Source organism: Streptantibioticus parmotrematis (genome assembly GCF_019890615.1).
Lineage (GTDB): Bacteria > Actinomycetota > Actinomycetes > Streptomycetales > Streptomycetaceae > Streptantibioticus_D > Streptantibioticus_D parmotrematis.
Genome location: NZ_JAINVZ010000016.1, coordinates 57,672 through 114,375 on the forward strand (window position 1 = coordinate 57,672; position 56,704 = coordinate 114,375).

The following is a 56,704-nucleotide window of genomic DNA, read 5'->3' on the forward strand; positions in this document are numbered from 1 at the left end:
GGCGGGCGCAGGCTGGACGCGGTGATGCGCAGCTGGGTGGTGCGGCTGCTGACGTTCCCGTTCGTCAGCTCGGTGCTCGTCCTGATCTCCGAGTTGTCGATCTACTTCACCTCCTACTTCCAGACCGCGCTGCGCGAGGACGGCGTGCGGCAGCTGATGCACCTGCAACTGCTGCTCAGCGGCTGCCTGTTCGTGCTGCCGATGCTGACCAAGCAGGAGATGCTGCCGCGCTGGTGCACCCACCCGATCCGGGCGCTGCTGGTCTTCATCGACGGGCTCTTCGACTCGCTGCCGGGCATCGTGGTGATGCTCAGCGGCACGCTGGTGGCCGGAAACTGGTACGCCGCCCACCCGCGCACCTGGGGCCCCACCCTCCAGCGCGACCAGCAGATCGGCGGCGGGCTGATGCTCACCATCGCCGAGCTGATCGGACTGCCGTTCCTGGGCGCGGTGTTCGTGGAGTGGTGGCGCGAGGAGCGGCGCAAGGCCGTCGAACTGGACGCGCGGCTCGACCGCGAGCTCGTCCCGGTCGCCGTGGGGGTGGCCTCCGGCGGATCCGCGCCGCAGGACACCGCGCCGATGCTCGGGGAACCCGCGCGGGGCGCCGGGGCGGACGCGGCGGACGCCGCGGACCACGCGATCGGTGTAGACAGTGCGGCTAGTGCGGCCGGTGCGGCCGATGCGGAGACCACGGACGGCGCGCCCGGCGCCGCACTGGCCGGTCCCGCCGGTCCCGCCGGTCCGGGCGGTCCGGGCGGTCCGCAGATGGTCCGGCCGTGGTGGGAGACCGAGAGCGGCGAGGTCGCGGAACGCGTCCGCCGCAACACCGGCCGCGGGGCCCGCCGCTAGGCTCCGACGGCCAGACCGTCGTCCGACAGGAGGCCGCGTTGCTCACCCTCGATCTGCATCCCATCTTCCGCAACAACCGTGATATCGAACTCGCCCTGCGCCAGGCGATCTTCACCGCGGTGCGCAGTCGCGAGACCGTCGTCGAGATCATCCCCGGCAAGGGCAGCGGGCAGTTGATGAAGCGGGTGATGGCCTTCCTGGGCCAGAAACACATCAGGAAGATGTACGACCACCTGGAGACCGATCCCAGGAACTCCGGGCGTGTCCTGGTCCACTTCGTCTACGGCGAGGGCCCCGCGGCGGGCGGCGGCCGTGGCTGACGACCCGACACTGCCGTACGGGGGCGTGGACGGGGACGGTCATGACGAGTCGGCCCCTACGGGCCGCCGCCGGGTCACCTGCCGGGTGTGCGGACGTCCGTTGCACGGCAGGCAGGCACGGCTGTGGGGCCTGGGCGACGACTGCCGCGCCAAGCTCGCGCAGCGCGCGGCTCCGCGCCCACCGGCCCACGAGGCCGACCAGGACCCGTTGCCGGGCCTGTGAGGCGCGGGAGGGCGTTCGGGTGCGGGACGGCAATCGGGCGCGGGAGGGCCGGTCGGCGCCGTACTGCTTACGGGCGTACCGCGTGGGCGCCGTACCGCGTGCGGGCGTACGCCTGAGGGCGTACCGCGTGGGCGTCGTACCGCCGGTGGGCATACCGCGTACGCGGGGCGGGCCCGTGAGAACGCGGGCCCGCCCCGGATGAATCCTTTCCGCCGCGTCGTGGGCGTCGAGGCGTCAGGACGCCTCGGCCTCCCGCGCGCTCGTCTGCCCGTCGATCCAGACCACCTCCGTCGCGCCGCCGTGGCTGTGCACCCACTCGGCGTCCGTCACACCACCGGGCCAGAACACCACCGACGCCGGTTCCCGCACCCAGCGGATGGACGCCGAGCCGTCGGGCCAGGCGACTCCCCACGCCACCACGCCCGTTCCCGACGCCCCCGTCACGTCGAGGTGACGTTGCAGGTAGAAACGGCGCGGCTCCAGTTCCGGAAGTTCCGAAAGATCCGACACAAGGCACCTCTACTTCCCACCTGAGGCCTACCCATCTCCCATACATGCTCCGTGCAGGGGTGGATGAACCGCGATGGACGGAATGTGTCTTCCGTTTGAAATGAGTCCCACCACGCGGGACCGGACAGCGGCGCGGGGCCGCCCGCAGCCGGTACGACCCGGTCCGGCGTCAACCGCCCCGCTCACCAGCCCCGTTCACGCCACGCGTTCGAATGCGCCCGCTCGGCAACCGGCGTCTTGGCGTTCCAGTGTCCACGATAGACCGAGGTTTCGTCCGGGAGTTGGCCGAAGTGTTTCGCTCCGAGGACCCCGAGAGCCGACCCCCTAGCAGCCAAGGACCGCCCCCGTGCCGCAGCCTTCGTACCTCGGTGATCGGCGCCCTGACCACGGACGCCACGCACGCGAGGGCTTCCTCAGGGGGACGATTCATGTGGCGAGCGTAGAAGCGCGAGATCTCTTCTGAGGGAGAACAGGAGAACAGGGGAACGGGAGAACGGGAGGACGCAGCCGTCGCTTCGCCGCTCGACGGCCGCGATGCCGCTCAGCCCGTTTCGAGCCGCGCTGCCACGACCGGCCGGATCGCAGTGGTGGGCCGGGACGTCGGTGGTGACGGTGGAGGTGCGGTGGGCGCACCTCTCGGCGCCCTGTCCCAGCCCTGTCCCAAGTCGCAGAGCGCTTCAAGTGACCCCTGGCAGGGAGCAGGATGGGCGCCATGGTGGAGATCGGTTTCCTGACCGAGTCCGACCGCGTCCGCTGGGAAGCGCTGGCTCGCGGCAAGGACGCGTACTTCAAGGTCGAGCGCAGCGACGACAGTTACGAACGGACCTGGCGGCGCCTGCTCGACGACGAGCGCATACGCGGGGTCGCCGCACGGCTCGACGGCAGGATGGTCGGCATCGCGCACTACCTGTTCCACGCCAGCGTCTGGTACTCCGAAAAGTGCTATCTGGCCGACCTGTTCGTGGATCCGGAAGCCCGGCGGCAGGGTGTCGCGACGGCGGTGATCGAGTGGGTCGCGCGTGACGCCGAGGAGAACGGCTCGCCCGGCCTCTACTGGAACACGCTGGAGGACGCTCCGGCTCGCGCGCTGTACGACAGGCTGGGCAGGTTCCATGAGGGGCTCGTCCTCTACACCTACCGGCGTGATGCGAGCCGGGCCGCCGTAGAAGCCGGGGCGGGAAGCCACGCTTCGGCCGTGCTGCCCGAGCAGCAGCCCGGGTCCCGCTGACGAGCGTCTGCCGATTGCCGACAGCGTGAGCCGGTTCCTCGCCGGGACGCGTGCGCGAGGCAGTCGTGGCAGCGAAGCGGGGCCGCCCCCGTGCCGGGCGGCCCCGCTCTCGTGCTTCGGCTACCAGCCCCGCTCGCGCCACTCCGACAGATGCGGCCGCTCGGCGCCCAGCGTCGTGTCGTTGCCGTGGCCCGGGTAGACCCACGTCTCGTCCGGGAGCCGGGCGAAGAGCTTCGCCTCCACGTCCCCGAGCAGGCTGCGGAACGCCTCGGGATCGTTGAAGGTGTTGCCCACGCCGCCCGGGAAGAGACAGTCCCCGGTGAAGACGTGCGGGTGGCCGTGCGGGTCGTCGTAGACCAGGGCGATGCTGCCCGGGGTGTGGCCGACGAGGTGGCGGGCGGTCAGGGTGACCCGGCCGACCGCGATCGTGTCGCCGTCGTCCACCGGGACGTCCGTGGGCACCGGGATGCCCTCCACGTCCAGGCGGCCCGCGTACGTGCGGGCGCCGGTGGCGTCGACCACCTCGCGCAGCGCGCCCCAGTGGTCGCCGTGCCGGTGCGTGGTGATCACCGACGCGATCCCGCTCTCCCCGATCGTGCCCAGCAGGGTCGCGGACTCGGCCGCGGCGTCGACCAGCGCCTGCTCACCGGTCGCCCGGCACCGCAACAGGTACGCGTTGTTGTCCATCGGGCCGACCGCGACCTTGGTGATCATCAGATCGGTGAGTTCGTGCACGTCCGGCGGGCCGCCGACCTTCACTGCTCCGGTGTACGACATGGCGTCACCCTAGCGGTGGCAGCACCGGCAGCGGCGCCTGCGGATCCGCCGTCAGGTCCTCGCCGCGACTGCGCCCGGTGACCCAGGCCAGCAGCGCGCCGGCCGGGCCGCTCACCGTCAGCTCGGGTTCGTCCGCGTTGCCGATGTTCCAGGTCTCGCCGGAGTCGGTACAGCGCAGCCGCACCGCGGGGATGCCCTCGCGGCCGGACAGGCCGTCCGCGAGCGCGGCCAGGTCCCGCGCGACGAAGCCGGCCGGCAGGTCGGCGCAGGTCCGGCCGACGTCCAGGTCGACCAGGTGCAGGTGCAGCTCCCGCAGCCGCATCATCGGGATCTGGGCCGCCGGACGCACCCCGCCGTGCCGGGTGCGCACCTGCGCCGCCCAGGCCTGCGGCGGCATGGCGTCCATCGCCTCGGCCAGCGCGTCCGCGCCCCGGCGCAGGTCGGCGAGCTGCTCGGGCAACGGGCGGGACGCGCCGTCCTCGATGTCCTTGTTCCTGGCCTCCTCGCTGACGTACATCGCGCGTTCCTCGCCGGTACGCGCCCAGGTCAGCAGGTTGACCAGCGCGTCGGAGTTGCGCGCCAGGTGGGTCATGACGTGGCCGCGGGTCCAGCCCGGCAGCAGCGAGGGGCCGGTGACGGCGTCCGGGGCGAGCGCGGACGCCGCCTCGAACAGCGCGGCGGTGGCGTCGCGCACCTCGGCCGCATCACTCACGGGATCGAGTCGTTGGACGGACAAGGAGGGCCTCCTGGGGGTCGTCTCGTTGTCGATCACCTCTGACGCTAGCGCGGCTCACTCGGTCGGGTGAACATGGCCGCCGCCGACCGGGAATCGAATGTGCGTGCTATACGCTCGTAGAGAGACACCACCAGGCGTCACCAGACGTCAGCAGAGACATCACCGAGACTCCAAGGCATTCGGCAAGAAGAGCGGAACGCGCCCCAGCTACGCTGAACGGGGGGTGCTTACCCCTTCGTTTCCACGAAAGGTACGGGACCGGCGTGGCCGATCGACTCACCGTCCGCGGCGCTCGCGAGCACAACCTCAAGAACGTTTCGCTGGACCTTCCCCGCGACTCGCTCATCGTCTTCACCGGACTGTCGGGGTCCGGCAAGTCGTCCCTCGCGTTCGACACCATCTTCGCCGAGGGGCAGCGCCGCTACGTCGAGTCGCTCTCCTCGTACGCCCGGCAGTTCCTCGGCCAGATGGACAAGCCGGACGTGGACTTCATCGAGGGTCTGTCGCCCGCGGTCTCCATCGACCAGAAGTCCACCTCGCGCAACCCGCGCTCCACCGTGGGCACCATCACCGAGGTCTACGACTACCTGCGGCTGCTGTTCGCCCGCATCGGCAAGCCGCACTGCCCGGAGTGCGGCCGTCCGATCAGCCGCCAGTCCCCGCAGGCCATCGTGGACCGCGTGCTGGAGCTGGAGGAAGGCAGCCGCTTCCAGGTGCTCTCCCCGCTGGTGCGCGAGCGTAAGGGCGAGTACGTCGACCTCTTCTCCGACCTGCAGACCAAGGGCTACAGCCGGGCCCGGGTGGACGGCGCGACCGTCCAGCTGACCGACCCGCCGAAGCTGAAGAAGCAGGAGAAGCACACCATCGAGGTGGTCGTCGACCGCCTGACCGTCAAGGACAGCGCCAAGCGGCGGCTGACCGACTCGGTCGAGACCGCGCTCGGCCTGTCCGGCGGCATGGTCATCCTGGACTTCGTCGACCTGCCGGAGGACGACCCGCAGCGTGAGCGGATGTTCTCCGAGCACCTGTACTGCCCGTACGACGACCTGTCCTTCGAGGAGCTGGAGCCGCGCTCCTTCTCGTTCAACTCGCCGTTCGGCGCCTGCCCGGACTGCACCGGCATCGGCACCCGCATGGAGGTCGACCCGGAGCTGATCGTCCCCGACGAGGAGAAGTCGCTCGACGAGGGCGCCATCGCCCCCTGGTCGCACGGCCACACCAGCGACTACTTCGGCCGACTGGTCGGCGCGCTCGCCGACGAACTGGGCTTCCGCACCGACATCCCCTGGGCCGGGCTGCCGCAGCGCGCCAGGAAGGCCCTGCTGGGCGGCCACAAGACGCAGATCCAGGTCAGCTACCGCAACCGCTACGGGCGGCAGCGGTCGTACACCACGGCCTTCGAGGGCGCGATCCCGTTCGTCAAGCGGCGGCACTCCGAGGCGGAGACCGACTCCAGCCGCGAGCGCTTCGAGGGGTACATGCGGGAGGTGCCCTGCCCCACCTGCGAAGGCACCCGGCTGAAGCCCATCGTGCTCGCGGTCACCGTGGCGGGGCGGTCGATCGCCGAGGTCTCGGCCATGTCGATCAACGACTGCGCCGACTTCCTGCGCACCCTCACCCTCACCGCCCGCGAGAAGACCATCGCCGAGCGGGTGCTGAAGGAGGTCAACGAGCGGCTGCGCTTCCTGGTCGACGTCGGCCTGGACTACCTCTCGCTCAACCGCGCCGCGGGCACCCTGTCCGGCGGCGAGGCGCAGCGCATCCGGCTGGCCACCCAGATCGGCTCCGGGCTGGTCGGCGTGCTCTACGTGCTGGACGAGCCGTCCATCGGCCTGCACCAGCGCGACAACCACCGCCTGATCGAGACCCTGGTGCGACTGCGCGACCTGGGCAACACGCTGATCGTGGTGGAGCACGACGAGGACACCATCCGCACGGCCGACTGGGTCGTCGACATCGGCCCGGGCGCGGGCGAGCACGGCGGCAAGGTGGTGCACTCCGGCGCGCTGGGCAAGCTGCTGACCAACAAGGAGTCGCTGACCGGGCAGTACCTGTCCGGCCGGCGGGCCATCCCGATCCCGGACCTGCGCCGCCCGATCGACCCCAAGCGCCGCCTGACGGTGCACGGCGCCCGCGAGCACAACCTGCGGGACATCTCCGTCTCCTTCCCGCTCGGCGTCTTCACCGCCGTCACCGGCGTCTCGGGCTCCGGCAAGTCCACGCTGGTCAACGACATCCTCTACACCCACCTGGCCCGCGAGCTGAACGGCGCCCGCGCGGTCCCCGGCCGCCACACCCGGGTGGACGGCGACGACCTGGTCGACAAGGTGGTGCACGTCGACCAGTCGCCGATCGGCCGCACCCCGCGCTCCAACCCGGCCACGTACACCGGCGTCTTCGACCACGTGCGCAGGCTCTTCGCGGAGACCATGGAGGCCAAGGTCCGCGGCTACCTGCCGGGACGCTTCTCGTTCAACGTCAAGGGCGGCCGCTGCGAGAACTGCTCCGGTGACGGCACGATCAAGATCGAGATGAACTTCCTGCCGGACGTCTACGTGCCGTGCGAGGTCTGCCACGGCGCCCGCTACAACCGGGAGACGCTGGAGGTCCACTACAAGGGCAAGTCCATCGCCGAGGTGCTGGACATGCCGATCGAGGAGGCGCTCGACTTCTTCGAGGCGGTCCCGGCCATCGCCCGCCACCTGCGCACCCTCAACGACGTGGGCCTGGGCTACGTGCGGCTCGGCCAGAGCGCGCCGACCCTCTCCGGCGGCGAGGCGCAGCGCGTCAAGCTCGCCAGCGAACTGCAGAAGCGCTCCACCGGCCGGACGGTCTACGTGCTGGACGAGCCGACCACCGGTCTGCACTTCGAGGACATCAGCAAGCTGATCTCCGTGCTGTCGGGGCTGGTCGAGAAGGGGAACTCGGTCGTCGTCATCGAGCACAACCTCGACGTCATCAAGACCGCCGACTGGGTCGTCGACATGGGCCCCGAAGGCGGCAGCGGCGGTGGCCTGGTGGTCGCCGAGGGCACCCCGGAGGAGGTCGCGTCGGTCCCGGCCAGCCACACCGGCAAGTTCCTGCGCGAGATCCTCGGCGACCGGGTGAGCGACGCGGCGATCCCGGCGCAGAAGCGGGCCGGTTCCCGCACGACCGCGGCCAAGGCGCCCGCCCGCAGGACGGCGGCCAAGACGGCGAAGACGGCCACGAGCGCGGCGAAGACGGCCGCCACCGCCGCCAAGTCCGCGGCGAAGAGCGCCAAGGCGCCCGCGAAGAAGGCCGCGGCGACGCGGAAGCGGGCGAGCGGGAAGGGGTGAGCGTGGCGCGGCGGCGGTGGGCAGGGGGCTGGCGGAGCGCCGGAATATTCGGGTCGTAAGGTACGGAGGCGGCGGTTCGCCGTCGCGTTCGGCACCTGCCGGTACGGCATGGCGCCGCCACGCCGTACCTCGTCCCGAGCGGAGAACAGCGCCATGACCGACCAGCCCACCGCCCGCCGCACCGTGCTCCAGGGCGCCGCCGTCGTCGGGGTCGCCGGCGTCGGCCTGGGCGTGGCGGGCTGCGCCGCCAAGCCCAAGCAGCCGACCGGGCCGGTCGACCTCGGCGCGGCCGACGAGGTGCCGGTCGGCGGCGCCAAGCTGTACCGCGACCAGAAGGTGGTCGTGGCGCAGCCGACCAAGGGCGCGTACAAGGGCTTCAGCGCGGTCTGCACGCATCAGGGCTGCGTCGTCGCCTCGATCCAGAACAACGTCGTCACCTGCCCCTGCCACGGCAGCCAGTTCAACGCGCTGACAGGCGCGGTGGAGCAGGGCCCGGCGCCGACCCCGCTGCCCGCGGTCGGCGTCACGGTCCAGAACGGCAAGCTGGTCGCGGACTCCTGAGCGGCCGACGGGAACGGGCGCCCGGACTGCCGGCCGCATCGGGCACTCAGGCCGCCCGGACCGCGTCCGTCACGACGCCCGCCCAGGACCGCCCCCTAGTCCCACTCCCAGGTGATCCCCAGCACCCCCGGCCGTACCTCGGGCTGTACCAGGTGCACCGTGCCGTGGCCGTTGAGCGTCAGCTCGGCGACGTCGCGGCGCGGGCCGTCGGGGGAGGAGCGGGCGAAGCGGCGGCAGCGCACCGGCAGGGCAGCCGCGTCGAAGCCCACCTGGAGCACGTAACCGCCGCCGCCGAAGGTGAACCCGCGCACGTACTCGACGCTGGGTCCGGCGCTGCCGTCGTCCACCTCGTAGCCGAGCAGCGCGGTGTCGCCGCTGCGCAGCCGCCCGTCGAAGAGCAGCTCGGTGACGACCACGCACGAGGCCGCGTGGCGGCGCACGCGGCCCACCCGGCAGTTGTCGGTGGCGCGCACCCGGACCCGCTCGACGTCGCCGCCGGGGTCGCCGAGGTGGATGGCCAGATAGCGGTCCACGCCGTCGCGGTGGGCGCGGACCACGTGCTGCGAGCGGCGGTGGCTCAGCTCCCGGGCGGCGCCGATGCGCACGTACTCGTACTGCATGACGGTGTGCAGACCGCCGTCGGGCGGCGCCTCCAGTTCGGCCAGCAGCGACTCGACGACGGCCGCGGCCTCCAGGACCGCGCGGTACGGGCGGGCCTGCGGCCGGGCGTCGGGGGTGCGCGGGCCCAGCAGCCGGGTCAAGGAGTGCGGCGGCAGGTCCAGGACCTCTTCCAGCGCGGTGACCGCGCGCAGTGACTCGGGCCGGTCGGGCCGGCGGACGCCGCGCTGCCAGTAGCTGAGGCTGGTCACGCCGACGTGGACACCGCGCAGCTCCAGCCGGTGCCTGATCCGGTGCAGGGCCAGCCCCCGGGCGGCCAGCGCGGCCCGCAGGGCGACCGGGAACGGGCCGGTGCGGAGCGCGTCGGCGAGGCGGGCCTCGGCGGAGGCGGGGCGGTCGGTGCCCTGAGTGCCCTGGGCGTCGCCGATCGTGCTCATCGTCGATCTCCTTCCGGCACGGGCGCGGACGCGGCCACCGCGGCGTGAACGTTCACATCGGTGCCCGTGCCGCGGTCCGGTGGGGGGCGAGGTTACCTGCGGCGGACGCCGTGCCGTTCACAACGGTATTTCGGCCGTTCACAGACGCGCCAGGCCCATGACAACCCCCGTTGACCATGTTCTGTCACTGCCGGATGCTCGTCCACGAGCGTCCGGACGCGCTCCTTCCCCTGCCCCCACCAGGCCCTCACCAGGGAGGAACGCAGCCATGTCCCCCATCGAGCAACCCCGCAGAGCCCGCACGGCCCGCGGGTCCCGCCGCTTCGGCCGCCGTGGACTCGCCACGGCCTGCCTCGTGATCGCCGCCGCCCTGTCGGCGACCGCGGCCTCGGCCACCACCGCGTCGGCGGCAGCCCCCGCCTCCGCGACAAGGACCGCCCCCGCCTCCGCGACCACGCCCGCCTCCGCGAAGACGCCCGCCGCCAGCCCCGCGGCGCAGCTGAACATCAGCATGCAGGAGCAGCAGCAGACCAACTGGTGCTGGGCCGCCAGCGGCGACACCATCGCCTCCTGGTTCGGCTACAGCTACAGCCAGAACCAGTTCTGCGACGCCGCGTTCGGCTACAGCCAGAACTCCAGCTGCCCCAACGACCAGGCCACCCTCGCCGACGACCAGACCGCGTACAACTGGATGGGCCTCGACTCGGGCGACTACATCCAGGGCACCCTGAGCTACTCCGGCGTCCAGCGCGAGATCAACGCCAAGCGGCCGGTCCAGACCCGCATCCAGTGGAGCTCGGGCGGCGGCCACATGGAGGTGATCTACGGCTACGACACCTCCGACGGCTACGTCTACTGGGGCGACCCGTGGCCGGACGACAACCGCTACAACTGGGCGACGTACAACTACTACACCGACAACTCGGACTTCTCCTGGACCCACACGCTCTACGGAATCGGAGCGTGACCGCCATGAACGCCACCACCCCTCGCGCCACCGCCCTGCGCGTCCTGGGCGCCGCCGCGCTCGCCACCGCGGCCCTCGGCCTGGCGGGCGCGGGCACCGCCTCCGCCACCACCCCGGAAGCCGTCACCCCGGAAGCCGCCGCCCAGGCAGCCGCCACCCCGGCCGCCCCGCAGGCCCTGACCGCCTCGCAGGTGTCCGCCGGGCGCGCGGTGGCCGGCAACCAGGCCACCCTGGCCGTCCTGGGCAAGTTCTTCGCCGCCGACCCCGACCACGGCAGCGCGCGGGCCCGGGCCGCCGCGGGTACGGCCGCCGCGCCCCGCCTGTCCGGCGCCAGCGTCACCGTCTACACGCTCGACCCCGCCTTCGTCGCGGGCACGCCCGGCGCCGCCGTCGCCCAACCGTCCTACGTGGCCACCGACGCGGTCTCCGCCACCGGCCAGACCGCGTCGGTGTGGACCGCGAGGACCGCCAAGGGCTGGCAGGTCGTCAACATCGCCAGCGGCGACGACGAGACCGCGTACACCGCCAAGGCGCACGGCGACGGCACGGTCTTCCGCGAGCCGCAGATCAACGCCTGGTACGTGCTGCGGGGCGACCGCGTGCTGCCGCTCGACACCGAGGCCACGGCCGTGGTCGGCGCCCACGGCACGACCGTCGCCGCGTACCAGCGGCACGTGCGCACCGCGTACGGGCACATGCTGCCCGGCTCGGCGTACGACAAGCAGGGCTACGCGGGCGGCTTCGGCAACACGGCCCCCGACGCGGCGGCCCGCGCGGCCACCCGTTCGGCGGCAGGCGGCCAGGCCGGCGACCAGGCGGGCCACGGCACGGCCTCCCGCACGGCGGCCGCCTCGGCGGCCGGCCACGGCACGGCGGGAGTCGGCGCCACCGGTACCGCGGCCCTCGCGGGCGGCGGTGCGGTCCTGACCCTGGCCGCGGCTCTGGGCGGACGGGCGCTGCGCCGCAGGAGCGGCCGGGCCTGACCGACGGACCCGGGCCCGCAACACCCGTGCGGGCCCGGGACTGTCGGTCGTCGCCAGTAGGGTGGTGACATGGCCGACCCCTCCAGCTACCGCCCGAAGCCGGGGCAGATCCCCGACTCGCCGGGGGTCTACAAGTTCCGCGACGAACACCGCCGCGTCATCTACGTCGGCAAGGCCAAGAGCCTGCGCCAGCGGCTGTCTTCGTACTTCCAGGACCTGGCCAACCTGCACCCGCGCACCCGCACCATGGTGACCACCGCCGCGGCCGTCGAGTGGACGGTGGTGGCCACCGAGGTCGAGGCGCTCCAGCTGGAGTACTCCTGGATCAAGGAGTTCGATCCGCGCTTCAACGTCAAGTACCGCGACGACAAGAGCTATCCGTCGCTCGCCGTCACGCTGAACGAGGAGTTCCCGCGGGTCCAGGTGATGCGCGGTCCCAAGCGCAGGGGCGTGCGCTACTTCGGCCCGTACGCCCACGCCTGGGCGATCCGCGAGACCGTCGACCTGCTGCTGCGGGTCTTCCCGGTGCGCACCTGCTCGGCGGGCGTCTTCAAGCGCTCCAGCCAGATCGGCCGCCCCTGCCTGCTGGGGTACATCGGCAAGTGCTCGGCGCCCTGCGTCGGCCGGGTCACCCCCGAGGAGCACCGCGAACTCGCCGAGGAGTTCTGCGACTTCATGGCCGGCCGCACCGGCACCTACCTGCGCCGCCTGGAGACCGCGATGCGCGAGGCGGCCGGCGAGATGGAGTACGAGAAGGCCGCCAGGCTGCGCGACGACATCGAGGCGCTCAGGCGCGCGATGGAGAAGAACGCGGTGGTGCTCACCGACGCCACCGACGCCGACCTGATCGCGGTCGCCGAGGACGAGCTGGAGGCGGCCGTCCAGATCTTCCACGTGCGCGGCGGCCGGGTGCGCGGCCAGCGCGGCTGGGTCACCGACAAGGTCGAGGCGGTCGACACCGCGGGCCTGGTCGAGCACGCCCTCCAGCAGCTGTACGGCGACGAGCGCGGTGACGCGGTGCCCAAGGAGGTGCTGGTCCCGGCGGTGCCGGAGCCCTCCGAGCCGGTCACCGAGTGGCTGTCGCACCGCCGGGGCTCCGCGGTCAGCCTGCGCATCCCGCAGCGCGGCGACAAGAAGGACCTGATGGCCACCGTCCAGCGCAACGCCCAGCAGGCGCTGGCGCTGCACAAGACCCGGCGCGCGTCCGACCTGACCACCCGCTCGCGCGCGCTGGAGGAGATCGCCGCGGCGCTGGACCTGGACACCGCGCCGCTGCGCATCGAGTGCTTCGACATCTCGCACCTCCAGGGCGACGACGTGGTGGCCTCCATGGTCGTCTTCGAGGACGGCCTCGCCCGCAAGAGCGAGTACCGCCGCTTCCAGATCAAGACCTTCGCGGGTCAGGACGACGTACGGTCCATGCACGAGGTCGTCTCCCGGCGCTTCCGCCGCTACCTGCGCGAGATGCAGCGCGCGGGCGAGTGGGAGGAGCAGGGCGACGGCGACCCGGCCGCCCCGCCCGCCGACGGTGCCCTGGCCGCGACGCCCGCCGACGGTGCCTCTGCCGCCCCTCAGCCCGCCGACGGCGACCCGGCCGTCCCCCGGTCCGCCGACAGCGACACGCCCGCCGCAACCGTCGCCACCGCTGATGACGACCTCGGCCGTGGTGGGCCCATCGACCCCGACACCGGCCGCCCGCGCAAGTTCGCGTACCCGCCGCAGCTGCTGGTCGTCGACGGTGGGAAGCCGCAGGTCGCGGCGGCCAAGCGGGCGCTGGACGAGCTGGGCGTCGAGGACGTCGCGGTGTGCGGCCTGGCCAAGCGGCTGGAGGAGGTCTGGCTGCCGGACGACGACGACCCGGTGATCCTCCCGCGTACCAGCGAGGGCCTCTACCTGCTGCAACGCGTCCGCGACGAGGCGCACCGCTTCGCCATCGCCTACCAGCGCGGCAAGCGTGGCAAGGCGATGCGCGCCGGTGCGCTGGACTCCGTGCCGGGTCTGGGCGAGACCCGCAAGCAGGCGCTGCTCAAGCACTTCGGCTCGGTCAAGCGACTGCGCGCGGCGACCATCGAGCAACTGTGCGAGGTGCCCGGCATAGGCCGCAGGACGGCCGAGTCCCTGGCCGTCGCGCTCGCCCAGGCTTCACCCTCCGTTCCCGCTGTGAACACCGCCACCGGAGAGATCATTGAGGAGGAGGGGGCGGCCGACCGGAGCGCCGTCCCCGGCGGTTCCCCCGGCGACCCGGGGGAGGAACGGGGGCCGGAGGAATGACCGGTATCGACACGCACAGCACGCACAGCAAGCACGACACAGACGGAGCACAGGTGAGTACGGGCGGAGCGGGCGAGGCCACGGAGGCCATCCCCGAACTGGTGATCATCTCCGGCATGTCCGGAGCGGGCCGCAGCACCGCGGCCAAGTGTCTTGAGGACCTCGGCTGGTTCGTCGTGGACAACCTGCCGCCCGCGCTGATCCCCACGATGGTGGACCTCGGCGCCCGCTCGCAGGGCAACGTGGCGCGCATCGCGGTCGTCGTGGACGTGCGCGGCCGGCGCTTCTTCGACAACCTGCGCGAGTCGCTCGCCGCCCTCGACACCAAGAACGTCAAGCGGCGGGTGCTCTTCCTCGAGGCGTCCGACAACGCGCTGGTGCGCCGCTTCGAGTCGGTGCGCAGGCCGCACCCGCTCCAGGGCGACGGCCGCATCGTGGACGGCATCGCCGCCGAACGCGACCTGCTGCGCGAGCTGCGCGGCGACGCCGACCTGGTGATCGACACCTCCAGCCTCAACGTGCACGAGCTGCGGGCCAAGATGGACGCCCAGTTCGCCGGTGAGGAGGAGCCGGAGCTGCGGGCCACGGTGATGTCCTTCGGCTTCAAGTACGGGTTGCCCGTCGACGCCGACCTGGTGGTCGACTGCCGCTTCCTGCCCAACCCGCACTGGGTGCCCGAGCTGCGCCCGTACACCGGGCTCAACGACGAGGTGGCCACCTACGTCTTCAACCAGCCCGGCGCCAAGGAGTTCCTGGACGGCTACGCCGAGCTGCTGCGCATCGTCGCCTCCGGCTACCGCCGCGAGGGCAAGCGCTACGTGACGATCGCGGTCGGCTGCACCGGCGGCAAGCACCGCAGCGTCGCGATGTCCGAGCGGCTGGCGGGACGGCTGTCCTCCGACGGCGTCGAGACCGTGGTGGTCCACCGCGACATGGGGCGCGAGTGATCAGAACCCGCACCGCCCGGCGGTTGCTGCGCACCAATCGCCGCTCCGGCGTCACCCCCAAGGTGGTCGCCCTCGGCGGGGGACACGGCCTGTCCGCGTCCCTCGCCGCCCTGCGCCGCATCACCCAGGACCTCACGGCCGTGGTCACCGTCGCCGACGACGGCGGCTCCAGCGGCCGGCTCCGCAGCGAGCTGGGCGTCCTGCCCCCCGGCGACCTGCGCAAGGCGCTCGCCGCGCTGTGCGGGGACGACGAGTGGGGGCGCACCTGGTCAAGGGTGATCCAGCACCGGTTCACCAGTAAGGGTGAGATGCACGGCCACGCGGTCGGCAACCTGCTGATCGTCGCCCTCTGGGAACAGCTCGGCGACCCGGTCGCCGCCCTGGAGTGGGTCGGCAGGCTGCTCGGCGCGCACGGCAGGGTGCTGCCGATGTCCGCGGTGCCGCTCGACCTGGAGGCGATCGTCCGCGGCCACGACCCGGCCCGCCCGAACGACACCGACACCGTGCGGGGCCAGGCCACGGTGGCCCTCACCCCCGGCGAGGTGCTCCAGGTCCAGCTGGTGCCGAGCGACCCGCCGGCCGTCCCGGAGGCCGTCCAGGCGGTCATGGACGCCGACTGGGTGGTGCTGGGACCGGGCTCGTGGTTCTCCTCCGTCATACCGCACCTGCTGGTGCCGGAACTGGCCGAGGCGCTGACCCAGACCCGCGCACGCCGGGTGCTCACCCTCAACCTCGCACCCCAGCCGGGCGAGACCGAGGGATTTTCTCCGCAGCGTCACTTGGAGGTTTTGGCCCGACACGCCCCTAAACTCACCATCGACGTGGTGTTGGCCGACGAGGCCGCCGTGCCCGACCGCCAGAGCCTGAGCCTGGCCGCCGAGCGGCTGGCGGGCACGGTGGAGCTGGCCCCGGTCGCCGCTCCGGACGGGCCCCGGCACGACCCGGAGCGGCTGGCCGCCGCGTATGACCGGGTTTTTCGGATGTATGGAAGGATCGGCCCATGGCGATGACGGCAGCGGTGAAGGACGAGATCTCCCGGCTTCCCGTCACCCGGACCTGCTGCCGCAAGGCGGAGGTGTCGTCGATCCTGCGGTTCGCGGGCGGGCTCCACCTGGTCAGCGGGCGCATCGTGATCGAGGCGGAGCTGGACACCGGCATCGCCGCGCGCCGGCTGCGCAAGGACATCCTGGAGATCTTCGGCCACCCCTCCGACCTGGTCGTCATGGCCCCCGGCGGGCTGCGCAGAGGCAGCCGGTACGTCGTGCGGGTGGTCGCGGGCGGTGACCAGCTGGCCCGGCAGACCGGCCTGGTCGACGGGCGCGGCAGGCCGATCCGCGGGCTGCCCCCGCAGGTCGTCTCCGGTGCCACCTGCGACGCCGAGGCCGCCTGGCGCGGCGCCTTCCTGGCCCACGGCTCGCTCACCGAGCCCGGCCGCTCCTCCTCGCTGGAGGTCACCTGCCCCGGCCCCGAGGCCGCGCTCGCCCTGGTCGGCGCCGCCCGCAGGCTGGGCATCCCGTCCAAGGCCCGCGAGGTGCGCGGGGTGGACCGGGTCGTGGTGCGCGACGGCGACGCGATCGGCGCGTTGCTGACCCGGCTGGGGGCGCACGAGTCGGTGCTCGCGTGGGAGGAGCGCCGGATGCGCCGCGAGGTGCGGGCCACCGCCAACCGGCTGGCCAACTTCGACGACGCCAACCTGCGCCGCTCCGCCCGCGCCGCGGTCGCCGCCGGAGCCAGGGTGCAGCGGGCGCTGGAGATCCTCGGCGACGAGGTACCGGAACACCTCGCCGCGGCGGGCCGGCTGCGCATGGACCACAAGCAGGCGTCGCTGGAGGAGCTGGGATCGCTGGCCGACCCGCCGCTCACCAAGGACGCGGTCGCCGGCCGCATCCGCCGCCTGCTGGCGATGGCCGACAAGCGCGCGTCGGACCTGGGCATCCCCGGCACGGAGTCCAACCTGACGGAGGAAATGGTCGGTTGACGCCCGGCGGGCCCCAACCGCCGTCATCCGTACGCGTCCCGTACGTCACACCCGCCCCGGCGGCGCCCTCGCGCGCGCCGGGGCGTCGTGCTTCGCGGAGACGGACACCCGCCGCGCGGAGACGGACATCTCCCGCCTTTTCCCGCCGTACTGACGTGCTCTCCTGTGCCGTCCTCCGCTCATAAGCAAAGCGTCCTATACCAGCCAGGACGGCCGTCGCGCATCGCCGAACACGGCACTGTCACCGATGTCACTCCGGACCCCTCGGCGAGGTAGGGTCGGTGGTGGTCGGGGACAACCAAACGGCGCAGCCGGACTGTATTCCGGCGCATCAACGAGGAGATCGGTTCGTGACGATCCGCGTAGGTATCAACGGCTTTGGCCGCATCGGTCGCAACTTCTTCCGTGCCGCCCTTGAGCAGGGCGCCGACCTGGACGTCGTGGCGGTCAACGACCTGGGCGACACCGCGACCACCGCGCACCTGCTGAAGTACGACACCATTCTGGGCCGCCTCAACGCCGAGGTCAGCCACACCTCCGACTCCATCACCGTGAACGGCAAGACCATCAAGGTCCTCGCCGAGCGCGACCCGGCGAACCTCCCCTGGGGCGAGCTGGACGTCGACATCGTCATCGAGTCCACCGGCATCTTCACCAAGCGGGACGACGCCGCCAAGCACCTCGCGGGCGGCGCCAAGAAGGTCATCATCTCGGCCCCCGCCAAGGACGAGGACATCACGATCGTCATGGGTGTCAACAACGACGCCTACGACCCCGCCAAGGACAACATCATCTCCAACGCCTCGTGCACCACCAACTGTGTGGCGCCGATGGCGAAGGTGCTGCTGGAGAACTTCGGCATCGTCAAGGGCCTGATGACGACGGTCCACGCGTACACCAACGACCAGCGCATCCTGGACTTCCCGCACAAGGACCTGCGCCGCGCCCGCGCCGCCGCGCAGAACATCATCCCGACCACCACCGGTGCCGCCAAGGCCACCGCGCTGGTCATCCCGGCCCTCAAGGGCAAGCTGGACGGCATCGCGATGCGCGTGCCGGTCCCCACCGGCTCCGTCACCGACCTGGTGGTCGAGCTGGAGCGCGAGGTCACCAAGGACGAGGTCAACGCCGCGTTCCAGAAGGCCGCCGAGGGTCAGCTGAAGGGCATCCTGGAGTACACCGAGGACCCGATCGTCTCCTCGGACATCGTCAACCAGCCCGTTTCGTGCACGTTCGACTCCTCCCTGACGATGGCGCAGGGCAAGAGCGTTAAGGTCATCGGCTGGTACGACAATGAGTGGGGCTACTCCAACCGCCTGGTGGACCTGACCACCTTCATCGGCGGCCGGCTCTGACACGGAGCCGGTAGCACCGCGATGCACGAGGACGAGGCCCGTACGACGCCGCCGTCGTACGGGCCTCGTCCCTACTCCGGGTATTCCAGGAGCCACACATGAAGACGATCGACGATCTCGATGTCGCCGGACGGCGGGTGTTCGTCCGCGCCGACCTCAACGTCCCCCTCTCCGGGGACGGGATCACCGACGACGGCCGCATCCGTGCCGCCGTCCCGACCATCACCAAGCTCGCCGAACGCGGCGCCAAGGTGATCGTCGCCTCCCACCTCGGCCGCCCCAAGGGCGCGCCGGACCCGCAGTTCTCGCTCCGCCCGGTCGCCGCGCGCCTCGGTGAACTGCTGGGCAAGGACGTCGCGTTCGCCACCGACACCGTGGGCGACAGCGCGAAGGCCACCGTCGCCGCCCTGGCCGACGGCGAGGTCACGCTGCTGGAGAACCTGCGGTTCAACGCGGGCGAGACCGCCAAGGACGACGCCGAGCGCGGTGCCTTCGCCGACGCGCTGGCCGCGCTCGCCGACGCCTACGTGGGCGACGGCTTCGGCGCCGTGCACCGCAAGCACGCCTCCGTCTACGACCTCCCGGCGCGCCTCCCGCACGCCGCCGGCGGCCTGATCGCCACCGAGGTCGGCGTCCTGAAGAAGCTCACCGAGGACGTGGCGCGCCCGTACGCCGTCGTGCTCGGCGGCGCCAAGGTCTCCGACAAGCTGGGCGTCATCGACCACCTGCTGGGCAAGGCCGACCGCCTGCTGATCGGCGGCGGCATGGCCTACACCTTCCTGGCCGCCCAGGGCCACGAGGTGGGCAAGAGCCTGTTGCAGGAGGACCAGATCCCGGCGGTCAAGGAGTACCTGGCCCGCGCCGAGAAGCAGGGCGTGGAGTTCGTCCTGCCGGTCGACGTGGTGGCCGCGCCGGACTTCCCCGACCTGAAGGCGCAGGCCCCGACCCACCCCGTCGTGGTGCCCGCCGACGCCATCCCGGCCGACGTGCAGGGCCTGGACATCGGTCCGGAGACCCGCAAGCTGTTCGCCGCCAAGCTGGCGGACGCGGCCACCGTGTTCTGGAACGGCCCGATGGGCGTCTTCGAGCACCCCGACTACGCGGACGGGACCCGCGCGGTCGCCCAGGCGCTCCTGGACAGCCCGGCCTTCACCGTCGTCGGCGGCGGCGACTCGGCCGCGGCCGTACGCATCCTGGGCTTCGACGAGAACGCCTTCGGCCACATCTCGACCGGCGGCGGCGCCAGCCTCGAGTACCTCGAGGGCAAGACGCTGCCCGGCCTCGCCGCACTGGAGGACTGACCACCACATGAGCACCACCCGCACCCCGCTGATGGCGGGCAACTGGAAGATGAACCTCAACCACCTCGAGGCCATCGCCCACGTCCAGAAGCTCGCCTTCGCGCTGACCGACAAGGACTACGCGGCCGTGGAGGTCGCCGTCCTGCCGCCCTTCACCGACCTGCGCTCGGTGCAGACCCTGGTCGACGGCGACAAGCTGAAGATCAAGTACGGCGCCCAGGACGTCTCGGCCTACGACTCCGGCGCGTACACCGGCGAGATCTCCGGCCCGATGCTCGCCAAGCTCAAGTGCTCCTACGTGACGATCGGTCACAGCGAGCGACGCCAGTACCACGGTGAGGACGAGGCGATCGTCAACGCCAAGGTCAAGGCCGCGTTCCGGCACGACCTGACCCCGATCCTGTGCGTCGGCGAGGGCCTGGACGTGCGCAGGGCCGGCAACCAGGTCGCGCACACCCTCGCCCAGGTCGACGGCGCCCTGGGGGACGTCCCGGCCGACCAGGCGCGCACGATCGTCATCGCCTACGAGCCCGTGTGGGCGATCGGCACCGGCGAGGTCGCCACGCCCCAGGACGCCCAGGAGGTCTGCGGCGCGATCCGCGGGCGGCTGGCCGAGCTGTACGACCAGGAGCTGGCCGACCAGGTCCGCATCCAGTACGGCGGGTCGGTCAAGGCCGGCAACATCGCCGCGATCATGGTGCAGCCGGACGTCGACGGCGCGCTGGTCGGCGGTGCCTCGCTGGACGCCGACGAGTTCGTCAGGATCGTCCGCTTCGCTGATCAGGCAGTAGGCTGACGGACTCGATCCGAAGTACCCTGTCGGGGACCGGGCGCGGACTGCCGCGGTCGGTCCCCGCGCCGTCGTAGGTTCCCCCAGAGAGTTGGTCCAGCCGTGGTCACCGGATTCTCCATCGCCCTCATCGTGTTCAGCCTGCTGCTGATGCTGCTCGTGCTGATGCACAAGGGGAAGGGCGGCGGTCTCTCGGACATGTTCGGCGGCGGCATGCAGTCCTCCGTCGGCGGCTCCTCGGTGGCCGAGCGCAACCTCGACCGCATCACCGTCATCATCGGCCTGCTGTGGTTCGCGTGCGTCGTCGGCCTCGGTCTGGTGCTGAAGTTCCAGAAGTGACCCGGGCCCACCCTGCGGCCGTACCGCGCCCGGTTCGGGCGTAACTGACGGCCCGTCGCCCCCGCGGCTTATCATGGGACGGCGTCCGCGAGGTGCCGGGCCGGTTGGCCTCCCGCTGGACGAGACGTAAGGTCTCCGTAAACTGGACGACCTCGCAGCACCATCACGCAGGGAGTTACGACCGTGGCAAGTGGCAACGCGATCCGTGGCAGTCGGGTCGGAGCGGGGCCGATGGGGGAGGCGGAGCGCGGCGAGTCCGCGCCGCGTCTTCGCATCTCCTTCTGGTGCTCGAACGGGCACGAGACGCAGCCGAGTTTCGCCAGTGACGCGCAGATCCCGGACACCTGGGACTGCCCCCGCTGCGGCTTCCCGGCCGGCCAGGACGAGAACAACCCGCCGGACCCGCCGCGCACCGAGCCCTACAAGACGCACCTGGCGTACGTGCGGGAGCGCCGCAGCGACGCGGACGGCGAGGCGATCCTCGCCGAGGCGCTGGCGAAACTGCGCGGGGAGATCTGACGACGAGAGGGTGTGGGAGGCGACCGCCTCCCACACCCTCTCGCTTTCCGCAGGCCTTCGTACCGGATCAGGCCGAGGCCGGCGGGTACAGCTCCCGCGGCAGTTGGGCCGCCGCGGTGCGGTCCAGCAGCCACAGCGTGCGGCCCCGGCCGTACGCGCCCGCGGCCGGGGCCTGGATCTCGCCCGCCCCGGACAGCGCCATGGCCGCCGCGTTCGCCTTGTCCTCGCCCGCGGCCAGCAGCCACACCTCACGCGCCGCCCGGATCGCCGGCAGGGTCAGCGAGATCCGGGTGGGCGGCGGCTTGGGCGAGCCGTGCACACCGATGACGGTGCGCTCGGTCTCCCGTACCCCGGGGTGCTCGGGGAAGAGCGAGGCCACGTGCGCGTCCGGGCCGACGCCCAGCATCAGCACGTCGAACGACGGCACGCCCGCGTGGTCCTCGGGACCGGCCGCCTTCGCCAGCTCCGCCGCATAACCCTCGGCCGCCGCGTCCGCGTCCGAGCCGTGACCGCCGTCGGAGGCGGGCATCGGGTGCACCCGCGCCGGATCGACCGGCACGGCGTCCAGCAGCGCCTGGCGGGCCTGCGTGACGTTGCGCTCCGGGTCGCCCTCGGGCAGGTAGCGCTCGTCGCCCCACCACAGGTCGAGGCGGCCCCAGTCCACCGCGTCCCGGGCGGGCGCCTCGGCGAGCGCCGCGAGCAGCGCGTTGCCGTTGCGCCCGCCGGTGAGCACCACCGACGCGGAACCGCGGGCGGCCTGGGCGTCGACGATCCGGGTGATCAGCCGGGCCGCCGCCGCCTTCGCCATCAGTTCCTTGTCGCGGTGCACCACGACCTGGGGGGCCGTCACTTCGACTTCCCCGTACGGGAGTTGCCCGACGCTGCGGTCTTGCGCGCGGTGGTCTTGCGCGCCGCGGGCGCGGTGTCGGCCACCTCGGGCGCCTGGCCCGCGGCGACCTCCGGGCCGTCACCCGCCGGGTGGTCGTGGCCGGTGAGCCGCTTGACGCCGACCCGGACCGTCTCGCGGTAGATGTCGTCCGGATCCAGCCGACGCAACTCCTCCGCGATCAGCTCGGCGGTGTCACGCCGCTTGAGGGCGACGTGCCGGTCCGGCTGGCCGGGCATCGCCAGCTCCGCCAGCGCCCCGTCCGCGCGGTCCAGGCAGATCTCGCCGTCCGCGGTCGACAGCCGCACCGCGGTCAGCCCCGGCCCGTCCGACACCCTGCGCTCGACCGGCACCTCCAGGCGGTCGGCCAGCCACATCCCCAGCAGCTCGGTGCTCGGGTTGTACGGCTCGCCCTCCACGATCGCGGCGGTGACGGCCGAGTGCTTCTGGTCCAGCGCCGCGGCCAGCATGCTGCGCCACGGGGTGATCCGGGTCCACGCCAGGTCGGTGTCGCCGGGGGAGTAGGTGTCCGCCCGCACCCGCAGCGCCGCCACCGGATCCTCGGCCGCCGCCGCGTCGGTGATCCGGCGCTGCGCCAGCTTGCCCAGCGGGTGTTCCGCCGGGTTCCCAGGGGCGTCCTCCGGCCACCAGACCACCACCGGCGCGTCCGGCAGCAGCAGCGGCAGGACGACCGACTCGGCGTGGTTGGCCAGCTCGCCGTGGAGCCGCAGCATCACGGTCTCGCCGGTGCCCGCGTCGGAACCGACGCGGATCTCGGCGTCGAGACGCGACTTGGCGCGGTCCCGGGGCGAGCGGCCCGGGCGCTTGATCACCGCGAGGATGCGGGACGGGTGCTCCCGGGAGGCGTCGCCGGCCGCCTTGAGGGCGTCGTACGCGTTGCCCTCGTCGGTGACGATGACCAGGGTGAGGACCATGCCGACGGCCGGGGTGCCGCTGGCACGGCGGGCCTGGATGACGCCGGCGTTGATCTTCGACGATGTGGTGTCCGTGAGATCGATCTTCATGGCCGACGCCAGCTCCTGCCGTCTCGTGCGAGCATCTCGTCCGCCTCCGCGGGCCCCCAGGTCCCGGCGGCGTACTGGGCGGGCTTGCCGTGCTTGTCCCAGTACTCCTCGATCGGGTCGAGGATGGTCCAGGACAGCTCGACCTCCTGGTGCCGCGGGAAGAGGTTGGCGTCGCCCAGCAGCACGTCGAGCAGCAGCCGCTCGTACGCCTCGGGGCTGGACTCGGTGAAGGACTCGCCGTAGGCGAAGTCCATCGTGACGTCGCGGACCTCCATCGAGGTGCCCGGCACCTTGGAACCGAACCGCACGGTCACGCCCTCGTCCGGCTGCACCCGGATGACCAGCGCGTTCTGCCCCAGCTCCTCGGTGGCGCCGGACTCGAACGGCAGGTACGGGGCGCGCTTGAAGACCACCGCGATCTCGGTGACCCGGCGGCCGAGCCGCTTGCCGGTGCGCAGGTAGAACGGCACGCCCGCCCAGCGGCGGTTGTTGATGGTGAGCTTGATCGCGGCGTAGGTGTCGGTCTTGGACTTGGGGTCGATGCCCTCCTCCTCCAGGTAGCCGAGCACCTCCTCGCCGCCCTGCCAGGCGTGCGCGTACTGGCCGCGCACGGTGTGCCTGCCCAGGTCCTCGGGCAGCTCGACGGCGCCCAGCACCTTCAGCTTCTCGGCCACCAGCGCCTTGGGGTGGAAGGAGCCCGGCTCCTCCATCGCGGTCAGCGCCAGCAGCTGGAGCAGGTGGTTCTGGATGACGTCACGGGCCGCGCCGATGCCGTCGTAGTACCCCGCGCGACCGCCGATGCCGATGTCCTCGGCCATGGTGATCTGCACGTGGTCGACGTAGGAGCGGTTCCAGATCGGCTCGAACATCGTGTTGGCGAAGCGCAGCGCCAGGATGTTCTGGACCGTCTCCTTGCCCAGGTAGTGGTCGATGCGGAAGACCTCGTTGGGGTCGAACACGCTGTGCACGACCTTGTTGAGCTCCTGCGCGCTCGCCAGGTTGTGGCCGAACGGCTTCTCGATGACGGCACGCCGCCAGGAGTCGCCGCGGCCCTCGGACAGCCCGTGCTTCTTGAGCTGCTCGACCACCTTGGGGAAGAACTTCGGCGGGACCGACAGGTAGAACGCGAAGTTGCCGCCGGTGCCGCGGGCCTTGTCCAGGTCGTCGATGGTGGTGCGCAGCGTCTCGAACGCCTGGTCGTCGTCGAACTCGCCGGGCACGAACCGGAAGCCCTCGGCGAGCTGGGTCCACACCTCCTCGCGGAACGGGGTCCGCGAGTGCTCCTTGACGGCGTCGTGCACGACCTGGGCGAAGTCCTCGTCCTCCCAGTCGCGCCGGGCGAAGCCGACGAGCGAGAAGCCCGGCGGCAGCAGCCCGCGGTTGGCGAGGTCGTAGACGGCGGGCATCAGCTTCTTGCGTGACAGGTCACCCGTGACGCCGAAGATGACCAGGCCGGACGGCCCCGCGATACGCGGGAGCCGCCGGTCCCTGGGGTCACGCAGCGGGTTGCTGCTGGTGGTCACTGTGGTCAGGCCTCCGAGGGAGCGAGGCGCTTGAGCTCGGCCTCGGTGGACTTGAGCAGGTCGTTCCAGGACGCCTCGAACTTCTCGACGCCCTCGTCCTCCAGCACCTTGACCACGTCGTCGTAGTCGACGCCCACGCCCGCGAGGGCGTCGAGGACGCCCTGGGCGTCGGCGTAGTTGCCGGTGATGGTGTCGCCGGTGACCTCACCGTGGTCGCCGGTGGCCTGGAGGGTGGCCTCCGGCATGGTGTTGACGGTGTTCGGCGCGACCAGCTCGGTGACGTAGAGGGTGTCCGGGTAGGCCGGGTCCTTCACGCCGGTCGAGGCCCACAGCGGACGCTGCTTGCGGGCGCCGGCCTTCTCCAGGGCCGCCCAGCGGTCGGAGGAGAAGACCTCCTCGTACGCCTGGTAGGCGAGGCGGGCGTTGGCCACCGCGGCCTTGCCCTTGAGGCCCTTGGCCTGGTCGCCGCCGATCTTGTCCAGCCGCTTGTCGATCTCGGTGTCGACGCGCGAGACGAAGAAGGAGGCGACCGAACGGATCTGCGACAGGTCGAGCCCGGCGGCCTTCGCCTTCTCCAGGCCGGTCAGGTAGGCGTCCATCACGGCGCGGTACCGGTCGAGGGAGAAGATCAGCGTGACGTTGACGCTGATGCCCCGGCCGATGACGTCGGCGATGGCCGGCAGGCCCGCCTCGGTCGCCGGGATCTTGATGAAGGTGTTCGGCCGGTCCACCAGCCACGCCAGCTGCTTGGCCTCGGCGACGGTCGCCGCCGTGTTGTGCGCCAGACGCGGGTCGACCTCGATGGAGACCCGGCCGTCCTGGCCGTCGGTGGCGTCGAAGACCGGGCGCAGCACGTCGGCCGCGTCCCGCACGTCCGAGGTGGTGATCATGCGCAGCGCCTCCTCGACGGTGACCCTGCGCACCGCGAGGTCGGCGACCTGCTCGTCGTAGGCCGGGTCGCCGGAGATGGCCTTCTGGAAGATGGTCGGGTTGGTGGTGACACCGACCACGTGGCTGGAGTCGATCAGCTCGGCGAGGTTGCCGGAGGTGATCCGCTTGCGCGACAGGTCGTCGAGCCAGATCGCGACGCCTTCGTCGGAGAGGCGCTTGAGTGCGTCTGTCATGGGATGTACATCTCCTCGAAAGTTACGGTGAGCTGATCAGCGGGACGCGGCGGCGATCGAGTCGCGCGCGGCGCCCACGACGGCCTCGGGGGTCAGCCCGAACTCGCGGTAGAGCACCTTGTAGTCGGCGGAGGCGCCGAAGTGCTCCAGGCTCACGATGCGCCCCGAGTCGCCGACGAACCGGTACCAGGTCAGGCCGATGCCGGCCTCCACGGCGACCCGGGCCTTGACGTTGGGCGGCAGCACGTGGTCGCGGTACGCCTGGTCCTGCTCCTCGAACCACTCCACGCACGGCATCGAGACCACGCGGGTCGGCACGCCGTCGGCCTGGAGGGCGTCGCGGGCGGCGAGGGCGATCTCGACCTCGGAACCGGTGGCGATGACGATCAGCTGCGGCTGGCCGCCCTCGGCCTCGGCCCGCACGTAACCGCCCTTGGCGGCCTGCGGGTCGGGCGCGTAGGTCGGCACGTTCTGCCGGGTGAGCGCCAGGCCGTGCGGGGCAGGCTTGGCGGTGTGGCGGCGCAGGATCTCGTGCCAGACGATCGCGGTCTCGTTGGCGTCGGCCGGACGCACCACGTTCAGGCCGGGGATGGCGCGCAGCGCGGACAGGTGCTCGACCGGCTGGTGCGTCGGGCCGTCCTCGCCCAGGCCGATGGAGTCGTGCGTCCACACGTAGGTGACCGGCAGCTGCATCAGCGCGGCCAGCCGCACCGCGGGGCGCATGTAGTCGGAGAAGACCAGGAACGTGCCGCCGTAGATGCGGGTGTTGCCGTGCAGCGCGATGCCGTTCATGGTCGAGCCCATGGCGTGCTCGCGGATGCCCCAGTGCACCGTGCGGCCGTACGGGGAGGCGCCGGGCAGCGGGTTGCCCTCCGGCAGGAACGAGGAGTTCTTGTCGATCGTGGTGTTGTTGGAGCCGGCCAGGTCGGCCGAGCCGCCCCACAGCTCCGGCACGATCTCGCCGAGCGCGGCGAGCACCTCGCCGGAGGCCTTGCGGGTGGCGACCGCCTTGCCCTCCTCGAAGACCGGCAGCGCCTTCTCCCAGCCGTCCGGCAGCTCGCCGGAGTCGATCCGGTCGAAGTCGGCGGCGCGCCGCGGGTTGCTGGCCCGCCACTCCTCGAACTTCTTGGTCCACGTGGCGTGCGCCTCGCGGCCGCGGTCGGCGACCTCGCGGGCGTGCGCCAGCACCGCGTCCTCGACGGCGAAGTGCTTGTCCGGGTCGAAGCCCAGCACCTTCTTGGTGGCCGCGACCTCGTCCTCGCCCAGCGCGGCGCCGTGCGCGGCACCGGTGTTCTGGGCGTGCGGGGCGGGCCAGGCGATGATGGTGCGCGCGGCGATCAGCGACGGGCGGGAGGTCTCGGCCTTGGCGGCCAGCAGCGCCTTGTGCAGGGCCTCGACGTCGAAGTCGCCGTCGGGCGCCTGGTCGATGCGCTGCACGTGCCAGCCGTACGCCTCGTAGCGCTTGACGACGTCCTCGCTCAGGGCGGTCTCGGTGTCGCCCTCGATGGAGATGTGGTTGTCGTCGTAGAGCGCGATGAGGTTGCCGAGCCTCTGGTGGCCGGCGAGGGAGGAGGCCTCGGCGGAGATGCCCTCCTCGATGTCGCCGTCGGAGACGATCGCCCAGATGGTGTGGTCGAACGGCGAGGTGCCCTCGGGCGCGTCCGGGTCGAACAGGCCGCGCTCGTAGCGGGAGGCCATCGCCATGCCGACCGCGTTGGCGATGCCCTGGCCGAGCGGCCCTGTCGTGGTCTCGACGCCGGTGGTGTGGCCGTGCTCCGGGTGGCCCGGGGTCCGCGAGCCCCAGGTGCGGAACGACTTGAGGTCGTCGAGTTCGAGCCCGTAGCCGGACAGGAAGAGCTGGATGTAGAGCGTCAGGCTGGTGTGACCGGGCGACAGGACGAACCGGTCACGGCCGGTCCAGTCCGGGTCGGAGGGGTCGTGGCGCATCAGCTTCTGGAAGAGCAGGTAGGCGGCGGGCGCCAGGCTCATGGCCGTGCCCGGATGGCCGTTCCCGACCTTCTGGACAGAGTCCATGGCCAGAACCCGGACAGTATCCACGGCCCGCTTGTCCAGATCGGTCCACTCGAGATCTGTGGTGGTCGGCTTCGTGCTCACCCTGGGTCAGGGCTCCTCTCCACAATGATCGAACGCCGGTCGGCCCTACGCCCACCGGGCGATTTCGAGCCTACCCTTGCGCGGGCAGGCGTTCGGCTACGTTCGGCGCAACACCGGAACGACTTTGTTCATTCCTGGTACATATTCTGTTACCGCCTCCCCAAGCCTGAGTCATCGGGGGTCGCCCCGCCTGTCGGAGCCAACACGAGGGGCCCCCGCGACAGGCCACGGGATGGCAACGTCTACAGTGGCGTGGTACGCGCTGAGACTCACCCGGTCGTCGCAACTGGGATGGTCTCGCTGGTCTTTCTCCCTCCCAGAGGTGTTCGTGACGGCCGTCGAAACCCGCCCCTCGGGGGTCATCGGGGCGAGCCCGAAGCACCGGCCGTTCGGGGCCCGTGTGAAGGCGTTCGTGGCGCTGACCAAGCCGCGCATCATCGAACTGCTGCTGATCACCACGGTTCCGGTGATGTTCCTGGCCGCCAAGGGCGTACCCGACCTGTGGCTCGTCGTGGTCACCATGCTCGGCGGCTACATGTCGGCCGGTGGCGCCAACGCGCTCAACATGTACATCGACCGCGACATCGACGCGCTCATGCACCGCACCGAGCAGCGGCCGCTGGTCACCGGGATGGTCTCGCCCACCGAATGCCTCGTCTTCGGTATCACCCTGTCGGTGGTCTCGACGGTGTGGTTCGGACTGCTGGTCAACTGGCTGTCCGCCGCTCTGTCCCTGACGGCCATCCTCTATTACGTCTTCGTCTACACGCTGGGCCTCAAACGTCGCACCGCGCAGAACATCGTGTGGGGCGGCATCGCGGGCTGCATGCAGGTGCTCATCGGCTGGTCGGCCGTGCGCGACGACCTGGCGTGGGCGCCCTTCGTGCTCTTCCTGGTCCTCTTCTTCTGGACCCCGCCGCACTACTGGCCGCTGTCGATGAAGGTCAAGGACGACTACGAGCGGGTCGGCGTGCCGATGCTGCCGGTCGTCGCGGGCAACAAGGTCGTCGCCCGGCAGATCGTGCTCTACAGCTGGGTGATGGTGCTGGTCTCGCTCACCCTGTGGTGGCCGCTGGGCGCCACCGGCTGGTTCTACCCGATGGTGGCGGTGCTCGCCGGGGCCTTCTGGCTCAAGGAGGCGCACGCGCTGCAGGCCCGGGCCAAGGCCGGGGTCGTCGGCGCCAAGCTCAAGGAGATGCGACTCTTCCACTGGTCGATCACCTACGCGACGCTGCTGTTCGTCGCCGTCGCGGTCGACCCGTTCCTGCGCTGACGGCGCACTGCCCGCGACTCCCCGCTCCGACGGCGTACGGGAGCGTCGCCGGGCGGGCCGCCCTTCCGTGCGCCGTTACCCGCGAGTAGCATCGGGCTCATGGCAGAGACCTCTCAGTCCCCCTCGCAGCCCGAGCAGGCCGACCAGCCCGCCGCGGACGCCCGAGCCGAGCGTCACGTCGCCCGGCTCGCCAAGCGGATCGGCGCCTTCGCGGGCAGCCACGGCGGCAGCGCCGAAGGCCAGATCGCGTACGTCGGCGAGGTCGGTACCCGCATCCTCCTCGTCGGCTCCGACGGCACCTGGGGCGACCTGGTGGCCCCCTCGTACGAGATCGCCGAGCGGGCCGTCGAGGCCTCCGGGATCGCCCGCCAGGACAGCTTCGACGGCGAGATGGCCGCCAAGGTGCGCACCGGCCCGTACGAGTGGAAGAGGATGGCCGGAATTCAGGTGGGAGGATCGCCCAACACCTGACAGGCGTATCTCCCGTTAGCACCATGGACCACACAACCATGGACGGCTGGACGAGGAGATGCGCATGGGCGCGGGGGCGGAAGAGCGTACGGCACGTGAGGAACTGCGGCGGCGGGCCCGCCAGGAGGCGGCCCGGCTGACCGCGGAGGGCGTGCACGCGGTCGCGCTCAGCTGGGTCGACACCTCGGGGGTGGCCCGGGTCAAGGCGGTGCCGACCGGCCGCCTGGCGCACGCCGCCCGGCACGGCGTCGGCGCCTCCCCGGTCTTCGACGTCTTCACCTCGGACGACGCCATCACCGCCTCCCCGCTCAGCGGCGGACCCGACGGCGACCTGCGGCTCGTCCCCGACCTCGACCGCCTCACGGTGCTGGCCGCGCAGCCCGGCTGGGCCTGGGTCCCGGCCGACCGCCAGGACCAGTCCGGTGTCCCGCACCCCGGCTGCGCGCGGCACTTCCTGCGCCGGATGACCGCCGCCGCCCGCGACAGCGGTTTCGAGCCACGCATGGGCTACGAGACCGAATGGGTGGTCTGCCGCCCCGGCGACGACGAGCCCCCGGTCGCCGCGGGCGCGGGACCCGCCTACGGCATGAGCCGGCTGGTGGAGATGTCCGACTACCTGCGCGACATCGTCACCGCGCTGCGCGACCAGGAACTGGAAGTGCTCCAGATCCACCCGGAGTACTCGCCCGGCCAGTTCGAGGTCTCCACCGCCCCCGCCGACCCCCTGCGCGCCGCCGACGAACTCCTCGTCGTCCGCGAGACCATCCGCGCCGTCACCCTGCGGCACGGGCTGCGCGCCACCTTCGCGCCCACCGTGGTCGCCGGCGGCGTCGGCAACGGCTGCCACCTGCACCTGAGCCTGCGTCAGGACGACCAGGACCTCTTCCGCGGCGGCCCCGGGCCGCAGGGGCTTGACGAGACCGCGGAAGGGTTCCTCGCCGGGATCCTCGACGAACTGCCCGCGCTGCTGGCCGTGGGCGCCCCCTCGCCCGCCAGCTACCTGCGCCTGGCGCCGTCGGTGTGGGCGGGCGCGTACCACTGCTGGGGCCTCGAGAACCGGGAGGCCGCGCTGCGGCTGATCCCCGGGCCGCCCGACGAGTCCGGCAGCGCCAACGCCGAGGTCAAGTGCTTCGACGCGGCCGCCAACCCCTACCTGCTGGCCGGTGCCGTGCTCGCCGCCGGGCTCGCCGGGGCCGAGGCGAAGCGCAGCCTGCCCGCGCCGGTGCAGGGCGACCCGGCCGTGGTCGCGCCGGCCACCCCCCGGCTGCCGAGGTCGCTGACCCAGGCCGCCGACCGTTTCGCGGCCAGCGAGGTGCTGCGGGCGGCGCTCGGCGAGACGCTGCACGGCGCCGTGCTCGCGGTGCGCAGGGCCGAGGCGGAAAGCCTCGACGGACGCGACCCCGAGGCCGTGGCCGCCGCCACCCGGTGGCGCTACTGATGGCCGTCCCGCCCGCGGCGCCGCCGCTGCCACCGCTGGTCGACCACCACTGCCACGGGGTCGTGACGGCGGAACTCGGGCTCGGCTCCTTCGAGCCGTACCTCACCGAGTCGCACGCGCCCGCCGCCGCGGGCACCACGTTCTTCGACACCCAGACCGGGTTCGCGGTGCGCCGCTGGTGCCCGCCGCTGCTCGGCCTGGAACCGCACTGCCCGCCCGCCCACTACCTCGCCAGGCGCCGGGAGATCGGCGCGTACGAGAGCACCCGGCTGCTGCTGCGCGGCACCGGCATCGGCACCTACCTGGTCGACACCGGCATCCCCGGCGACCTGACCGGCCCGGCCGAACTCGCCGCCTCCGCCGGGGCGATCGCGCACGAGGTCGTACGGCTGGAGACGCTGGCCGAAGGCGTCGCCGACACCTGCGGCACCCCCGAGGCCTTCGTCACCGCGCTCGCGGAGGCGGTGCACGACGCGGCGAGAGCGGCGATCGGCTTCAAGTCGGTCGCCGCCTACCGCCACGGCCTCGCCCTGGAGCCCGAGCCGCCAGGACCGGCCGAGGTGCGACGCGCCGCCGCCGACTGGCTCGCCGCCCGCCAGAGCGGCGGCCGGCTCCACGACCCGGTGCTGCTGCGCCACCTCATGTGGTCGGCGGTCGCCACCGGGCTGCCGCTGCAACTGCACACCGGCTTCGGCGATCCCGACCTCAGACTTGACCGGGCCGACCCCGCGCTGCTCACCGACTTCGTCAAGGCCACCGACGGCCTCGGCTCCGCCCTCGTGCTCCTGCACGGCTACCCGTACCACCGCCAGGCCGCCTACCTGGCCAACGTCTTCCCGCACGTCTACGCGGACGTCGGGCTCGCGATCGCCCACACCGGCGCCCGGGCCGCCGCCGTCCTCGCCGAGACGCTGGAACTGGCGCCCTTCGGCAAGCTGATGTTCTCCACCGACGCCTACGGGCTGCCCGAGCTGTACGTGACCGGCGCCCGGCTGTTCACCGGCGCGCTGCGGCGGCTGCTGGGGGAGTGGGTCGCCGAGGGCGCCTGGTCCGCGCCGGACGCCCACCGGGTCGCGGCCCTGCTGGTCTCCGGCAACGCGCGGCGGGTCTACGGGCTGTCAGACCCCGGCGGCGACCGCTGACTCCTGCGGCGGGACCGCGGCGGCGGCCGTCACCTCGGGGCGCTCGCGCATCGCCAGGACGACGCGGACCATCGCGATCCACACCAGGCACGCGCCCAGCATGTGCACCTCGACCACGCCCACGGGCAGGTGCGTGAAATATTGGACATACCCCACGACGCCCTGACTCATCAGCACCGCGAACAGCTCGACCACCCGGCGGCGCATCAGCGCGGGCGCTCCGATCGCGCGCAGCACGAACCACAGCGCCACCGTCAGGCCCACCACGATGTACACGAAGTCGACGTGCAGCTGGGTGATCTCACGCCAGTTCACCGGGATGCGGTGCACGTGCCGCGCGTCGCCCGCGTGCGGGCCCGCGCCGGTGGTCACCAGTCCGGCCAGCACCAGCGCACAGGTCGCCGCGGCCAGCACCCAGGTCAACTGCCGCACCGGGCGTGGCACCAGGTCACGGGCGGGCGCGTCGCTCTCCCGGGCGCGCTGCCACATCAGCAGCGCCACCGTCAGCAGCGCGAACGCCAGCACGTCGTGCGAGCCGACCAGGTACGGGTTCAGGCCGGTCAGCACCACGATGCCGCCGAGCACCGCGTTGCCCATGACCAGCCAGAACTGCCCCCAGCCCAGCCGGGTCAGGGAACGCCGCCACGGGGTGCGGGAGCGCGCGGTGAGGATCGCGGCGCCGACCACCACGCACAGCACGTCGGTGATCATGCGGTTGGTGAACTCGATGACACCGTGGATGCCCATCGCCTTCGTGGGCGTCAGGCTCTGCGCGGTGCAGGTCGGCCAGGTCGGGCAGCCCAGGCCCGAGTCGGTGAGCCGGACCGCGCCCCCGCCCACCACGATGAGCACCGCCATCACGACGGTGGCCAGCGCGACCCGTTCCACCCACTTGGACGGCGGTTGCCAGCGGTCGGCGAGCAGCGCGAGGGGATTGAGCGATTTCGGCACCCGGTCATCGTAGGTCAGCGCTTGTGCACGGATTCACGAGGGGTCGCCCCAACGCGACGGCCTACTCCCAGCGAAACCAGCGCGCGGCCGCGCCCAGCCCCAGCACCGCCCAGACCGCCAGCACGCCCAGGTCGCCCCACGGCATCCCGGCGCCGTGCTGGAGCACCCCGCGCAGGCCGTCGGACAGGGCCGAGACGGGCAGCAGGTCCAGCACTTCGCGCGCCGCGTGCGGGAACCTGCTCAGCGGCACGATCACCCCGCCGCCGACGAGCAGCAGCAGGAAGACCAGGTTGGCGGCGGCGAGCGTGGCCTCGGCCTTCAGCGTCCCCGCCATCAGCAGCCCCAGCCCGGAGAACGCGGCGGTGCCCAGGACCAGCAGCACCACCACCCAGGCCGGATCGCCGTGCGGCGACCAGCCCATGGCGAGCGCGATCACCGCGAGCAGCGCGATCTGGAGGACCTCGGTGACCAGCACGGAGCAGGTCTTGGCGGTCATCAGCGCCCAGCGCGGCAGCGGCGAGGCGGCGAGCCGCTTGAGCACGCCGTAGCGGCGCTCGAAACCGGTGGCGATGGCCTGCCCGGTGAACGCGGTCGACATCACCGCGAGCGCCAGCAGGCCCGGCGCCAGGAAGTCCACCCGCTTGCCGCCGCCCACGTCGACGATCGGGACGGCGCTGAAGAGCACCAGCAGCACGGTGGGGATGACGACGGTCAGCAGCAGTTGCTCGCCGTTGCGCAGCAGCATCCGCGTCTCCAGCGCGGCCTGCGCGCGGATCATGCGCGGCAGCGGCGCGGCGCCCGGCGCGGGCGTGAAGACGCCGGTGGTCGCATCGGTCCCGGTCGTCGCGCTCATCCGCGCAGCTCCTTACCCGTGAGCTCCAAGAAGACGTCCTCCAGCGTGCGGCGCTCCACCGCGATGCGGTCGGGCATCACGCCGTGCTGGGCGCACCAGGAGGTGACGGTGGCCAGCAGTTGCGGGTCCACCTTGCCCTCGATGCGGTAGCTGCCCGGGGTCGGTTCGAGCGCGGCGCTGTCCGCGGGCAGCGCGTTGAGCAGCGACATCAGGTCCAGGCCCGGGCGGCCGGTGAAGCGCAGGGTGCCCTCGGCGCCGCCCCGGCACAGCTCGGTGGGCGTGCCGGAGGCGATGGCGCGGCCGCCGTCGACGATCACGACGTGGTCGGCGAGGTGCTCGGCCTCGTCCATGAAGTGCGTGGTGAGCACGGCGGTGACGCCGTCGGCGCGCAGCTCGGAGACGAGGTCCCAGGTCGCGCGGCGGGCCTGCGGGTCGAGGCCCGCGGTCGGCTCGTCGAGGAAGACCAGTTCGGGCCTGCCGACGACGGCCATGGCGAGCGCGAGCCGCTGCTGCTGGCCGCCGGACAGCCGCCGGTAGGGGGTGCGTCCGCAGGTGCCGAGGCCGAGGCGTTCGACGAGCATCGCGGGGTCGAGCGGGTCGCGGTGCAGCTTCGCGGTGTGCCGCAGCATCTCCTCGGCGCGGGCCCCCGGGTAGACGCCGCCGTTCTGGAGCATGACGCCGATGCGCGGGCGCAGCGCGCCGCCCTCGGTGACCGGGTCGAGGCCGAGGACCCGCACTGAGCCGCCGTCCGGCCTCCGGTAGCCCTCGCAGGTCTCGACGGTGGTGGTCTTGCCCGCTCCGTTGGGTCCCAGGACCGCGGTGACGGTGCCGCGCGGGACGGTGAGGTCGAGCCCGTCGACCGCGGTCTTCCCGCCGTACCGCTTGACCAGGCCGACGACCTCGACCGCGGGGGTGCTCTGCATGGGCCCGAGTCTAAGGAGCGCTCGCGGGGGCCCGGCAGGCGGCCCGGAATTCCCCTCGTCCCGGTGCCGCGCCGTGCTCGGGTGGCGCTGAAACGCCCTGTCCGGAGCGTCGGTAAGGGTGACCTTACGTGATGGAAGCCACCGGAACGCGATCAAGGTGTCACTTGTCGCTTGCCGCGGAATTACGCAACAATGGTGTTGTGAAAAACGCGGGCGAGGGATCGCGGGAGACGACGGCCGGGTCGGCCGTCGCTTCGGGTCTGCCCGCCGAGGCACCCGTCGACGGGCAGACGGGCGAGGCCGAGGGGCACCGCGGCACCCGCAACCGGGTCGCCCGCTCCATCCTCGACCACGGCCCGTCCACCGCCGCCGACCTGGCGGAACGCCTGGAGCTGACCCCCGCCGCGGTGCGCAGGCACCTGGACGCGCTGGTCGCCGAGGGCATCGTCGAGCCGCGCGAGAAGCGGGTCTACGGATCCCGCTCCCGGGGCCGCCCCGCCAAGGCCTTCGCTCTCACCGACTGCGGTCGCGACGCCTTCTACCAGGCGTACGACCAGCTCGCCGAGGATGCGCTGCGCTGGATCGCGCAGGCCGCGGGCGGCGGCCGGATGGGTGACGCCGCGGTCGCCGCGTTCGCGCGGGCCCGGGTCGCCGCCCAGATGGAGAAGTACCGCCCGCGCATCGAGGCACTGCCGCCCGAGCAGCGCGCGAGGGCGCTCGCCGAGGCGTTGACCGAGGACGGGTACGCTGCTACCACGCGTGGCGCGCACGCCTCCTCCGCCGGGGAGCAGCTCTGCCAGCACCACTGCCCGGTGGCGCACACCGCCGAGCGGTTCCCGCAGCTGTGCGAGGCGGAGGCCGAGGTCTTCTCCCGCCTGCTCGGAACGCATGTACAGCGTCTGGCCACCATCGCCCACGGCGACGGGGTGTGCACGACGTTCGTACCGAGACCCACCCAGCAAGCCACCACAGCAGCCACCACCGAAACCGCCGCGAAGTCCGGGAGGAACCCCGCATGACTGCTCCCACGGAGACCACTCACCCGGAGCTCGAAGGCCTGGGCACCTACGAGTACGGCTGGGCCGACTCCGACGCGGCCGGCGCGTCCGCCAAGCGCGGCCTGTCGGAGGACGTCGTCCGCGACATCTCCGCCAAGAAGTCCGAGCCGGAATGGATGCTGAACCTGCGTCTGAAGGGCCTGAAGCTCTTCGGCAAGAAGCCCATGCCGACCTGGGGCTCCGACCTCGGCGGCATCGACTTCGACAACATCAAGTACTTCGTGCGCTCCACCGAGAAGCAGGCGGAGTCCTGGGAGGACCTGCCCGAGGACATCAAGAACACCTACGACAAGCTGGGCATCCCGGAGGCGGAGAAGCAGCGCCTGGTCGCCGGTGTCGCCGCGCAGTACGAGTCGGAGGTCGTCTACCACCAGATCCGCGAGGACCTGGAGGAGCAGGGCGTCATCTTCCTGGACACCGACACCGCTCTCAAGGAGCACCCGGAGCTGTTCAAGGAGTACTTCGGCACGGTCATCCCGGCCGGCGACAACAAGTTCGCCTCGCTGAACACCGCGGTGTGGTCCGGCGGTTCGTTCATCTACGTGCCGAAGGGCGTGCACGTCGAGATCCCGCTCCAGGCCTACTTCCGGATCAACACCGAGAACATGGGCCAGTTCGAGCGGACGCTGATCATCGTGGACGAGGACGCCTACGTCCACTACGTCGAGGGCTGTACGGCGCCGATCTACAAGTCCGACTCGCTGCACTCCGCGGTCGTCGAGATCATCGTCAAGAAGGGCGCCCGCTGCCGGTACACGACCATCCAGAACTGGTCGAACAACGTCTACAACCTGGTCACCAAGCGCGCCGTCGCCTACGAGGGCGCCACCATGGAGTGGGTCGACGGCAACATCGGCTCCAAGGTGACCATGAAGTACCCGGCCGTCTACCTGATGGGTGAGCACGCCAAGGGCGAGACGCTGTCCATCGCCTTCGCCGGCGAGGGCCAGCACCAGGACGCCGGCGCCAAGATGGTCCACATGGCGCCGAACACCTCCTCCAACATCGTCTCCAAGTCGGTGGCCCGGGGCGGCGGCCGCACCTCGTACCGCGGTCTGATCGAGATCGGCGAGGGCTCGCCCGGCTCCAAGTCCAACGTGCTGTGCGACGCGCTGCTGGTCGACACGATCTCCCGCTCCGACACCTACCCGTACGTGGACGTCCGCGAGGACGACGTGTCGATGGGCCACGAGGCGACCGTCTCCAAGGTCAGCGAGGACCAGCTCTTCTACCTGATGAGCCGCGGCATGACCGAGTTCGAGGCCATGGCGATGATCGTGCGCGGCTTCGTGGAGCCGATCGCCCGCGAGCTGCCGATGGAGTACGCGCTGGAGCTCAACCGGCTGATCGAGCTGCAGATGGAAGGCGCGGTCGGCTGACCCGCCGCCCGCACCCTGGCGCGAGCGCGCACTCGCGACGACGACCTTCGACGAGCCCCTCAGAAAGAGAGCTGTACGACAGCCATGGCGACAAGCATTCCCGCCGGTAGCACCACCGACGGTGCCATCCAGGTAGGCCAGAGCGCGCAGCCCGCCGACGCGCGGGTGAGCGCCGCCGCGTCCTACGACGTGGCCGACTTCCCCGTGCCGCACGGGCGCGAGGAGGAGTGGCGGTTCACCCCGCTGGACCGGCTGCGCGGCCTGCACGACGGCACCGCCGAGGCCACCGGGGGCCTGCGGGTCGAGGTCGCCGCGCCCGAGGGCGTCACCGTCGAGACCGTCGACCGCGGCGACACGCGCCTGGGCCGGGCCGGCAAGCCGGTCGACCGGGTCGCGGCGCAGGCGTACAGCGCCTTCGAGAAGGCCTCGGTCGTCACCGTGCCCAAGGACGCGGTGCTGAGCGAGCCGGTGCGCATCACCGTGCACGGCGAGGGCGGCACGGTCTACGCCCACCAGCTGGTCGAGGTCGGCCGGTTCGCGGAGGCCGTCGTGGTCATCGACCACACCGGCGACGCGACGCTGGCGGCCAACGTCGAGTTCGTCGTCGGCGAGGGCGCCAAGCTCACCGTGGTCTCCGTCCAGGACTGGGACGACACCGCGGTGCACGTCGCCCAGCACACCGCACTGGTCGGCCGGGACGCCACCTTCAAGTCGGTGGTCGTCACCTTCGGCGGCGACCTGGTCCGGCTGCACCCGCGGGTCGTCTACGGCGGCACCGGCGGCGAGGCCGAGCTGTACGGCCTGTACTTCACCGACAACGGGCAGCACCAGGAGCACCGGCTCTTCATCGACCACGACACGCCGCACTGCCGCAGCAACGTCGCCTACAAGGGCGCGTTGCAGGGCCAGGACGCGCACGCGGTGTGGATCGGTGACGTGCTGATCCGCGCGGTCGCCCAGGGCACCGACACCTACGAGCTCAACCGCAACCTGGTCCTCACCGACGGCGCCCGGGTCGACTCGGTGCCGAACCTGGAGATCGAGACCGGTGAGATCGTCGGCGCCGGACACGCCTCGGCGACCGGCCGGTTCGACGACGAGCAGCTGTTCTACCTGATGGCCCGCGGCATCCCGGCCGACGAGGCCCGCCGCCTGGTGGTGCGTGGCTTCTTCGCCGAACTCGTCCAGCAGATCGGCCTGGCCGACCTGGAGGAGCGCCTTCTCGCCAAGATCGAGCAGGAGCTGGAGGCTTCCGTCGGATGAGCGCCCCCGGATTCGTCGCCGCCTGCACGCTGGGCGAGCTGGAGGACGACACCCCCAAGCGGGTGGAGATCGACGGCGTGCCCGTCTCGGTCGTGCGCACCGAGGGCGAGGTGTTCGCCATCAACGACACCTGTTCGCACGCCAACGTCTCGCTGTCCGAGGGCGAGGTGGAGGACTGCCAGATCGAGTGCTGGCTGCACGGCTCCAGCTTCGACCTGAGGACCGGCAAGCCGTCCGGGCTGCCCGCCACGCGGCCCGTCCCCGTATACCCCGTCAAGATCGAAGGAGAGGGCGCGGACGCGACTGTGCTCATCTCCGTGACCCAGGAGTCCTGAGGCACCCATGGCAACGCTTGAGATCCACGACCTGCATGTCTCCGTCGAGGCGGAGAACGGCCCCCGCGAGATCCTGCGCGGCGTCGACCTGACCGTGAAGCAGGGCGAGACCCACGCCATCATGGGCCCCAACGGCTCCGGCAAGTCCACCCTGGCCTACTCGCTGGCCGGCCACCCCAAGTACACCGTCACCGGCGGCACCGTCACCCTCGACGGTGAGGACGTGCTGGCCATGAGCGTGGACGAGCGCGCCCGCGCCGGCGTCTTCCTCGCCATGCAGTACCCGGTCGAGGTGCCCGGCGTCTCGGTCTCCAACTTCCTGCGCACCTCCGCCACCGCCGTGCGCGGCGAGGCCCCCAAGCTGCGCACCTGGGTCAAGGAGGTCAAGGAGACGATGGAGGCGCTCCACATGGACGCCTCCTTCGCCGAGCGCAACGTCAACGAGGGCTTCTCCGGCGGTGAGAAGAAGCGCCACGAGATCCTCCAGCTGGAGCTGCTCAAGCCGAAGATCGCGATCCTCGACGAGACCGACTCCGGTCTGGACGTCGACGCGCTGCGGATCGTCTCCGAGGGCGTCAACCGGGTCCGCGAGACCGGCACCGTCGGCACCCTGCTGATCACCCATTACACGCGCATCCTGCGCTACATCAAGCCCGACTACGTCCACGTCTTCGCCGCGGGTCGCATCGCCGAGTCCGGTGGCGCGGAGCTGGCGGACAAGCTGGAGAACGAGGGCTACGAGGCGTACACGAAGGGCGGCGCATCCGAGTGAGCCCGACGCTGCCGGGTCTTCTCGACACCGAGGCGATCCGCAAGGACTTCCCCGTGCTGGACCGGCTGGTCCACGACGGGAAGAAGCTGGTGTACCTGGACAACGCGGCGACCTCGCAGAAGCCCCGCCAGGTGCTGGACGCCCTCACCGAGTACTACGAGAGCTACAACGCCAACGTCCACCGCGGCGTGCACGTTCTCGCCGAGGAGGCCACGGCAGCGTACGAGGGCGCCCGGGACAAGGTCGCGGCGTTCGTCAACGCGCCCAGCCGCGACGAGGTGATCTTCACCAAGAACGCCTCGGAGTCCCTCAACCTCGTCGCCAACATGCTCGGCTGGGCCGACGAGCCCTACCGGGTGGACAGCGACACCGAGATCGTCATCACGGAGATGGAGCACCACTCCAACATCGTGCCGTGGCAGCTGCTCGCGCAGCGCACCGGCGCGAAGCTCAAGTGGTTCGGCCTGACCGACGACGGACGGCTCGACCTGTCCACCATCGACCAGGTCATCACCGAGAAGACCAAGGTCGTCTCGTTCGTGCTGGTCTCCAACATCCTCGGCACCGTCAACCCGGTCGAGGCGATCGTGCGCCGGGCGCAGGAGGTCGGCGCGCTGGTCGTGGTCGACGCCTCGCAGGCCGCACCGCACATGCCGCTGGACGTGCAGGCGCTCCAAGCCGACTTCGTGGCTTTCACCGGCCACAAGATGTGCGGCCCGACCGGCATCGGCGTGCTGTGGGGCCGCCAGGAGCTGCTGGAGGACCTGCCGCCGTTCCTGGGCGGCGGCGAGATGATCGAGACCGTCTCGATGCACTCGTCCACCTACGCCCCGGCGCCGCACAAGTTCGAGGCCGGCACCCCGCCGATCGCCCAGGCGATCGGGCTCGGCGTGGCCGTGGACTACCTGACGTCGATCGGCCTGGACCGGATCGCCGAGCACGAGCACGCGCTGACCCGGTACGCGGTCGAGCGGCTGCGCGAGGTGCCCGACCTGCGCATCATCGGCCCCACCACGGCCGAGGACCGCGGCGCGGCGATCTCGTTCACCCTCGGTGACATCCACCCGCACGACGTGGGCCAGGTGCTGGACGAGCAGGGCATCGCGGTGCGCGTCGGCCACCACTGCGCGCGGCCGGTCTGCCTGCGGTACGGAATTCCGGCGACCACGCGGGCGTCCTTCTATCTGTACTCCACGCCGGCCGAGGTGGACGCCTTGGTCGACGGACTGGAGCACGTCCGGAACTTCTTCGGATAGGGGCCGCACCTGTGAAGCTGGATTCGATGTACCAGGACGTCATCCTGGACCACTACAAGCACCCGCACGGCCGGGGCTTGCGGGACGGGGACGCCGAGGTGCACCACGTCAACCCGACGTGTGGTGACGAGATCACCCTTCGGGTGAGGATCTCCGGCGACATCGTCGAGGACGTCTCGTACGAGGGCCAGGGCTGCTCCATCAGCCAGGCCAGCGCGTCGGTGCTCAACGATCTGCTGGTCGGCAAGGAACTCGCCGACGCCCGGCGGATCCAGGAGCAGTTCCTCGAACTGATGCAGTCCAAGGGCCGGATCGAGCCCGACGACGCGATGGAGGAGGTGCTGGAGGACGCGGTCGCGTTCGCCGGCGTCTCGAAGTACCCGGCGCGTGTGAAGTGCGCGCTGCTGAGCTGGATGGCGTGGAAGGACGCGACCGCGCAGGCGCTGTCAGCCAAGGAAGCCCAGGAGTCGGCATGAGCGAGAACGTCACCACCACCACGCCCGCCTCCGAGGAGGAGATCCGCGAGGCGCTGTACGACGTCGTCGACCCCGAACTGGGCATCGACGTCGTCAACCTCGGGCTGATCTACGGCATCCACGTCGACGACTCCAACATCGCGACGCTCGACATGACGCTGACCTCGGCGGCCTGTCCGCTGACCGACGTCATCGAGGACCAGGCGAAGTCGGCGACGGAGGGCATCGTCAACGACCTGAAGATCAACTGGGTCTGGATGCCGCCGTGGGGCCCCGACAAGATCACGGACGAGGGCCGAGAGCAGCTACGCGCCCTGGGCTTCAACGTCTGACGCGGATTTTCTAGGGGCGCGGGGAACTGCGCGACCAGGCACGGCGAAAGCTGTGGTGAGCCACCGGCCCGGGGTCCTACGGTCGTTCCTGGATCACCGGCCAGTGGGGGCTGAGCGCGCAGTTCCCCGCGCCCCCAAAAGACACAACCCCCCGCGCCCCCAAAAAAACACAACGTGCCGTAGTCACCAGTGTGTAGCGCTTCGTTCTCCCGTCGTACGTTCGTAGTTGGCGCGTTCGCGCCACTCTCTACGCGACGTGCCCGCCGACGAGAGGACCCTCGTGCCGCACAGCCCTGCCCGTATCGCCGTCGTGGCCGCCGCAGCCCTGGCGCTCGGCGTCGTCAACGCCCCCGCCCACGCGTCGAGTTACGGCACTCCGAGCATCGCGCTCTCCGACGCCTACCTGAGCGGCGCGGTCGGCGCCACCGGTGATCCGACCGTCACCGTGACCCTCGCCCAGAAGGGCGCGGACGCCAGCCAGTTGACGGTCGCCGCGACCAAGAGCAGCGACGCGTCGGTGGCCGCGGCCACCGACGTGACCGTCACCGGTACCGGCGCCACCCGTACCGTCGCCGTCGAGGCCGAAGGCGTCGGGTACGCCGACCTCACCCTCAAGGTGACCGGCGCGGGCGGCAAGACGGCCACCACCACGCTGCACTACGCCGCCTCGCAGTCCGTCTCCGACTCCGCCGACACCCGCTACTTCACCGGTGCCGCCGACGCGTCGGCCGCCGTCGACGTGGGCGGCGGCTACACGGTCGTGGCGGACGACGAGAGCAACACCCTGCGGCTGTACCGCGACGACACCTCCGGCGCGCCGGTCAGGACCTGGGACTTCGACGCCCAGTTGGGGAACCCGGACGAGATGGACCTGGAGGCCGCCGCGCGGGTCGGCGACACCGTCTACTGGACCGGCTCGATGGGCAACAACAAGGACGGCAAGCTGGAGCCGGACCGCTCCACGCTGTTCACCACGACCGTCAGCGGCTCCGGCGCCGACACCCAGCTGACCTTCGGCGGCTCCTACCAGGGCCTGCGCGACGACCTGATCGCCTGGGACCAGGCCAACGGCAACCGGCTCGGCTTCGCCGCCGGGGCCGCCAAGGGCCAGATCCCCAAGGAGGTCAACGGGTTCAACGTCGAGGGCCTGGAGTTCGCACCGGGCAGTTCGACCACCGCGTACCTCGGCTTCCGTGCTCCGCTGGTGCCCCCGCAGGACGGCGGCAAGGCGCTGCTGGTCCCGGTCACCAACATCGACCAGCTGGCCGCCTCCGGTCAGAACACCGCGACGCACGCCACCTTCGCCGACCCGATCGAGCTGGACCTCGGCGGCCTGAGCGTCCGCGACATCCGCCGCAACGACGCCGGGCAGTACCTGATCGTCGCCGGGTCCTACGCGGCCGACGACCCGAGCGAGCCGTACGTCCTGTACTCCTGGGACGGCGTCGCGGGCGACCAGCCGGTGAAGCTGATGACCGTGCCCACCGAGTACGGCGCCTGGGAGTCGGTCATCTCGGTGCCCGACCTGTCCGCGCCGGGCGCCCAGGTCCAGTTGATCCAGGACGACGGCTCCGCCGACCTGTACGGCGACGGCACCGAGGCCAAGGACCTCGACCAGAGCGAGTGGCAGAAGTCCCGCACTACCTGGTTCACGCTGAACGGCTGAGCCGAACGAAGTGAGCCCGCACCAACCGGGTCTCCATGAATGTGAGGGAGGTGTGTACGAGCGTACGCATCGCTATGTACGCTCGTACACATGCCATACGTGACGCTGGCGGGCGCGATCCTCTCCGAGGTGCTGGCGACCACGGCTCTGAAGTACACCGACGGGTTCTCGCGGTTGTGGCCGTCGACGGCGACCGCCGCCGGATACGTGCTGTCCTTCTACCTGTTGTCGGTCACCCTGCGCACCATGGAGATCGGCACCGTCTACGCGATATGGTCCGCGGTCGGCACCGCGGTGATCGCCGGGATCGGGATGGCGTTCCTCGGCGAGAGCGTCAGCGCCGTCAAACTCCTCGGGGTGGCCCTGGTGATCGCCGGGGTCGTCGTGCTCAATCTGGGCGGTGCGTCGCACGGATGACCCGCCGTCGCCACGATCCGGACCGCGCGCAGCGGATCATCGACGCCGCCCTGCGGGTCGTGGGCCGCGACGGCATCGCCGGGCTCAGCCACCGGGCCGTCGCCGCCGAGGCGGACGTGCCGCTGGGCTCCACCACGTACCACTTCGCCACGCTCGACGACCTGCTGGTGGCGGCGCTGCGGCAGTTGGACGAGCGGTTCATCGAGGACCTGCGGGCCCACCCGGGCCTCGCCGACCCGGACGCGGACCTCGCCACCGAAGTCGCCCGGCTGACGGGGGAGTTCCTGCGCGGCGAGCACTCCCGCGCGGTGCTGGAGTACGAGATCTACCTGACCGCGCTGCGCCGCGAGGCGGTCCGGCCGGTGGCCGCCGAGTTCGTGGACGCCGCGGTGGAGGTGCTGGCCGTGCGGGTCGACCGGGAGACCGCCCGGGCGCTGGTCGCCCTGATCGACGGGCTGGCGCTCCAGAGCCTGCTCACGGGCCGCCCGTACGATGAGGACGAGGCGCGGGCGGTCTTCGCCCGGGTCATCGGCCCGCGCTGAGCGCCTCGCGCCGAGCGGCCCGTGCCGACGCGCGTCCGGCGCCGATGCGTGCGACCTGCGGCGGAAGGCGGATTCCGGGATGCGGGCCGGTTGGGCATCCCGGCGGGCCAGCGACTAGCGTTCGGTGCATGACTGACACGACCACCCTGCGCCCCCTCGGCGCCGCCGCCACCGGCCTCGCCACCGTCGCCGACGACGGCACCGTCCTCGACACCTGGTTCCCGGCGCCCGAACTGGTCGAGCAGCCGGGCCCGGCCGGCACCGAGCGGCTCACCGCCGAGCGCGCCGCCGAACTGCTGGGCGAGGCCGCGCCCCGGGCCCTCGGTCCCGACCCGCGGCGCGGCGTGGAGGTCGTCGCGGTCCGCACGGTCATCGGCTCGCTGGACGACAAGCCGCTCGACACCCACGACGTCTACCTGCGGCTGCACCTGCTCAGCCACCGCCTGGTGCGGCCCAACGGGCAGAGCCTGGACGGCATCTTCGGCCTGCTGGCCAACGTGGTGTGGACCTCGCTCGGCCCGGTGCCGGTGGACGGCGTGGAGCGCGCGCGTCTCGCCGCCCGCGCCGAGGGCCTGCACCTCGCGGTGTACGGCGTCGACAAGTTCCCGCGCATGACGGACTACGTGGTCCCGGCCGGTGTCCGCATCGCCGACGCCGACCGCGTCCGGCTCGGCGCCCACCTGGCCGCCGGGACCACCGTGATGCACGAGGGCTTCTGCAACTTCAACGCGGGCACCCTGGGGACCTCGATGGTCGAGGGCCGCATCAGCCAGGGTGTCATCGTCGGCGACGGCTCCGACATCGGCGGCGGCGCGTCGATCATGGGCACGCTCTCCGGCGGCGGCAAGGAGATCGTCTCCATCGGGCAGCGCTGCCTGCTCGGCGCCGAGGCGGGCATCGGTATCTCGCTCGGTGACGACTGCGTGGTCGAGGCCGGCCTCTACGTCACCGCCGGGACTCGGGTCACGCTGCCGGACGGCCAGGTCGTCAAGGCCAAGGACCTGTCCGGCGCCGACAACCTCCTCTTCCGCCGCAACTCCGTCACCGGCACGGTCGAGGTCCTCCAGCGCACCGGCTCCTGGGGCGGCCTGAACGCGGTGCTGCACAGCCACAACTAGCGCGCCCGCCGCGTGCGGTCCGGCGCGGGGCCGAGGGCGTCCCGCCCCGCCTCGTGCCGGACCGTCACGCGGTCACCGCCCGCTCAACTCGTCGCGGCCTCCTGCTCGTCGCCCTCCCGCGCCTGCCGCTCCGCCGCGATCAGCGCGAAGGACGTGCCGCCGTCCAGGCTCTCGCGCAGGATGTCCGCGTGCCCCGCGTGGCGTCCGGCCTCCTGGATCAGATGGGCGAGGATCCAGCGCGCCGAGCGCTTGGCGCCCGGCGGGAACCACGGCAGGTCCGGCAGCGCCACGGTCACCTCCAGATCGGGCAGCGCCCGCACCAGTTCCTCGGTCTCCCGCCCGGCCGCGCGGTACGCGGCGATCAGCCCGTCGAGCGTCTCGTCGCCGACCATCCGGAACGAGTCGTGCCAGTTGCTCTCGTCCCGCGGCACCAGGTCCTGCGGGCGGCCGCTCAGGATGCCGACGATCCAGTGCCGTTCCACCTCGGTGCAGTGCTTGATCAGCCCGGCGACCGACAGCTCGCTCTTCGTGGGCCGCGCCGCCGCCTGCTCGTCGGTGAGGCCGAACGCGGCCCTGATCACCGCGGCACGCTGCTCTGCCACGAACATCAGCAGCGTCTCCCGCTCGTCGTTGCCCTCGCCCACGAAGGTGACCATGACGTCCTCGCTTCCCCGCGCGGGCGTGCCCACGCCGTCGTTGCCATCGTTCTCGCCCTTTCGGACAACGACAACGCTAGGGGCCCTCGAGGACGGGTTCGGTCCTCAAGGGCCCCTGCTTTCGCGCGGGCCGCCGCTACGGCTTGACGCGGACCACCTGCGGGTCGTGGTCACTGGTCTGGTGGGCGAACTCGGCGTTGATGTGCACGACGTCGTAGTCCGGGTTACGCAGCGCCGGGCTGGTCAGCGTGTGGTCCAGCACCTCGGAGTTGCCCTCGTAGTCGTAGGTGTAGCGCTCCTTGACCGGCAGCGTGGTGATCAGGTCCTTCAGCACGCCGCCCGAGGTCAGCGCCTTCAGCGCCGGGGAGAACTGGAAGTCGTTGAGGTCGCCCAGCGCGATCACGTCGGCGTGCTTGTCGACCGCGAGCAGCGACTTGACGAACGCGTTCTCGTCCTGCGCCTGCTGGATGCGCTGCACCTCGCTGGAGCGGGTCGGCGGCTGGAAGCGGCTATCGAGACCCTGGTCGCCCAGCTTGGCCACGAAGTGGTTGGCGATCACGAAGACCGTCCTGCCACGGAAGGTGAACTGCCCGACCAGCGGCTTGCGGCTGGCGTTCCAGGCGGAGTTCGACGGGTCGATGCGGCCCGGCGAAGCGGTCAGCTGCGCCTTGCCGTTCACCTTGGTGACGCCGACCGCGGAGGTGGAGGAGCCGCCGGGGATGTCGTCGAAGCTCACGCGGGCCGGGTTGAACAGGAAGACCTGGCGGATGTTGCCGCCGGGCTCGCCGCCGTCCTGGTCGTTGACCGGGTCGATGGAGCGCCAGTCGTAGGACGGGCCGCCGGCCGCCTTGATCGCGGCGATGAACTTGCCGACCGTCTGGTCGCAGTCCACCACGCCGTCGTCGGTGGCGCCGTCGTTGTCCTGGATCTCCTCCAGGGCGACGATGTCGGGGGAGGAGAGGTTGTGCACGACTCCGTTGGCCAGCGCGGTGAACTTGCTGTCCGGGTCGCTGGGCGCCAGGTTCTCCACGTTGTAGGTGGCGAGCGCGAGTTCGTCGTCGTGCTGCTTGCGGGTGACCTCGGGCTGGATGCCGCCGGACTTCAGCGCGCCGATCGCGTTGGCGACGATGGTGTAGCCGCCGAACTGGTTGTAGTCCAGCGGACCGCTGGTCGCCCCGGTCAGCTCGTCGCCGACGCTGGCCTGCGGGAAGGCGGCCTGCGTGGTCGGGATGAGCGACTGCACCTGGATGCGGCCGGAGTCGGGGTCGTTGTAGTTCTCGTAGATCGTGCCGCCGCGCTTCGTCGGGTTCTGGTCCGGCTTCGCGGTGACCCACAGCTCGCTGTAGGCGTCGGTCGGGCCGACCACCCGGGCGTTGTCGATCTCGACGTTCATGCCCTCCAGCGACTCGTACAGGTCGAGCGCGTACTTCTTCGGCTGGAGGGTGAGCGGCTCGATGTCGCCGCCGGCGGCCTGCGGCGCGTACGCGCTGGGGATGTCGCGGGGGCGCAGCACGACGGGGGCGGGCACTGCGTTGCCGGAGGAGACCACGGTGACGGTCGGCTTGGTCAGCTCGGTGACCGACTGCACGCCGGTGTCCGCGCCGCCCGGGTAGTACTCGGAGACGGTGGCGTCCACCGTGACGCTGTCGCCCACCTGCACCTTCGGGGTGGAGGAGGTGTAGACGAAGATCCCCTCGCTGGTGGCCGGGTTGTCGTCCGGGTTCGGGTCCTGGAACCAGAAGCCCTTGGACGAACCGTAGGTCCGTACGCCGGTGACGATGCCCGGTACACCGGTCACGGCCTGGCCGGCCAGCGGCGACACGCGGGTCGAGCCCTGGATGTCGTGGATGCGGATCTGCGCGGCCGACGCCTGCTGCGGCGCGACGAGCAGGCCCGCGGCCAGCGCGACGACGCCGAGGGTTCCGACGGTGGCCGGTCTGCGCACGAAACGCTTGCGGCGAGGGGTCACTTGGGGTCCTCCGAGGACGGTGAGGGTTTCTTCTTCTTGCGGATTCGTACGGGTTCTTACGGGTGACGCGGCTTGCGGTGACGCGGTCGGCCCGCGCCGGGTCGGCGTGGCGGCGCGTCGGGCGGCGCTCGGTGGTACGCGGTCGTGCTCGCGGGATCCGGACGTGCGGGAGCCCCGGCCACCGTTGCGGGCGGCCGGTGGTCGTACCGGAAAAGTTGTCGCGGACACGACCTCTACGCGCGTAAATCTGCTGCCGGGGCGCGGGAGTTGTCAAGGGAACAGCCCGTAACTCCCGTTGACGCGAAGGTGAACCGGGCGGGTCCGCCCGTTATGCGTCTACGCTGGGTGGGCGTGCCCTCGCGCGCCGGATGCGACTCGTACGAGGAGAACACCCCATGGCCGCTGACAGCCGCGACATGCCCCCGGTTCGGCTGCTCCCGGACGCCGAACTCGCGCGGCTCGCGCTCACCGCACCGCTGCTCGACCACGCCGCGCGGCTGGCCCGCTGGACCGCGCCGCGCGTCGGGGTGAACGCCACCGCCGAGCTGGTCGAGGACGAACTCGCCCGTGCGACAGTCGAGTTGGGCTTCGGCGACGACCCGGAGGGCGCCGCGCACACCGCCGAGGCATGGGCGTTCGCGGTGGACACCGGACTGGTCGAGGTCGAACTCGACGAGGACGCGACCCGCGCGGAGGACCTGGACGCACCCGCGGGCACCGCGTCACCCGGCAAGGCGCTGGGCCTGCTGGACGGCGGCGACCCCCGCGAGGTCATCGAGGTGTGGCGCACCGGACTGGAGTCGGTACTCACCGAGACCGCCTCCGCGGGCCTCGCCGATCTCTTCGGTGATGCGGATGACCCGGACGCGGCGGGCGCCGCCGACGGCGCGGACGAGGACGCGTGGGACGAGGACGGCCCGGAGTGGGACCCGCGCGAGGAGGCCGCCTTCCTCGAAGGCGCGCTCGGCAACCTCTATCTGCTGACCGCGCTGGAGGAGACCGGCCCGGCGCAGGGCGCGTCGGCCGAAGCCGGCGCGGGGGGTGCGAAGCCCGTGCCGCTGCCGGTGCTGGCCGCCTCGATGGTCGTCCCCGACGACATGGACGTGCCGACCGACGCCGTACTGGAGGAGGTGTCGGAGGCGATGATGCGGCTGGACGACCACTTCCGGCTGCTCGCGCCCACCGGCCTGGTCGACTACCAGCCGGTCGACGACGCGCTGATCGCCGAGGAGGCTGCGGGCGAGGCGTCGGACGAGGAGCTTCCCGACGCGTCCGGCGAACTCGCCGCCGACGAGGTCTCCCGCTACGGCATGGTGCGGCTCACCCCGCTGGGCGTGCTCGGGGTGCGCGAGCGGCTGCTGGAGCGCGGGGTCCCCGCGCCCGTCGTCGGCGACCTGACCGACGCGAGCGCCGACCGGCTGCTGGACGCGCTGGTGTCCTATCCGCAGGCGGCGGCGTACGAGGAGGGCGGCCGGTGGCTGGAGCGCCGCGAACCGGTGGACGCGGCCCGCGAACTGCTGGCTGCCGCGCGCGGTGACGGCCTCGACGCCCCGGCGCGCCGCCTCATCGGTCAGCAGACGCTCGGCAGGCTGGGTCCCGAGGCGGAACCGGCGCTGCGCGAGGTGCTGGACGACCGCGAGCTGGGCGGCCTGGCCCGGGTCTGGCTGGTCGAGCGCGGGGCGGCCGACGTGCCCGCGCCGGACGAGGCGATGGTCTTCTGGCTGACCGTCGACACCCTCGCCGCGCAGCTCGCCATGGACGACGACCCCGAACTGCTGGGGGAGCTGGTCCGCGACCTGGTCGCCCGCCACGAGGGCTTCTTCGACGCGGTCTGGCGGGTCGACCACCCGGCCACCGCCGAGGTGCTGGACGCGATGGGCCGGCTGCACCCGGACAAGCGCACCGCGAAGGAGGCCCGCAAGGCGGCCTTCAAGGCGCGGTCGAAGGCACCGCGCGGCTGAGCCCGGAGGGCGTGCCGGGGCGGGGTCGCGTCTTCCGCCCCGCCCTCGGGCCGCGGCGCCGTACCGGGAGCCGTGCCGTGCCGCGGCGTGCCCTCAGAGCGCGGCCGCTCCGTGGTCGACCATGCCGCGTACCGTGCGGGCCTTCACGTACTGGCCTATCGCGGTCATCTCCCATTCCCCGGTGGGTTGCCGGACCAGCTTGCACATCACGACGGCGGTCTGCGCCTCGGAGTTGGTCAGGTCGAACCGCACCAGCTCCTCGCCGCTCGCGTCGTCGAGCAACCGGCAGTAGGCCTTGGCGACCTGGGTGAACTTCTGCCCGGAGAAGGAGTTGACCGTGAAGACGAGGGAGGTGACGTCGGCGGGCAGCCCGCCGAGGTCGACCGTGATCGACTCGTCGTCCCCCGAACCGCGCCCGGTGAGGTTGTCACCCGCGTGCCGGACCGCGCCGCCGAGGATGGTCAGCTTCCCGAAGTAGCAGGAGTCGCGGTGGTCGCGGCGCGGCCCGTACGCGATGACCGAGGCGTCCAGGTCGATGCTGCGGCCGCGCCGGGCGGGCTCCCAGCCCAGGCCCATCCGCACCGTGGACAGCAGCGGGCGCCCGCCCTTGACCAGCGAGACGCTCTGGTTCTTCGTCAGGCTGACGCGGCCCTTGTCCAGGTTGATCCGTCCCGCGGCGGGCGCGGGCGCCGGCGGGGGCGGGAACGACGCGGCGGGCGGCGCGGCCGGTGCGGGAGCCGGGGTGCCGCTCGCCCACGGCGGAGGGAACCCGGCCGGAACGGCCCCGGCGGGCGGCGGAGGCGGGGGCGGGGGAGCGGGGGGCGTGAAGGGCGCGGGGGGAGGCGGCGGCGCGGCCGGGGTGAAAGGTGCGGCGGGGGCGGCCGGGAACGGCGCGGGCGGCGGCGCGGCCACCGCGGGCTCGGACGCCGGAGCCGCGCTCACGGGAGGCGTGCTCACCGGAGGCGTCGGCGCCGCGGGCGCGCTCGCCGGAGCCGTCGCCGACCCGGCCTCCGCCGTCGGCTCCTCCACCGTGACGCCGAAGTCCGTGGCGATGCCCGCCAGTCCGTCCGCGTAGCCCTGCCCGACCGCGCGCACCTTCCAGGCGCCGCCGCGCCGGTAGACCTCGACGACCACCAGCGCGGTCTCGCTGCCCAGCGCGGGCGGGGTGAACGTCGCCAGCACGGCGCCGCCGTCGGCGTCACGTATCGTCGCGGTCGGCTCCGTGCCCGCGAAGCTGCGTCCCGCCTCGTCGGGGCTTGCGGTCACCACGACCTTCTCGATGCCGTCCGGCACGGCGGCGGTGTCCACCTCGATCGCGCCCGCGCGGTGCGTGACGCCGGGGGCGGACGGCTGGTTGTAGAAGACGAAGTCGTCGTCCGAGCGGACCTTGCCGTCCGCGGTCAGCAGCAGACCGGAGACGTCCAGCGCGACGGGCGCGGTCACCTCGACGGTCACGCGAGCCGCGGGGAGCGGGATGTTGGAGCCGGGCGTCATAGCGGTCATGCCCCTAGGAACGCCCGGCCGTCGCGCGCGGTTCCAGCCGTCAGCGCGCGATGCGCTCGATCACCCGTTCGTCATCGCGGCCAGATCGGCGGGTTGACGCAGAACGGGCCGCCCAGGTGGGTGTGTTCCGGGTCGTCCCGCGACAACTCGCCCTCTTCCGCGACGAGCCGGGCCGCGTACGGCTCGGAGTCGTCGCGTGGCGCGTAGCCGAGCGCCCGCGCGGAGGACAGGTCCCACCACGCCCGGGTGTTGGCCGAACTGCCGTACACCACGGTGTGGCCGACGTCCGGCGCGGTGAGCGCCGCGTCGAACAGCCGCGCCGCGTCGCCGGGGCTGAGCCAGAGCGACAGCATCCGCACGGTGGTCGGCTCGGGGTAGCAGGAGCCGATGCGGACCGAGACGGTCTCGACGCCGTGCTTGTGCCAGTAGAGGTCGGCCAGGTCCTCGCCGAAGCACTTGGACAGGCCGTAGAAGGTGTCCGGGCGGTGCGGAGTGTCGGCCGGGACCAGCGGCTCGCCCGGCTCCGGGCGCGGGGTGAAGCCCACGGCGTGGTTGCTGGAAGCGAACACGATCCGGCGCACGCCCTCCGCGCGGGCGGCCTCGTACAGGTGGTACGTGCCCTGCACGTTGGCGCGCAGGATCTTCTCGAACGTCGACTCCAGCGAGATCCCGGCCAGATGGAGGACGCCGTCCACCCCGCGCACGGCCTCGCGCAGCGCCGCGGCTCCCTCCGGATCGCCCAGGTCGAGGGTGATGGCGTCCGGTTCGCCCGGTACCGGAACGACGTCGAGCAGCCGCAGGTCCCAGCCGTGCTCCGGCAGCAACTCCCGCATCATGCCGCCCACCGCGCCCGCGGCGCCGGTGAGCAGGAGCGTGCGGCGGGCGGCGGTCATGGGCTCTCCTCCGGTCGGTCGCGCGGGTCAGTCACCCGGACGTGGTTCACGCATACGGACGGCCAGCGTAGGAAGCGCTCACATCGCGGTCAAGGTTCCCCTTGACCGGCGTCGTGGTGGCGGCCTAGCGTGGTGTGCGTTCACAAGTATGGACGACGGTCATCATTTCGAACGACACGCGCCGATGCCCGAGGGGGTGGCGGCGACGAGGACCGTACGACGAAGGGGTTCCGCATGACCGCACTCCCGCTGGCCCGGCGTCTGCGCGGCCCGCTGTTCTTCCCCGTCACCGCCTTCGCCCCCGACGGCGGCCTGGCCCTCGACGCGTTCCGCGCGCACGTGCGCGCCGGGATCGAGGCGGGCGCCGGCGCGGTCTTCGCCTGCTGCGGCACGGGGGAGTTCCACGCCCTGGCGCCCGAGGAGTTCCACGCCTGCGTGGCGGCGGCCGTCGAGGAGGCGGCCGGGCGCGTGCCGGTCGTCGCGGGCACCGGCTACGGCACCGCGCTCGCCCTGCACTACGCCGGACTCGCCGAACGCGCCGGCGCCGACGGCCTGCTGGCCCTGCCCCCGTACCTGGTCGCCGCCGACCAGCCCGGCCTGCTGCGCCACTACACGGCACTCGCCGAGGGCACCGCGCTCGACGTCATCGTCTACCAGCGGGCCAACGCCGTGCTGACCCCCGAGAGCGTCGTACGGCTGACCGAGGTCCCGGGCGTCATCGGGCTCAAGGACGGCGTCGGCGACCTCGACCTGATGCAGCGCGTCGTCTCCGCGGTCCGCTCCGCGCGCCCGGGCCGCGAGCCGCTGTACTTCAACGGGCTGCCCACCGCCGAACTGACCGGCCTGGCCTACCGGGGCATCGGGGTCCACCTCTACTCCTCGGCCGTCTTCTGCTTCGCCCCCGAGATCGCGCTCGCCTTCCACCGCGCGCTGCTCGGCGACGAGGGCGACGGCACCGGCGCCGACGACGCGGCCGTGAACCGGCTGCTCGACGTCTTCTACCGGCCGCTGGCCGAACTGCGCGACCAGGGCGCGGGATACGCGGTCTCCCTCGTGAAGGCGGGCGTGCGGCTGCGCGGCGGCGAGGTCGGGGAGGTCCGCTCCCCGCTGAGCGAGCCCGCCCCGCGGCACGTCGCCCGCCTCGCCGAACTCATCGACCAGGGGCTGACGTTGGTGGACGAGCTGAAGGGGTAGGGGCTCCCGCGTCCCCGACCGACCGCCACGCCCCGACCGCCGACCGCGCCCGCCGCGCATCGCCCCGTCTGCCGCGCGCCGTCGCGGGCCGCGCCGCCCACGCCATGTCCCCGCCCCAGGAGCCCCGTTGAACGTCTCCGCCTTCCTCTACCCCTGGGACGTCGTCGGGGATCCGGACGCCCCGCGGCGGCTCGCCGACCTCGGGATCGGCCGGGTGACGCTGGCCTCCGCGTACCACTCGACGCGCGCGCTCACCCCGAGGCACCCGCACCGCAGGCTGGTCACCGCCGCGCACTCCGCCGTCCTGTATCCGCCCTCCCCGGAACACTGGCGGGACGTGCCCCTGCGACCGCGTGCGCAGCGCTGGCTGGAGTGCGCCGATCCGTGGGGCGAGGCGGCGGCGATGCTGGCGGACGCCGGGATCGAGGCGTCCACCTGGGTCGTGCTGACCCACAACTCCCTTCTGGGCGGCGAGCATCCCCGGGCCGCAGTGCGCAACGCCTACGGTGACTCCTACCCCTGGGCGCTCTGCGTCGCCCGGCCCGAGGTGCTGCGGTACGCGGTCGCCCTCGCGGCGGAGGCCGGGGCGCGGCCCGGGGCGCGCGGGGCCGAGCTGGAGGCGTGCGGCTGGTTCGGCGTGGAGCACGCGCACGCGCACGACAAGACCGCGGGCGTACCGCTCGGCGGGGCCGCGCGCTACCTGACGTCGCTCTGTTTCTGCGGCAGTTGCCGCCACGGCTACGCGGAGCTGGGCGCCGACCCCGACGAGCTGCGGGACGCGGTGCGCGCGGCGCTCGCCCCGGTGTGGTCGGGGGAGCGGGGGCCGGGCCCCGGGCCCGACGACCGCGAGGGGGAGTGGGCGGAGGTCGTCGCGTTGCTGGGCAGCGGGTTCGCCGCGTTGACGCTTGCCTGGCGCACCCGTGCGGCCCGCGCGTTCCAGCGGGCGACGGTGGCGGCGGTGCGCGAGCGCGCGGGGCGACCGGACTTCCCCGTCCTGCTGCACGCCGACCCCGCGCCGCACCGCAGCGGTTCCAACGCCGGGGTGGACGCGGCCGACGTCCTCACGCACGCGGACGGCGTGGTGCTGCCCTGCACCGGGCCCGAGGCGGTCCGCGAGGACGTGCTGCGGCCGTTCCGTACCGCTGTCGAGGGGCGCCGCCGCGATGGTGACGAGCCGGTGATCGCCGCCAACCTCACCGTCGTCTCCGGCATGGGCGGCAGCCCCGGCACGCTGGCCGACGACGCCGCCCACGCCGCCGCGCTCGGCGCCAGCCAACTGCGGCTCTACCACGCGGGAGTGGCCGCCGACGCGGACCTCGCGCTCGCCGCCCGCGAGCTGGCCCGGCTGAGCGCGTGATCGCGCCGGGGCGCGGTCCGGGGGAGACTGGAGGCGGACCCGAAGGCATTCATGCATTCATGACTGAAGGGCACTCATGGACTACGCAAAGCTCGGCACGACCGGCCTCGACGTGTCGCGGATCTGCCTCGGCTGCATGAGCTACGGCGATCCCAAGCGCGGCAACCACCCCTGGTCGCTGGACGAGGAGGCCAGCCGGCCGTTCATCCGCCGGGCCGTCGAGGCGGGGATCAACTTCTTCGACACCGCCAACGTCTACTCCGACGGCTCCAGCGAGGAGATCGTCGGCCGCGCGCTCGCCGAGTACGCGAACCGCGACGAGATCGTGCTCGCCACGAAGGTGCACGGGCGGATGCGGTCAGGACCCAACGGCGGCGGCCTGTCGCGCAAGGTGATCCTCAGCGAGATCGACCACAGCCTGCGCCGCCTGGGCACCGACTACGTCGACCTGTACCAGATCCACCGCTGGGACCCGGTGACGCCGATCGAGGAGACCCTGGAGGCGCTCGACGACGTCGTACGGGCGGGCAAGGCCCGTTACATCGGGGCGAGTTCGATGTACGCGTGGCAGTTCGCCAAGGCGCTGCACACCTCCGAACGGCACGGCTGGGCGCGGTTCGTCACCATGCAGGACCACTACAACCTGCTGTACCGCGAGGAGGAGCGGGAGATGCTGCCGCTCTGCCGGGACGAGGGCGTCGGCGTCATCCCGTGGAGCCCGCTGGCCCGCGGCCGGCTCACCCGGGACTGGGACACGGGCAGCGCGCGCAGCGAGACCGACGAGTTCGGCAAGAGGCTCTACCGGGAGTCCGACCGGGCCATCGTGGACGCGGTCGCCGAGGTGGCGGCGGAGCGCGGGGTGCCGCGTGCGCGGGTGGCGCTCGCCTGGCTACTGCGGCAGCCGGGGGTCACGGCGCCCATCGTCGGCGCGACGAAGCCCGAGCACCTGGACGACGCGGTGGCGTCCGTCGACCTGACGCTGACCGACGAGGAGTGCGCCCGCCTGGAGGCGCACTACACGGCCCGCGACATCGCCGGCCACGCGTAACCGCCCCCGGGAAGTCCTTGGGACCGCCGTCGCGCGGCGGCCCCAAGGCCCCAGGCCCCGGGCCCCAGCGGTCAGGCGCGTGGGGGCGGCAGGGTCAGGCCGGTGACCGTGTGGGCCTGGATCACCGTGCCGGTGACCCGGGCGTTGCCGCTGATCTCGTTGTGAACACCGCTGACGCGAGGGCCGAACTCCTCGACCAGCGCGCGCAGTTCGGCCACCGCTTCCGGTTCCCGGCGCACCAGGCGGCGCAGGTCCGCCTCCCACTCGCCGCGGATCGCGGCCACCGCGTCGGCGTCCCCCGCGTCCCTCGCGACGGTCAACTCCGTCCGGGAACGCTCCAGTTCACCGGCGGCCCCCTCGGTACGGGCCGCGTCGCCCCGGCCGAACAGCGCCGCGATCCGGGTCCTGGCCTGCGACCAGCCGTCGCTGACCATCAGCCCCACCAGCGTGGTCGCCCCGGACGTCGCCAGCGCCGCCAACTCCGTTTCCATTCCGGCCACTTCCCGCCCCTTCCGCCCCTCGGCGCCCGCGCGGACGCCGCTTCGTCACCCTTCGTCCGCCGACCCTAGCCCTCGGTCCTGACGCCGCGCGCCGTGATGGTGACCAGGGGGAGGGTGAACTCGCCCTCGGCGGTCTCCGGGCGGGCGCCCAGGTACGCGCGGACCTTCTCCAGGGTCGCCGTCCGCTCGGCGTCGTCCATCACCAGCAGGTGGGAGTGGGTCGCGACGGTCGCGGTCAGGGACTCGACGGTGCGCGGCT

Annotated in this window: 55 protein-coding genes (2 of these 55 only partly in view); 37 read left to right on the forward strand and 18 right to left on the reverse strand. The window is 72.1% G+C overall.

The window, feature by feature from the left end:
* The 3 genes in view from K7472_RS21550 to K7472_RS21560 are tightly spaced (at most 38 nt apart) and all read left to right on the forward strand, a layout consistent with a single transcriptional unit that may run on beyond the window.
* On the forward strand, window positions 1-849 hold the 3' portion of the coding sequence (locus tag K7472_RS21550) for a cytochrome c oxidase assembly protein (RefSeq protein WP_308014018.1). It extends 366 nt beyond the left edge of the window; only the last 849 of its 1,215 coding nucleotides appear in the window; the start codon falls outside the window, past its left edge; its stop codon occupies window positions 847-849.
* A 38-nt stretch (window positions 850-887) separates the two neighbouring features.
* Window positions 888-1,169: a Smr/MutS family protein gene (locus K7472_RS21555; protein WP_222980157.1), complete on the forward strand. Its 282-nt coding sequence runs from the start codon at window positions 888-890 to the stop codon at window positions 1,167-1,169.
* Window positions 1,162-1,392, forward strand: a complete 231-nt coding sequence (locus K7472_RS21560; protein WP_222980158.1) for a DUF6011 domain-containing protein — start codon at window positions 1,162-1,164, stop codon at window positions 1,390-1,392. Before K7472_RS21555 ends, K7472_RS21560 begins: the two co-directional genes overlap by 8 nt.
* Before the next feature lie 234 nt (window positions 1,393-1,626).
* On the opposite strand, the gene K7472_RS21565 is transcribed toward K7472_RS21560, so the two are convergent.
* Window positions 1,627-1,902, reverse strand: coding sequence for a hypothetical protein (locus tag K7472_RS21565; RefSeq protein WP_308014019.1), 276 nt, complete (start codon window positions 1,900-1,902; stop codon window positions 1,627-1,629).
* A gap of 703 nt (window positions 1,903-2,605) precedes the next feature.
* Between K7472_RS21565 and K7472_RS21570 the strand changes: the two genes are divergently transcribed.
* A complete protein-coding gene (locus K7472_RS21570) occupies window positions 2,606-3,130 on the forward strand; it encodes a GNAT family N-acetyltransferase (RefSeq protein WP_252396013.1) in 525 nt (174 codons plus the stop codon).
* Between the two features lie 120 nt (window positions 3,131-3,250).
* On the opposite strand, the gene K7472_RS21575 is transcribed toward K7472_RS21570, so the two are convergent.
* Together K7472_RS21575 and K7472_RS21580 are read right to left on the reverse strand one after the other, a co-directional pair.
* Window positions 3,251-3,907, reverse strand: a complete 657-nt coding sequence (locus K7472_RS21575; protein WP_222980159.1) for an MBL fold metallo-hydrolase — start codon at window positions 3,905-3,907, stop codon at window positions 3,251-3,253.
* 4 nt (window positions 3,908-3,911) lie between these two features.
* Window positions 3,912-4,619: a maleylpyruvate isomerase family mycothiol-dependent enzyme gene (locus K7472_RS21580; RefSeq protein ID WP_308014020.1), complete on the reverse strand. Its 708-nt coding sequence runs from the start codon at window positions 4,617-4,619 to the stop codon at window positions 3,912-3,914.
* 287 nt (window positions 4,620-4,906) lie between these two features.
* Here K7472_RS21580 and uvrA point away from each other — a divergent pair, with 287 nt between their 5' ends.
* A complete protein-coding gene (gene uvrA, locus K7472_RS21585; RefSeq protein ID WP_222980161.1) occupies window positions 4,907-7,960 on the forward strand; it encodes an excinuclease ABC subunit UvrA in 3,054 nt (1,017 codons plus the stop codon).
* Window positions 7,961-8,113: 153 nt separating this feature from the next.
* Window positions 8,114-8,521: a Rieske (2Fe-2S) protein gene (locus K7472_RS21590; RefSeq protein ID WP_222980162.1), complete on the forward strand. Its 408-nt coding sequence runs from the start codon at window positions 8,114-8,116 to the stop codon at window positions 8,519-8,521.
* Window positions 8,522-8,616: 95 nt separating this feature from the next.
* On the opposite strand, the gene K7472_RS21595 is transcribed toward K7472_RS21590, so the two are convergent.
* Complete coding sequence (locus K7472_RS21595; RefSeq protein WP_222980163.1) at window positions 8,617-9,576, reverse strand: hypothetical protein; 960 nt, start codon at window positions 9,574-9,576, stop codon at window positions 8,617-8,619.
* 268 nt (window positions 9,577-9,844) lie between these two features.
* On the opposite strand from K7472_RS21595, the gene K7472_RS21600 reads away from it, so the two are divergent.
* The 11 genes from K7472_RS21600 to K7472_RS21650 all read left to right on the forward strand — a co-directional run bounded on the left by K7472_RS21600 (window position 9,845) and on the right by K7472_RS21650 (window position 21,026).
* Complete coding sequence (locus K7472_RS21600) at window positions 9,845-10,543, forward strand: papain-like cysteine protease family protein (RefSeq protein WP_222980164.1); 699 nt, start codon at window positions 9,845-9,847, stop codon at window positions 10,541-10,543.
* Between the two features lie 5 nt (window positions 10,544-10,548).
* Window positions 10,549-11,526: a hypothetical protein gene (locus K7472_RS21605; RefSeq protein ID WP_222980165.1), complete on the forward strand. Its 978-nt coding sequence runs from the start codon at window positions 10,549-10,551 to the stop codon at window positions 11,524-11,526.
* Window positions 11,527-11,595: 69 nt separating this feature from the next.
* Window positions 11,596-13,797, forward strand: coding sequence for an excinuclease ABC subunit UvrC (uvrC, locus tag K7472_RS21610; protein ID WP_222980166.1), 2,202 nt, complete (start codon window positions 11,596-11,598; stop codon window positions 13,795-13,797).
* A complete protein-coding gene (gene rapZ, locus K7472_RS21615) occupies window positions 13,794-14,744 on the forward strand; it encodes an RNase adapter RapZ (RefSeq protein ID WP_222980167.1) in 951 nt (316 codons plus the stop codon). Before uvrC ends, rapZ begins: the two co-directional genes overlap by 4 nt.
* The gene (locus K7472_RS21620; RefSeq protein ID WP_308014021.1) at window positions 14,741-15,754 is read left to right on the forward strand and encodes a gluconeogenesis factor YvcK family protein; all 1,014 of its coding nucleotides are present in this window, start codon (window positions 14,741-14,743) and stop codon (window positions 15,752-15,754) included. The genes rapZ and K7472_RS21620 overlap by 4 nt, the downstream gene beginning before the upstream one ends.
* Window positions 15,745-16,722 carry a DNA-binding protein WhiA gene (gene whiA / locus K7472_RS21625; RefSeq protein WP_222980168.1) on the forward strand — a complete coding sequence of 326 codons (978 nt, stop codon included), beginning with the start codon at window positions 15,745-15,747 and terminating at the stop codon, window positions 16,720-16,722. Before K7472_RS21620 ends, whiA begins: the two co-directional genes overlap by 10 nt.
* A gap of 350 nt (window positions 16,723-17,072) precedes the next feature.
* Complete coding sequence (gap, locus tag K7472_RS21630) at window positions 17,073-18,077, forward strand: type I glyceraldehyde-3-phosphate dehydrogenase (protein ID WP_222980169.1); 1,005 nt, start codon at window positions 17,073-17,075, stop codon at window positions 18,075-18,077.
* 98 nt (window positions 18,078-18,175) lie between these two features.
* Window positions 18,176-19,378: a phosphoglycerate kinase gene (locus K7472_RS21635; RefSeq protein WP_222980170.1), complete on the forward strand. Its 1,203-nt coding sequence runs from the start codon at window positions 18,176-18,178 to the stop codon at window positions 19,376-19,378.
* A gap of 7 nt (window positions 19,379-19,385) precedes the next feature.
* Window positions 19,386-20,174: a triose-phosphate isomerase gene (tpiA, locus tag K7472_RS21640; RefSeq protein ID WP_222980171.1), complete on the forward strand. Its 789-nt coding sequence runs from the start codon at window positions 19,386-19,388 to the stop codon at window positions 20,172-20,174.
* Window positions 20,175-20,270: 96 nt separating this feature from the next.
* Complete coding sequence (gene secG / locus K7472_RS21645) at window positions 20,271-20,507, forward strand: preprotein translocase subunit SecG (RefSeq protein WP_222980172.1); 237 nt, start codon at window positions 20,271-20,273, stop codon at window positions 20,505-20,507.
* 183 nt (window positions 20,508-20,690) lie between these two features.
* Entirely contained in the window at window positions 20,691-21,026 is a 336-nt protein-coding gene (locus K7472_RS21650; protein ID WP_109450932.1) for an RNA polymerase-binding protein RbpA, read from the forward strand.
* A 67-nt stretch (window positions 21,027-21,093) separates the two neighbouring features.
* Here K7472_RS21650 and pgl read toward each other — a convergent pair whose 3' ends face one another.
* Genes pgl through tkt form a run of 5 tightly spaced genes read right to left on the reverse strand, consistent with a single transcriptional unit; the run spans window position 21,094 to window position 27,699 of the window.
* Entirely contained in the window at window positions 21,094-21,876 is a 783-nt protein-coding gene (pgl, locus tag K7472_RS21655) for a 6-phosphogluconolactonase (RefSeq protein ID WP_222980173.1), read from the reverse strand.
* On the reverse strand, window positions 21,873-22,937 hold the full coding sequence (gene opcA, locus K7472_RS21660) for a glucose-6-phosphate dehydrogenase assembly protein OpcA (protein ID WP_222980174.1): 1,065 nt from the start codon (window positions 22,935-22,937) through the stop codon (window positions 21,873-21,875). Before opcA ends, pgl begins: the two co-directional genes overlap by 4 nt.
* Window positions 22,934-24,460 carry a glucose-6-phosphate dehydrogenase gene (gene zwf, locus K7472_RS21665; RefSeq protein ID WP_222980175.1) on the reverse strand — a complete coding sequence of 509 codons (1,527 nt, stop codon included), beginning with the start codon at window positions 24,458-24,460 and terminating at the stop codon, window positions 22,934-22,936. Before zwf ends, opcA begins: the two co-directional genes overlap by 4 nt.
* 5 nt (window positions 24,461-24,465) lie before the next feature.
* The gene (gene tal, locus K7472_RS21670) at window positions 24,466-25,584 is read right to left on the reverse strand and encodes a transaldolase (RefSeq protein WP_222980176.1); all 1,119 of its coding nucleotides are present in this window, start codon (window positions 25,582-25,584) and stop codon (window positions 24,466-24,468) included.
* A 36-nt stretch (window positions 25,585-25,620) separates the two neighbouring features.
* Window positions 25,621-27,699 (reverse strand): transketolase, encoded by a 2,079-nt coding sequence (gene tkt, locus K7472_RS21675; protein WP_222980177.1) that lies wholly within the window; start codon window positions 27,697-27,699, stop codon window positions 25,621-25,623.
* 328 nt (window positions 27,700-28,027) lie between these two features.
* Here tkt and K7472_RS21680 point away from each other — a divergent pair, with 328 nt between their 5' ends.
* The 4 genes from K7472_RS21680 (at window position 28,028) to K7472_RS21695 (ending at window position 32,023) form a co-directional block, all read left to right on the forward strand.
* Window positions 28,028-28,972 carry a heme o synthase gene (locus tag K7472_RS21680; RefSeq protein WP_308014022.1) on the forward strand — a complete coding sequence of 315 codons (945 nt, stop codon included), beginning with the start codon at window positions 28,028-28,030 and terminating at the stop codon, window positions 28,970-28,972.
* 99 nt (window positions 28,973-29,071) lie between these two features.
* Window positions 29,072-29,443, forward strand: coding sequence for a hypothetical protein (locus K7472_RS21685; RefSeq protein ID WP_222980179.1), 372 nt, complete (start codon window positions 29,072-29,074; stop codon window positions 29,441-29,443).
* Window positions 29,444-29,507: 64 nt separating this feature from the next.
* Window positions 29,508-30,881, forward strand: coding sequence for a type I glutamate--ammonia ligase (locus K7472_RS21690; protein ID WP_222980180.1), 1,374 nt, complete (start codon window positions 29,508-29,510; stop codon window positions 30,879-30,881).
* Window positions 30,881-32,023: an amidohydrolase family protein gene (locus K7472_RS21695; protein ID WP_222980181.1), complete on the forward strand. Its 1,143-nt coding sequence runs from the start codon at window positions 30,881-30,883 to the stop codon at window positions 32,021-32,023. The genes K7472_RS21690 and K7472_RS21695 overlap by 1 nt, the downstream gene beginning before the upstream one ends.
* Here K7472_RS21695 and K7472_RS21700 read toward each other — a convergent pair.
* The 3 genes from K7472_RS21700 to K7472_RS21710 all read right to left on the reverse strand — a co-directional run bounded on the left by K7472_RS21700 (window position 32,000) and on the right by K7472_RS21710 (window position 34,750).
* Window positions 32,000-32,974, reverse strand: coding sequence for a COX15/CtaA family protein (locus K7472_RS21700; protein WP_222980182.1), 975 nt, complete (start codon window positions 32,972-32,974; stop codon window positions 32,000-32,002). The two genes, K7472_RS21695 and K7472_RS21700, sit on opposite strands and share 24 nt — an antisense overlap.
* 61 nt (window positions 32,975-33,035) lie before the next feature.
* Window positions 33,036-33,827: an ABC transporter permease gene (locus tag K7472_RS21705; RefSeq protein ID WP_222980183.1), complete on the reverse strand. Its 792-nt coding sequence runs from the start codon at window positions 33,825-33,827 to the stop codon at window positions 33,036-33,038.
* Window positions 33,824-34,750: an ABC transporter ATP-binding protein gene (locus K7472_RS21710; protein ID WP_222980184.1), complete on the reverse strand. Its 927-nt coding sequence runs from the start codon at window positions 34,748-34,750 to the stop codon at window positions 33,824-33,826. Before K7472_RS21710 ends, K7472_RS21705 begins: the two co-directional genes overlap by 4 nt.
* A gap of 200 nt (window positions 34,751-34,950) precedes the next feature.
* On the opposite strand from K7472_RS21710, the gene K7472_RS21715 reads away from it, so the two are divergent.
* The 12 genes from K7472_RS21715 (at window position 34,951) to dapD (ending at window position 45,364) form a co-directional block, all read left to right on the forward strand.
* A complete protein-coding gene (locus K7472_RS21715) occupies window positions 34,951-35,769 on the forward strand; it encodes a helix-turn-helix transcriptional regulator (RefSeq protein WP_308014023.1) in 819 nt (272 codons plus the stop codon).
* On the forward strand, window positions 35,766-37,187 hold the full coding sequence (sufB, locus tag K7472_RS21720) for a Fe-S cluster assembly protein SufB (RefSeq protein WP_222980186.1): 1,422 nt from the start codon (window positions 35,766-35,768) through the stop codon (window positions 37,185-37,187). Before K7472_RS21715 ends, sufB begins: the two co-directional genes overlap by 4 nt.
* An 84-nt stretch (window positions 37,188-37,271) precedes the next feature.
* The gene (gene sufD, locus K7472_RS21725) at window positions 37,272-38,450 is read left to right on the forward strand and encodes a Fe-S cluster assembly protein SufD (protein WP_222980187.1); all 1,179 of its coding nucleotides are present in this window, start codon (window positions 37,272-37,274) and stop codon (window positions 38,448-38,450) included.
* On the forward strand, window positions 38,447-38,785 hold the full coding sequence (locus tag K7472_RS21730) for a non-heme iron oxygenase ferredoxin subunit (RefSeq protein WP_109450972.1): 339 nt from the start codon (window positions 38,447-38,449) through the stop codon (window positions 38,783-38,785). The genes sufD and K7472_RS21730 overlap by 4 nt, the downstream gene beginning before the upstream one ends.
* A gap of 7 nt (window positions 38,786-38,792) precedes the next feature.
* Entirely contained in the window at window positions 38,793-39,557 is a 765-nt protein-coding gene (sufC, locus tag K7472_RS21735; RefSeq protein WP_222980188.1) for a Fe-S cluster assembly ATPase SufC, read from the forward strand.
* A complete protein-coding gene (locus tag K7472_RS21740) occupies window positions 39,554-40,813 on the forward strand; it encodes a cysteine desulfurase (protein WP_308014024.1) in 1,260 nt (419 codons plus the stop codon). The genes sufC and K7472_RS21740 overlap by 4 nt, the downstream gene beginning before the upstream one ends.
* A gap of 11 nt (window positions 40,814-40,824) precedes the next feature.
* Window positions 40,825-41,289 (forward strand): Fe-S cluster assembly sulfur transfer protein SufU, encoded by a 465-nt coding sequence (gene sufU, locus K7472_RS21745; protein ID WP_222980189.1) that lies wholly within the window; start codon window positions 40,825-40,827, stop codon window positions 41,287-41,289.
* Complete coding sequence (locus K7472_RS21750; protein WP_222980190.1) at window positions 41,286-41,621, forward strand: metal-sulfur cluster assembly factor; 336 nt, start codon at window positions 41,286-41,288, stop codon at window positions 41,619-41,621. Before sufU ends, K7472_RS21750 begins: the two co-directional genes overlap by 4 nt.
* Window positions 41,622-41,877: 256 nt before the next feature.
* Window positions 41,878-43,287: a DUF3616 domain-containing protein gene (locus K7472_RS21755; protein WP_372458016.1), complete on the forward strand. Its 1,410-nt coding sequence runs from the start codon at window positions 41,878-41,880 to the stop codon at window positions 43,285-43,287.
* A gap of 90 nt (window positions 43,288-43,377) precedes the next feature.
* Entirely contained in the window at window positions 43,378-43,704 is a 327-nt protein-coding gene (locus tag K7472_RS21760; protein WP_222980191.1) for a DMT family transporter, read from the forward strand.
* Complete coding sequence (locus K7472_RS21765; protein WP_222980192.1) at window positions 43,701-44,246, forward strand: TetR/AcrR family transcriptional regulator; 546 nt, start codon at window positions 43,701-43,703, stop codon at window positions 44,244-44,246. Before K7472_RS21760 ends, K7472_RS21765 begins: the two co-directional genes overlap by 4 nt.
* Window positions 44,247-44,374: 128 nt before the next feature.
* A complete protein-coding gene (gene dapD / locus K7472_RS21770; RefSeq protein WP_222980193.1) occupies window positions 44,375-45,364 on the forward strand; it encodes a 2,3,4,5-tetrahydropyridine-2,6-dicarboxylate N-succinyltransferase in 990 nt (329 codons plus the stop codon).
* An 83-nt stretch (window positions 45,365-45,447) separates the two neighbouring features.
* Here dapD and K7472_RS21775 read toward each other — a convergent pair whose 3' ends face one another.
* Together K7472_RS21775 and K7472_RS21780 are read right to left on the reverse strand one after the other, a co-directional pair.
* Window positions 45,448-46,020, reverse strand: a complete 573-nt coding sequence (locus K7472_RS21775) for a DinB family protein (RefSeq protein WP_222980194.1) — start codon at window positions 46,018-46,020, stop codon at window positions 45,448-45,450.
* Window positions 46,021-46,156: 136 nt separating this feature from the next.
* Window positions 46,157-47,989 carry a DUF8508 domain-containing protein gene (locus K7472_RS21780; RefSeq protein ID WP_372458017.1) on the reverse strand — a complete coding sequence of 611 codons (1,833 nt, stop codon included), beginning with the start codon at window positions 47,987-47,989 and terminating at the stop codon, window positions 46,157-46,159.
* Window positions 47,990-48,384: 395 nt separating this feature from the next.
* On the opposite strand from K7472_RS21780, the gene K7472_RS21785 reads away from it, so the two are divergent.
* A complete protein-coding gene (locus K7472_RS21785) occupies window positions 48,385-49,950 on the forward strand; it encodes a hypothetical protein (RefSeq protein WP_222980195.1) in 1,566 nt (521 codons plus the stop codon).
* A 93-nt stretch (window positions 49,951-50,043) separates the two neighbouring features.
* Here K7472_RS21785 and K7472_RS21790 read toward each other — a convergent pair whose 3' ends face one another.
* The gene (locus tag K7472_RS21790) at window positions 50,044-51,444 is read right to left on the reverse strand and encodes a TerD family protein (RefSeq protein WP_222980267.1); all 1,401 of its coding nucleotides are present in this window, start codon (window positions 51,442-51,444) and stop codon (window positions 50,044-50,046) included.
* Between the two features lie 80 nt (window positions 51,445-51,524).
* Window positions 51,525-52,346, reverse strand: a complete 822-nt coding sequence (locus K7472_RS21795; protein WP_222980196.1) for an NAD-dependent epimerase/dehydratase family protein — start codon at window positions 52,344-52,346, stop codon at window positions 51,525-51,527.
* A 234-nt stretch (window positions 52,347-52,580) separates the two neighbouring features.
* Between K7472_RS21795 and K7472_RS21800 the strand changes: the two genes are divergently transcribed.
* The 3 genes from K7472_RS21800 to K7472_RS21810 all read left to right on the forward strand — a co-directional run bounded on the left by K7472_RS21800 (window position 52,581) and on the right by K7472_RS21810 (window position 55,945).
* Entirely contained in the window at window positions 52,581-53,540 is a 960-nt protein-coding gene (locus K7472_RS21800) for a 5-dehydro-4-deoxyglucarate dehydratase (protein WP_222980197.1), read from the forward strand.
* A gap of 127 nt (window positions 53,541-53,667) precedes the next feature.
* On the forward strand, window positions 53,668-54,897 hold the full coding sequence (locus K7472_RS21805) for a hypothetical protein (RefSeq protein WP_222980198.1): 1,230 nt from the start codon (window positions 53,668-53,670) through the stop codon (window positions 54,895-54,897).
* A 76-nt stretch (window positions 54,898-54,973) separates the two neighbouring features.
* Window positions 54,974-55,945, forward strand: coding sequence for an aldo/keto reductase (locus tag K7472_RS21810; RefSeq protein WP_222980199.1), 972 nt, complete (start codon window positions 54,974-54,976; stop codon window positions 55,943-55,945).
* 71 nt (window positions 55,946-56,016) lie between these two features.
* On the opposite strand, the gene K7472_RS21815 is transcribed toward K7472_RS21810, so the two are convergent.
* Together K7472_RS21815 and K7472_RS21820 are read right to left on the reverse strand one after the other, a co-directional pair.
* Complete coding sequence (locus K7472_RS21815) at window positions 56,017-56,436, reverse strand: hypothetical protein (RefSeq protein WP_222980268.1); 420 nt, start codon at window positions 56,434-56,436, stop codon at window positions 56,017-56,019.
* Window positions 56,437-56,510: 74 nt separating this feature from the next.
* A protein-coding gene (locus K7472_RS21820; protein WP_222980200.1) for a class I SAM-dependent methyltransferase crosses the window boundary here: on the reverse strand, window positions 56,511-56,704 show its 3' end. It continues 610 nt past the right edge of the window; only the last 194 of its 804 coding nucleotides appear in the window; the start codon falls outside the window, past its right edge — the gene reads right to left on this strand; the stop codon is at window positions 56,511-56,513.

Bases quoted from the DNA above. Each gene is read 5' to 3' on its own strand.
- K7472_RS21635 (WP_222980170.1), top strand. From the start codon at position 18,176: ATGAAGACGATCGACGATCTCGATGTCGCCGGACGGCGGGTGTTCGTC.
- K7472_RS21810 (WP_222980199.1), top strand. From the start codon at position 54,974: ATGGACTACGCAAAGCTCGGCACGACCGGCCTCGACGTGTCGCGGATC.
- K7472_RS21705 (WP_222980183.1), bottom strand. From the start codon at position 33,827: ATGAGCGCGACGACCGGGACCGATGCGACCACCGGCGTCTTCACGCCC.
- tpiA (WP_222980171.1), top strand. From the start codon at position 19,386: ATGAGCACCACCCGCACCCCGCTGATGGCGGGCAACTGGAAGATGAAC.
- K7472_RS21775 (WP_222980194.1), bottom strand. From the start codon at position 46,020: ATGGTCACCTTCGTGGGCGAGGGCAACGACGAGCGGGAGACGCTGCTG.
- K7472_RS21815 (WP_222980268.1), bottom strand. From the start codon at position 56,436: ATGGAAACGGAGTTGGCGGCGCTGGCGACGTCCGGGGCGACCACGCTG.
- K7472_RS21595 (WP_222980163.1), bottom strand. From the start codon at position 9,576: ATGAGCACGATCGGCGACGCCCAGGGCACTCAGGGCACCGACCGCCCC.
- K7472_RS21730 (WP_109450972.1), top strand. From the start codon at position 38,447: ATGAGCGCCCCCGGATTCGTCGCCGCCTGCACGCTGGGCGAGCTGGAG.
- K7472_RS21605 (WP_222980165.1), top strand. From the start codon at position 10,549: ATGAACGCCACCACCCCTCGCGCCACCGCCCTGCGCGTCCTGGGCGCC.
- sufD (WP_222980187.1), top strand. From the start codon at position 37,272: ATGGCGACAAGCATTCCCGCCGGTAGCACCACCGACGGTGCCATCCAG.
- tal (WP_222980176.1), bottom strand. From the start codon at position 25,584: ATGACAGACGCACTCAAGCGCCTCTCCGACGAAGGCGTCGCGATCTGG.
- K7472_RS21690 (WP_222980180.1), top strand. From the start codon at position 29,508: ATGGGCGCGGGGGCGGAAGAGCGTACGGCACGTGAGGAACTGCGGCGG.
- K7472_RS21710 (WP_222980184.1), bottom strand. From the start codon at position 34,750: ATGCAGAGCACCCCCGCGGTCGAGGTCGTCGGCCTGGTCAAGCGGTAC.
- K7472_RS21760 (WP_222980191.1), top strand. From the start codon at position 43,378: ATGCCATACGTGACGCTGGCGGGCGCGATCCTCTCCGAGGTGCTGGCG.
- K7472_RS21785 (WP_222980195.1), top strand. From the start codon at position 48,385: ATGGCCGCTGACAGCCGCGACATGCCCCCGGTTCGGCTGCTCCCGGAC.
- K7472_RS21790 (WP_222980267.1), bottom strand. From the start codon at position 51,444: ATGACGCCCGGCTCCAACATCCCGCTCCCCGCGGCTCGCGTGACCGTC.
- K7472_RS21590 (WP_222980162.1), top strand. From the start codon at position 8,114: ATGACCGACCAGCCCACCGCCCGCCGCACCGTGCTCCAGGGCGCCGCC.
- K7472_RS21795 (WP_222980196.1), bottom strand. From the start codon at position 52,346: ATGACCGCCGCCCGCCGCACGCTCCTGCTCACCGGCGCCGCGGGCGCG.
- opcA (WP_222980174.1), bottom strand. From the start codon at position 22,937: ATGAAGATCGATCTCACGGACACCACATCGTCGAAGATCAACGCCGGC.
- dapD (WP_222980193.1), top strand. From the start codon at position 44,375: ATGACTGACACGACCACCCTGCGCCCCCTCGGCGCCGCCGCCACCGGC.
- K7472_RS21695 (WP_222980181.1), top strand. From the start codon at position 30,881: ATGGCCGTCCCGCCCGCGGCGCCGCCGCTGCCACCGCTGGTCGACCAC.
- K7472_RS21765 (WP_222980192.1), top strand. From the start codon at position 43,701: ATGACCCGCCGTCGCCACGATCCGGACCGCGCGCAGCGGATCATCGAC.
- uvrC (WP_222980166.1), top strand. From the start codon at position 11,596: ATGGCCGACCCCTCCAGCTACCGCCCGAAGCCGGGGCAGATCCCCGAC.
- K7472_RS21685 (WP_222980179.1), top strand. From the start codon at position 29,072: ATGGCAGAGACCTCTCAGTCCCCCTCGCAGCCCGAGCAGGCCGACCAG.
- K7472_RS21575 (WP_222980159.1), bottom strand. From the start codon at position 3,907: ATGTCGTACACCGGAGCAGTGAAGGTCGGCGGCCCGCCGGACGTGCAC.
- sufC (WP_222980188.1), top strand. From the start codon at position 38,793: ATGGCAACGCTTGAGATCCACGACCTGCATGTCTCCGTCGAGGCGGAG.
- K7472_RS21750 (WP_222980190.1), top strand. From the start codon at position 41,286: ATGAGCGAGAACGTCACCACCACCACGCCCGCCTCCGAGGAGGAGATC.
- sufB (WP_222980186.1), top strand. From the start codon at position 35,766: ATGACTGCTCCCACGGAGACCACTCACCCGGAGCTCGAAGGCCTGGGC.
- K7472_RS21600 (WP_222980164.1), top strand. From the start codon at position 9,845: ATGTCCCCCATCGAGCAACCCCGCAGAGCCCGCACGGCCCGCGGGTCC.
- whiA (WP_222980168.1), top strand. From the start codon at position 15,745: ATGGCGATGACGGCAGCGGTGAAGGACGAGATCTCCCGGCTTCCCGTC.
- K7472_RS21570 (WP_252396013.1), top strand. From the start codon at position 2,606: ATGGGCGCCATGGTGGAGATCGGTTTCCTGACCGAGTCCGACCGCGTC.
- rapZ (WP_222980167.1), top strand. From the start codon at position 13,794: ATGACCGGTATCGACACGCACAGCACGCACAGCAAGCACGACACAGAC.
- K7472_RS21800 (WP_222980197.1), top strand. From the start codon at position 52,581: ATGACCGCACTCCCGCTGGCCCGGCGTCTGCGCGGCCCGCTGTTCTTC.